Origin of the sequence: Rhodococcus sp. 27YEA6 (genome assembly GCF_044908235.1) — a bacterium.
Lineage (GTDB): Bacteria > Actinomycetota > Actinomycetes > Mycobacteriales > Mycobacteriaceae > Rhodococcus_F > Rhodococcus_F qingshengii.
Genome location: NZ_JBIYCY010000001.1, coordinates 626,609 through 682,706, shown reverse-complemented (window position 1 = coordinate 682,706; position 56,098 = coordinate 626,609). Strand labels below are relative to the sequence as shown.

The following is a 56,098-nucleotide window of genomic DNA, read 5'->3' as shown; positions in this document are numbered from 1 at the left end:
CGTCGGACATGACTGTCGAGATCCACATGTCGCGATGACGCCAGGCGACGTCGAGCCACCGATCGATCACGGCGCCGATCCGCTTCTCCTGGCTCGCCGATCGCGGAATGCGGTCCACCGCCACTTCGGGAATGAAGACGAACCGCCGCACGACGTCGAGATACAACTCCCGCTTGGAGCCGAAGTAATGATTGAGCAGCGGACGTCCGACCCCAGCCGCCTTGGCCAACTCGGTCATCGAGACGTCGGCAAAAGACTTCTCCTCGAAAACCTTTGCCGCGCTGACAATGATCTGCTCACGCCGGTCTTCGGGACCGAGACGCCTTCCGCCTGTGGCCGACGCGGACGTCATTCTTTTCTCGCGGGCGTGCTGTTGACCGTCGCCTGCGCCTCGACCATGAGCGAAATGTGCTCCACCAAACGCTTTCGAGAGATCTTGGAGGACGGGGTGTGCGCCTGATAGATGAACGCGAGGGCACCGAACAGCCCCACCGAATTGAGTTCGGAGTTCGCGGAGTCGGTTGCCTCGCCGCCGTACATCAGCTCGAGCGACGCGGAAATCGGATTCGTGAACTCCGCCATCAATTCTCGCCCTCGATCCCACAGCGCAGGTTCCGCCTGGGATTCGACGAACATGATGCGTCCACGTCGAGGATCTTTGAATACGTAGTTGGTGAAGGCCTTCACCACGTGGCGGATCAGGGCCGACGGTTCGGAAGGCGCCGCCTTGAGAGCGTCCAGAATAGTGTCACGCGCACCGAGAACGACCTCGTCGAGCACTGCGACCAGCAGTTCGTCACGGTTGGCGAAGCTCTCGTAGAAGTACCGTTCGGTCAGCGCGGCCTCGCGGCAGGTCGCACGCATGGTCGCGGCGGCCGCTCCCTCGGTGCCCATGATCTGCAACCCGGCTTCGATCAGCTGTGTCCGGCGCGCGGCGCGGCGATCTTCCGGTTCCTGCCCACGCCACCTGCGCGGGCCGGTGCGCCGAGCCTCGGTATCCGTCATGTCCCCATGTTCTCACTGACCGGCAGCGCTCTCGACCTCAGGTTATCGCGGCGACCTCCGCAAGCGAACTGACATCGCCCGATGTCAATCAGTTGAATTCTGACATCAACCGCTGTTGACATCACTTGATGTCAGACTTACTCTTCGTTCAGTTGTTCACGCACCAATCAGGAGGCGTCACACATGGTCGACATCGACCCAACCTCGGGGCCATCGGCCGGTGACGAGGAAACTCGAACTCGCCGAACACGAGTCGTCGTCATCGGAGCCGGTTTCGGCGGCATCGGAACGGCTGTCCGCTTGAAGCAGTCCGGGATCGACGACTTCGTCGTTCTGGAACGTGCCGCGGAGCCCGGGGGAACCTGGCAGGTCAATACCTACCCCGGTGCACAGTGCGACATCCCGTCGATTCTGTACTCGTTCTCGTTTGCGCCCAATCCGAACTGGACGCGGCTGTATCCGCTACAGCCCGAGATCTACGACTATCTCCGGGATTGCGTCCATCGCTTCGGACTGGCCGGTCATTTCCACTGCAACCAGGACGTGACAGAAGCTTCGTGGGACGAGCAAGCCCAGATCTGGCGGGTACACACTGCGGAAACCGTGTGGGAGGCACAGTTCCTGGTCGCGGCCACCGGCCCGTTCAGTGCCCCCGCCACACCCGACCTTCCCGGGCTCGAATCGTTTCGTGGTCAGATGTTCCACACCGCGGACTGGAACCACGACCACGACCTTCGCGGTGAGCGGATAGCCGTGGTCGGCACCGGCGCCTCTGCGGTGCAGATCATCCCCAGACTGCAACCGCTCGCGGACACGTTGACCGTGTTCCAGCGGACACCGACGTGGATCCTGCCGCACCCGGATCAGCCGATGACCGGCTGGCCGAGCGCTCTCTTCGAGCGGGTGCCGCTCACCCAACGACTGGCACGCAAGGGACTTGACCTGCTCCAAGAAGCCCTGGTGCCCGGATTCGTGTACAAGCCGTCACTGCTCAAAGGGCTGGCCGCACTCGGCCGAGCACACCTTCGCCGGCAGGTGCGGGACCCGGAGCTTCGCGCAAAGCTGCTCCCCCACTACGCATTCGGATGCAAGCGTCCGACGTTCTCGAACACCTACTATCCCGCGCTGGCGTCACCCAATGTGGAGGTGGTGACGGACGGAATCGTCGAGGTGCAGGAGCGCGGAGTCCTCACCGCGGACGGCGCCTTCCGGGAAGTCGACACCATAGTCATGGGAACCGGCTTTCGTATGGGAGACAACCCGTCGTTCGACATCATCCGGGGCAAGGACGGCCGCAGCCTCGCGCAGACGTGGAACGGCAGTGCCGAGGCCTTCCTCGGCACCACCATCAGCGGGTTTCCGAACTTCTTCATGATCCTCGGCCCCAATTCCGTGGTCTACACCTCGCAGGTCGTCACGATCGAAGCGCAGGTCGAGTACATCGTGAGCTGCATTCTTCAAATGGACGAGGGCGGCATCGGCAGTATCGACGTCCGGGCAGACGTGCAGAGAGAGTTCGTGCGCGCGACCGACCGCCGACTCGCCACCAGCGTATGGAACGCCGGCGGGTGCAGTAGTTACTACCTCGTCGACGGCGGCCGCAATTACACCTTCTATCCCGGATTCAACCGATCCTTCCGCACCAGGACCAAACGAGCCGACCTCGCTCACTACGCGCAAGTACAACCCGTCTCGTCCGAATCACTCACCACTGCCCGAGAAACCGTGAGGAGCCGATAATGCTCGGCATCAACGCCTTCCGAGGCACACCCGTCGTCGCACCGTCCGGCGCGCGCCGCTACACCGACGAAGCACATGCGATCGCCGCCCGTGACGTCGAATTCGACTGGGACGGCGTACCACTGCATTACGTGCCGAACGAACCGATGGTCACCCACGTCATCAACTTCATGCATCTCGTGTTGCCCGAGGGAGAGCGGGCCATGTCCGCAACGCTCGCCGAAGCGCTCCCGCTCATCGAGGACCCCCGCCTGCACGAAGAGGTGGTGGGATTCGTCGGCCAGGAAGCAACACACGCGTCGTCGCACAAAGGTGCACGCGAGCATCTTGCGGACCTCGGCATGGACATGAAACCGATGTCACGCCGGATGGACTGGCTCGTGGACAAGATATTGGGCGACAGAGGATTGACCGGAAAAGCCAAGCACGCCTGGCTCTGTGAACGTCTCGGCTTGTTTGCCGCGATGGAGCACTACACGGCGGTGGTCGGGGAATGGCTGCTCACCGATCCCGCCCTCGAAGATGCCGGCATGCACCCGACGATGCTCGACATGGTCAAGTGGCACGGCGCCGAGGAAGTCGAGCACCGCAACGTGGCCTTCGACGCCTACATGTACGTGGACGGTAGCTACGCCCGCCGCGTTCGCACGGCGCTGCTCGCCAGCTTCACGTTGTTCGTGTTGTTCATCGCCTCGATGAACTACCTCTTCCGGCAGGACCCGTCGAAGGCGAAGGGCCGCCTGTGGCCTCTGCAACTGATCAGCGCCACTCGCCGCGGCCTGGTCCCGAACATGAAATTCCTGATCACCGAGATTCCTCCGTATCTGCGGCCGAGCTTCCATCCGTCCCAGATCGGGGACATGGACGTAGCCATGCGCTACCTCGCTCGCTCACCTGCCGCCAATCGTTCTTCCGAAAAGAGTGAAGGATGAACAAGACGACTGCCGACCGTCCTCACGACGCACAAGACTTCACACCGACCCGGTCGTTGAGGATTGCCGCACAGGCGACGAGCGCATACCGTCGAATCTTTGCGTCAAGTCCTGCAGCGCAGATACTTTCGCGTCCCAACCCGGTCCGCTACAGCGGATTCGACATGACGCTGGACGTGAAGTCCGTCCGGTTCGAGTGCGCAGACGTCCTGAGTGTCACCTTGACCCCGAGGGAAGGAATCACCCTGCCGTCGTGGATTCCCGGCGCTCACCTAGACGTCATTCTCCCCTCGGGAAGGCAACGACAGTATTCGTTGTGCGGAGACCCCGACGACTTGACCTCGTATCGGATCGCCGTCCGGCGGATCGACGAGGGCGGGGGTGGCTCCCGCGAGATACACGAGTCGCTGAAACCCGGAATGGTTGTCGACGTACGAGGGCCGCGGAATGCATTTCCTTTTGTCACTGCTCCGTCGTACCTCTTTGTTGCGGGCGGAATCGGGATCACTCCGATACTTCCCATGGTGCAACGCTGTCACCGCCGCGGAGTCCCGTGGCGATTGGACTATCTCGGACGAACTCGGGCAGCTATGCCATTCCTGAACGAGATCGAGGAGTATTCCAGCGGCCGGGTAACCATCCGACCCGACGACGAGCTGGGTCCGACGGATATCGGAACACTCGTCGCTGCTGCGGATCCAGGTGCCGCGGTGTACACGTGCGGACCGGTTCCGCTGATGAACACGGTGCGTGCGGCAACTTTCGCCGCCAACCCGACCGGATCGGTGCACAGCGAGAGGTTCTCCCCACTCCCGGTAGTCGACGGCAAGGAGTTCACGGTGCATCTGGCGCGCACCGGTCTCACCGTCGATGTGGGCGAGTCCGAAAGTGCATTGGCTGCAATACGACGCGTACTTCCCGGAGTAGCGTATTCATGCCAACAGGGCTTCTGCGGTACATGCAAGGTCCGGGTGCTCTCCGGGACCGTCGAGCATCGAGACACCCTCCTCACCGAATCCGAACGTACTGGTTCGATGTTGACCTGTCGATCACGTTCCACCGGTGGGTCTTTGGTGGTGGACCTGTGAAGGGAAAATTCTCTCTTTCTGCGGCCGACGCAGCCTTCATCCGCTCCGCTCCGCTGGTGATCACTCACCGGATCGAATCCGAAGCGACATGTGAAAGCTTGTGGCAGACGTTGACCTCGGACGGAGCGCTCACGTCGTGGGCGCACGGGATCACCGGAGCCGACTGGACCTCGGACAGACCATTCGGCGTCGGGACTACGCGAACCGTGCGAGCCGGCGCTTTTGCTGCACTGAACGAGCGATTCTTCCGCTGGGACGAGGGGCGCCGGATGTCGTTCTACGTGGAGTCGGCGTCACTTCCGGGGTTCAAACGCTTCGCTGAAGATCTGGTGTTGGAACCGACTTCGACTGGCAGCCGCCTCACCTGGACGTTCGCTGTGCAAGCGCAGCCGTGGTTCGCCCCCATTCTGACTCTGTCCCGACCGATCCTCCAACGAGTCACCCGCGGCTGGGCCGACGGCGCCGTCCACCACACACTTCAAGGAACTCCACGATGACGGCGACCGAGATCGACACGACCACACAGGCGTCCGACGACACAGTGACACAGGCTGTGCGCGACGCCCGTACTGCTTCCGAATGGTGGGCAGAACTGACATTCGAGCAACGCGCTCGTCGACTGGATCGGTGGCGAGGAATCATCGCTCGTCGCGCATCCGAACTCGCCGACGTCGTGCACCGGGACATGGGCAAGCCGCACCCTGACGCGATGCTCGAAATCGCCATGGCACTCGAACATCTCGCGTGGGCGTCGAAGAATGCCCGAAAGGTATTGGGCAGGCGCAGCGTCCGCTCCAGTTTGTTGACGGTCAATCAGGCCGCCTCGGTGGAGTATCGACCGCTCGGGGTGATCGGTGTGATCGGTCCGTGGAACTATCCGGTCTTCACCCCACTCGGTTCGCTCTCGTTCTCGCTGGCGGCAGGCAACGCCGTGGTCTACAAGCCGAGTGAGTTCGCACCGGCAGTCGGGCAGTGGTTGGGCCGCGCCTTCGCCGAGGTCGTCCCTGAACATCCTGTGCTGCAGGTCGTCACGGGCGATGGTTCGGTCGGCGCGGCACTGTGCCTGGCCGGTGTCGACAAGATCGGGTTCACCGGATCGACCGCGACGGGCAAGAAAGTCATGGCAGCGTGCGCCGAGACCCTCACACCGGTGTTGATGGAATGTGGTGGTAAGGACGCGCTCATCCTTGATGCCGACGGAAATGTCGGTGCCGCCGCGGATGCTGCGGTGTGGGGAGCATTGTCCAACTCCGGTCAAACCTGTCTGGGCGTCGAGCGTGTATACGTGCACGAACATGTCTACGGCGAGTTTATCGACAAGACAATCACTTTGGCTGCCCGAGTTCATGCGGGTCCGGGTGCCGAAGACAAGATCGGTCCGATCACCATGCCCTCGCAAGTGGCTGTAATCCGGCGCCACATCGACGACGCGATGTCGCGGGGTGGACGTGTCGTTCTCGGAGGGCTCGGCTCGATCTCCGGCCAGTACGTGCAACCGACCATCATGGTCGACGTCCCCGAAGACAGCCTCGCCGTCACGGAGGAAACTTTCGGCCCGACGATGACGATCACCAAGGTCGCCTCGATGGACGAGGCGGTGGAGTTGGTCAATGCGTCGCCATACGCATTGGGAGCAAGCGTGTTCGGCAAGGACGGAGCGGCTGTTGCCGATCGGCTCCGATCCGGAGGAGCGTCGGTGAACTCTTACGTGATGTATGCCGCGGTTCCCAACCTGCCACTGGGTGGGGTCGGAGCATCTGGTTTCGGACGCGTTCACGGCCCAGATGGTCTGAAGGAGTTCACCTACGCTCGTTCGACGACTCGGCAACGATTCCGTTCGCCCCTACCACTGACGACGTTTCGAAGGACCGCCCGAATCGACTGGCTGGTCAAGGTTCTCATCCGCGCGCTACACGGAAGGCACTGAAGCAATGACGGGACGCTTGTCCGCAATTGCGGGAACAGTCCGCGATCTGGGCATTCCACTGCCCGGACGCCGACTCGACTACGACGTCGCCGGGAAGGTCGTACTGATCACCGGTGGAGGCGACGGTATCGGTGCAGCGCTGGCGCGCACTCTCCACCGGCGTGGGGCCACCGTGGCACTGGTCGACGTCAACGAGAGTTCATTGGCAACGGCCGAGCGCTCATTCGAGTCACAGCGAGTCGTGACGGTGACGGCCGATGTCCGAGATCGGGACGGCATGACCGCAGCCGTGCAAACGATCATCGAGCAGCTGGGCAGAATCGACGTCGTAGTGGCCAACGCCGGAATCACCCCTCCCCCGGCAACATTGCGCCAGATCGATCCCGACGCCTTCGATCGTGTGCTCGACGTCAATCTCACCGGCGTCTTCAACACCGTGCATCCGACCATCGACGAGGTGATCCGCAACAGTGGGCACATCGTCGTCGTGTCATCGGCGGCGTCGTTCGCCCCCGGTTTGGGCGGCGCTTCGTACATGATCAGCAAGGCTGGGGTCGAAGCGCTCGGCCGGGCGCTGCGTCTCGAGGTTGCCGGCTACGGCGCTACTGCCGGCATCGCGTACTTCGGGATGGTGGATACACAACTTGCACGCGCCACACTCGACGACGACGAGATCGGCCGCAAACTCGACGCTCGACTACCCGGTCCCCTCCGTCATCGAATCTCCCCGGACAGTGCCGCCACCGTGATCGCCGACGCGATCGCTCGCCGCGCCGCCCGAACCCTTGCCCCCGCTGCCTGGGAACCCTGGGCGTGGGGACGCGGATTCATCAATGTCCTTGCCGACGGTTACCTGGCAAAAGACAAACAGGCACACGACCTGATCCGCGAACTCGAAGACAGAACCACCGCTGCGGCCCCGACGAATGCATCAGCCCTGACAAAGGCATCCAGGAGAACATCATGACTACGTTGTGTGCAGCCTTCCAGCGAGTGTCGGCGGTAGCGCCCGACGCGGTGGCTTTGCGAGACATCGGCGATGCGCGAACACTGACGTGGCGCGCGTACGGCGAACAGGTTCGCGATGTTGCCGCGGGATTGGCCGGAATCGGCGTGGGACATGGCGATACGGTTGCATTGATGATGAGTAACCGCATCGAGTTCTACCCGATCGACGTCGGCGCCCAACACCTCGGCGCGACGTCCTTCTCCATCTACAACACGTCGGCACCCGAAGCCATCCAGTACATCCTCGCCAATTCCGGTGCGCGAGTGCTCGTCTGCGAGGCCCAGTACGTGGATACCGTTCGCCGATCCGGTGCCACACTCGACACGATCGTGGTCGTCGACGCGCAACCGTCTGCCCAGCAGTCCGGCACCCTGACGCTGGAGCAGATGAAGTCCTCTGCTGCCGCCGATTTCGATTTCGAGAGCACCTGGCGTGCGGTGAAACCGAACGACGTCGCCACGTTGATCTACACCTCAGGCACGACCGGCAACCCCAAGGGCGTCGAGACGACTCATGCCTGTCTGTTGTTCGAAACCACCGCCGTCAGTGCTGTACTCCCCGTCGAGTTCGGTGACCGCATCACCTCGTACATGCCGTCGGCGCACATCGCCGATCGGCTCACCTGCCTGTACATGCAAATGGTGTTCGGCACCCAGATCACTGTCGTGCCGGATCCGAGCCAGGTAGCGGCTGCGCTTCCGGACTGTCGCCCCACGATCTGGGGCAGCGTCCCCCGTGTGTGGGAAAAGCTGAAGGTTGCAGTCGAATCGGCCGTCGCCAACGAACCGGACGACGCGCGGCGAGCGGCATTGCAGTGGGCACTCGACGTCGGTCGCACTCGGCTCGCACACTTGCGAGCCGGTGAAACAGTCCCCGCCGAACTGGAAGCGGACTACGCCCGAGCCGATGCAATGGTCCTCTCCGCTCTGCGTGCGAAACTCGGTTTTGCCGAACTGAAGTGGGCCATCTCTGGCGCCGCACCGATTCCGCCGGACACCTTGGCATTCTTTGCAGCCCTGGGAGTTCCGATCTCGGAGATCTGGGGAATGTCCGAGCTGACATGCATTGCGAGCACCGCACCGGCCGAGCCGACCAAGCTGGGAACGGTCGGAAAGTTGCTTCCAGGCATGGAAATGCGCATCGAGGCGGACGGTGAGCTACTGGTTCGAGGACCGTTGGTCATGAAGGGGTACCGCGGCGAACCGGCAAAAACGGCCGAAGCGATCAGTGCAGACGGTTGGCTTTCGACCGGAGACATCGTCACGGCTGACGCAGACGGATACCTCACGGTGATCGATCGCAAGAAGGAGCTGATCATCAATGCGTCGGGAAAGAACATGTCCCCCGCTGCCATCGAGACCGCAGTGAAGACGTCGTCGTCGTTGATCGGTGAGGTCGTGGCAGTCGGAGACGGCCGAAAGTTCAACACAGCGTTGATCACTCTCAGCGCCGACGCCGCGGTCGGAGCGGCACGCTCACTGGGACTTGCGGCCGAGGCCGCGGTACTCGCCAAGGACGCTCGGATCGTCGACATCGTTGCAACTGCTGTCGCCGAGGGAAACTCGCGTCTGTCGAGGGCCGAGCAGATCAAGCGGTTTCACGTACTCACCACGTTCTGGGAGCCAGGCGGCGACGAGCTGACACCGACGATGAAGCTCAGGCGCAAGCCGATAGCCGAGAAGTACGCGTCCGAAATTGCAGCCCTCTATGCGGATTCGGTCGTAGAGGACGTCTACGAGCCTGCGCCCTGCGCATAGATCAGCGTCTCGGTGGCCTTGACCACAAACGTAGCGGCCGATCCCGGAACCAGATCGAGCTCGGCCGCTGCGCTCGCCGTGATGTCGGCAGACAAGCCCGGCTGGCCGGCTTCGTCCTCGGCTCGGACTCGGACGACATCGCCTCGGTTTTCGATCTCCGCGATCGTGACCGCAAACGCGTTTCGTGGGCTCCCGTGAGGCGGATCCAGGTAGACCGACACTGCTCGCGGCTCGAAGACTGCCACGGCGGCACTGCCGGCCGGTAGGTCGGTCTCCGTCTGGCCCGCGATATCCACCCCGACCGGACTTCTGAGCATTCCGTCTCCGGCCATCGTGCCGCTGCGCAAGTTGATCCCTGCGATGCGTGCTGCAAATGCACTACGCGGGCGAGTCAGAACTGTTCGTACGTCACCACGTTCGACGACCCGGCCGCCGTCCAGCACGACAACGGTGTCGGCAAGGGCCAGCGCATCCAGAGCGTCGTGCGTGACGAGCACGGCCGTGCGATCTCCTGTTCGGAGCACTCTACGCAGCAACGACCGCAATGCCGGGGCGGAGGCGACGTCGAGCGCAGACATCGGTTCGTCGAGCAGGAGTAGTTCGGGTTCAGCAGCCAATGCCCTCGCCACTGCGACTCGTTGCGCTTGACCGCCGGAGAGCTGTGACGGCTTGCGGTCAGCCAATTCGGCGGCGTCGACTGCGTCGAGCCAGTGGCGCGCGGAATCGGCGGAATCGCGACGCGACCGCCCTGCACTGCGCGGCGCGAACGCCACGTTCGCGGCCGCACTGAGGTGGGGAAAGAGAAGTGCCTCTTGCGCGAGTAGAGCAGTGCCGCGCCGATGCGGCGCCAACGCGACTCCCCTACCGGTATCGGTGAGAACGCGAGAATTCAGTTCGATCAACCCACGCCGCGGGTGATGTAGTCCGGCAACCGCCGCCAGTACCGTCGACTTGCCTGCGCCGTTCGGTCCGAGGACAGCGGTCACCTCACCGGCCGCGACGTCGAACGTCGCAACGACATCGCGCTCCGGAATCTCGATGTCGACGTGGAGGCCACTCACAACGAACCCGCCGATCCGCGTCCACGCACCGCAACCACGATGACCACCGCGACTACGACCAACACCAGCGAAAGCGCTACCGCTGCATCCGGATCGGTCTCACGCTGGAGATAGATTTCCAACGGCAGGGTACGCGTGACCCCTTGCAGACTTCCCGCGAACGTCAGCGTTGCACCGAACTCCCCCAGTGCGCGAGCGAAAGCCAGCACTGCCCCTGACACCAGACCGGGAAGCACCAGCGGCAAAGTCACCCGGCGAAGCACGGTGGTCGGGCGGGCTCCGAGCGTCGAGGCTACAGCCTCGTATCGTGTGCCCGCAGTGCGTAGCGCACCTTCGAGGCTGACGACGAGGAACGGTAGCGCGACAAACGTCTGCGCCAGGACCACCGCGGTTGTCGAGAATGCTATCTGGATGCCGAGCACTTCCAACTGCTCACCGATCAACCCTTTGCGCCCGAACGTGTACAGCAACGCGATACCGCCCACCACTGGCGGCAGAACCAGCGGGAGCAGAATCAAGGATCGAAGAACGGACAGTCCCCGAAAATGACTGCGCGCCAACACCGCGGCCATCGGTACCCCGAACAGGATGCACAGCAGCGTGCTCATTGCCGCTGTCTTCAAACTCAGTTTCAACGCGGCAACCGACGATTCGGAAGTCACGAGTTCCCAGAACTGCGACCACTGCACGGTGGCCAGCATCGCCGCCAAGGGCGCGATGACAAACGCCCCGCCGATCAGCGCGGGAAGGTAAATCCATACCGGCAACCCGAGCGGGGCTCGGGCTGACGGTCGTAGGCGTGTCACGGAGCAGCGAATCCCGCGTCACCCAGAACTGCCAAGCCCTTGGGGCCCTTCACGAGATCGACGAACTTCGTTGCCGTTTCCGAATTCTTCGAATCCTTCAGCACCGCAATCTGGTACAGGTTGACCACCGTGGTGGCTTCCGGGAACGCGACGGTCTGAACCTTGTCACCAGCGGACTTCGCGTCGGTGACGTAAACGATGCCGGCATCGGCCTGCCCGGACGTCACCTTGTTGAGAACGTCGGTCACCGACGAATCTTCGCTGACGGGCGAGAGGGTCTCGCCTGTGGCCGTCTCGACCTTCTTCGTAGCCGCGCCACAAGGGACCTGCGGAGCGCAGATCACCAGTTGCGTCCCCTCCTTTGCCAGATCGGCGAACGACGCGATGCCCTTCGGATTGCCCGGCGGCACAACAATCGTCAAGGTGTTGCTCGCGAAGTCCGAGGGCGACCCCGCGACGACGCCGGCGTCGGTGGCCTTGGTCATGTTGGCGGCGTCAGCCGAGGCGAACACGTCAGCCGGTGCGCCCTGAGTGATCTGAGCGACGAGGTCCGAGGACCCGGCAAAGCTGAATGTGACCGATGAACCGGGGTTCTCGGACTCGAATTCCTTGCCGAGTTCGGTGAAGCTGTTCTTGAGTGACGCCGCTGCGAAGACGGTGATGCTTCCCGTGGCACTATCACTCGAAGTGGTTGTGGTCGGAGCGGCCGACGACGTCTCCGACGAAGAATTGTCGGAGGAACTACAACCGGTCACCAGGGCAAGCGAAAAGGCACCTGCTGCAACAAGTCCGACTACACGCTTCACGAATTTCCTCCAGTATGTTCAAAAACTACGGCGTTTCCACGATGACCGTGGTGGCCTTCACGATTGCGACTCCGATACTCCCGACCTCGAGTCCGAGCTCCCGAACCGCGTCGGTACTCATCAACGAGACGACAGTGAAGGGCCCACACTGCATTTCGACCTGAGCCATCACCTTGTCGGTGACGACCTTGGTGACGAGGCCGGCGAACCGGTTGCGGGCCGAACTCGCACCCGTGAGCGGATCGGCCGGTGCGGGTCCGGCGTTGGACCGGGCGAAGCCCGCCAGCTCGGCACCGTCGATGACCTTGCGGCCGGAGTCGTCCGTCGTCGCGGTGAGAAGCCCACCGTCGACCCACCGCCGGACGGTGTCGTCACTGACACCGAGCAGGCCGGCAGCTTCGCGGATTCGAATGTTGGGCACCAGGTGATCGTAGGTCGCAAGTGCGGACCTAACAAGCCGGAATGCTCCGCAGATGCGTGAACTAGTCAATCATGATCACGTATCTGCGGAGCATTGTCGATAGTTGCCGTAGACGAATCAGCGCATCATTCTTCTGCCCAGGGCACACGGCAGGAGTCGGTGCTGAACCCCTGCTCGGTAATCCCCAACGCCGAATACATCCGGGCGCGCATGTTTTCGAGCCCGATCTGATAGGTCAGTTCCACGACGCCCGCTCGCCCGAACCTGCGCTCGAGATCCGCGACCTGTTCGTCCGTCACCCCGTTCTCCCCATGGGGGTCACCGGTCATGGCGTCGGCGTAGGCGATCGCGGCCCGCTCGTCTTCGCTGTACTTCGATGAATCCCGGTAGTTCGCGATCTCTTTCAACTTGTCGATGTCCAAACCGTCCAAGCGCGAGAGCATCGTCCCGAAGTCGACACACCACGAGCAGCCGACAGTCCAGGCGACGCGATAGACGGCCAGTTCACGAATGTTCGACGGCAGCACCTTCGACGCCTTCTGCACAGCCATTTCGTGGCGGGCAGCCGCTACGAACAATTTCCGATGGTTGGCCAGGACGGCAAAGGGCTCGGGGACTTCGTCGTACTGCCTGGCGGCGAATTTGTATGCCACTTTGATCAACGGACTGGCTTCTGACGGTGTCACTGCGGGAATGCGAGTCATGGCAAGCCTCCGTATGTTCTGGGGCACCGGATTCGATGCTCTCTACAGAGTTGGACGATGGCGGCGATTCAAACGTGACAAGCACCGCGTCCGAGCGGATGTGAGGATGCGGTGTCAGCCGACTAAGCTGCAAAGATGCCTTCGACGCCCCGCAACCGCACCGTCTCGCGTCTGCAGCCGTTCGCATCCACGATCTTCGCCGAGATGACAGCGTTGGCCACACTTCACGACGCGGTCAACCTCGGTCAGGGCTTTCCGGATACCGACGGTCCTGCGGCCATGCTCGAGGTAGCGCGCCGAGCCATCGCCGAGGGCGTCAATCAATACCCGCCCGGTCCGGGCATGCCCGTCTTGCGTCAGGCCATCGCGGAGGATCGGCGCATCCGCTACGGACTCGACAGTGATCCCGACTCCGAAGTTCTGGTCACCGTCGGCGCCACCGAGGCGATCAGTGCTGCGATTCTCGGACTGGTCGAACCCGGCGAAGAAGTAGTGCTGATCGAGCCGTACTACGACTCCTACGCTGCATCCGTCGCGTTGGCAGGCGCTGTACGTCGCACAGTTCCGTTGGTAACCGCGGGAGACGGATTTGCGGTCGATCTCGATGCATTGCGCGGCGCGATCACCGCCAAGACGAAGATGCTGATCGTCAACAGTCCTCACAACCCCACCGGCACCGTATTCACCGATCACGAACTTCGAGCGATCGCCGAACTCGCGTGCGAACGCGACCTGATCGTGTTGAGCGACGAGGTCTACGAGCACTTGGTCTTCGACGGCCTCACCCACACACCGATGGCGTCGCTCCCGGGCATGCGTGAGCGCACCGTCACGGTGTCCAGTGCCGCAAAGACTTTCAATGTCACCGGCTGGAAAACCGGCTGGGCGATCGGCCCGCGCGAACTCATCGACGGAGTCCGTGCCGCCAAGCAGTTCATGTCATTTGTTGCCGGTGCACCGTTCCAACCGGCCGTTGCCTACGCGCTCACCAACGAACAGCCGTGGGTCGTCGAACTTCGACAGAGCTTGCAAGGCAAACGCGACGTGCTCGGTAAAGCTCTGACCGAGGCCGGTTTCACGGTGCATTCCGGTGGCGGCACGTACTTCCTCCTTGCCGACATCAGACCGTTGGGCGAAACCGATGCGGGAGATTTCTGCCGCGCACTGCCCGAGCGGATCGGCGTCGCGGCCGTTCCGGTCGACGTGTTCGCGGACAACCGCGACGATTGGAAGCACCTGGTGCGCTTCGCCTTCTGCAAGCAGGACCACATTCTGTCCGAAGCTGCACGCCGTCTCCACCTGCTCCAAGGAGCAGCGCACCCATGACAGCGCGGACCATCCCGACCGCATTCGTCCACCGCTATCTCGCGTTCTCGCCGGACAACGACGTCGATTTGTCGGGTGCACTGCGCGCTGCCGGGATCGACCTCGAGACACTGTCCGACCCGCGCGCCCGGCTGACCCCGACTCAGGTCACCACGTTCATCCAATCCACCTGGCAGATCACCGACGACGAATTGTTCGGCCTCGGATCCGCCCCGGTCCCCCGTGGCACTTTCCGATTGATCTGCCTGACGTTGATCCATTGCCCTGATCTCGGATCGGCCTTCGCTCGAATGTCCGACGTGATCCGTGCGCTACCGGCTCTGGCCCCACTGTCGATCGAAAAGGGCGAGGAAAGCACTCGGGTGAGTTTCGCTGTCCGAGCTCGCGAAGGCGTCGCCGAACCTGATGTCGCAGAACGTGTCACAACCGATTTCGTCCTGATCTTGCTGCACCGATTTTCCGCATGGTTGATCGGAAAGCGCGTCCGACTTCGGGCGGTCGAATTTCCGTACTCGGCACCGGATGCACGGTTGGCGCAGGACTACGACTACATCTTCGGAGCGCCGGTCACCTTCGGCGCGCAGCGCGCGGCACTGGAGTTCGACAACTCGGCCATGCGTGCACCGATCATCCAAACCGAGGAGACGTTGGAGGAGTACCTCCGAGAATCTCCGATTCAGCTCATGTCCGAACGCGATTACGACAGCACTGCGTCGGCGCAGGTGCGACGGGTCCTGGAACTCGGGGTGAAGGGGCGAACCTCCACGGCCGAGGAGATCGCGGAGATGCTCTCGATCAGCGTTCCCCATCTGCGTCGACTGCTGCGGCGTGACGGAACATCACTGAATCAACTGCGCGAGGAAGTGCTCCGCGACGTAGCCATCGCTGGTTTGCGGCGCGGAGAATCCGTCGAAGTACTCTCGGCGCGATTGGGGTTCTCCGAGCCCAGCGCCTTCCGTCGGGCCTTCAAACGATGGACCGGCGACACTCCGAGTTCGTACCGCTAGCTGACGCAGAACTCGTTTCCTTCGGGATCGGTCATCGTGATCCACACGCTCGGCCCCTGCGCTCCTCGGTGCAGGATCGTCGCCCCCACCGTCTCGAGGTGCGCTGCGACATCCTCGCGCTTGTCGCCCACTCGTATGTCGAAATGGAGCCGGTTCTTCACCGTCTTCGATTCCGGAACCAGTTGGAACAGAACGCGGGGACGTTCGGGATGCTCCGGATCGCTGATGGCCGCACCTTCGCGCCAGACGAGGACTCCCTCGAATGTCGTGGTGTCGGATTCCTTGGCGTGACCAGCGGCGACGAGGCCCCTGATGAAGTCTTCGTCGCTGGGCTCCGCTGCCCACCCGAGTGCTGCGGCCCACCACTTCGCCTGTTCGTGCGGATGTGCCGAATCTACTGTGACTTGAAATTCGTATCCCATGTTCCGACGTTAACGCCGACCACCGACACCTAGTGAAGGTTCAGCCGAGCCCGGGAGTCAGTCGACGCTCTTGATGGTCTTCATGGTGATCAACGATGTCACCCGCGAGACAGCCGGAAGCCCGCTGAGCTTGGTGACCATGAAGTTCTCATACGTCGCGAGATCTTTCACCGCGACCCGAATGAAGTAGTCGGGAATTCCGAACAACCGCCGACATTCGATCACTTCGTCGAAGGCGGCGACCTGGGATTCGAAGTCCTCGATGGTGGCCTGGTCGTTGACTCCGATCTCGGCGGTGACGATCACCTGAAATCCTCGACCGAGCGCTTCCTGACTGACGATCGCCCGGTACCCGGTAATGATTCCGTCGGCTTCGAGCTTCTTCACCCGCCGCAGGCAAGGTGAGGGTGTCAGACCCACCAGATCCGCCAACTCGGTGTTGGTCAAACTCGAGTCCTGGCGTAGGTGAAACAAAATTGCGTCATCCATGGCATCCATCGCACTACTATTGCGCACTGTTCAATATGTGGGCATTCTGAGCAATCGATCACCTCGATCTTTGTTATAGATTTGCGTCGTGATCGAACCAGCATCGTCGACGGCCGCACCGGCCGTCGAACTCCCACCGCGAACCCCGGCGTGGCGGCACGCCTTCCAGCTGTCGCTACCGGTTGGATTCGGCCTGCTCCCACTCGGGATCGCACTTGGCGTTCTTGTGGTCCAACAAGGGCTCAGCCCTTGGTGGGCAGTCGCTTTCACCTCGCTGATCTACGCAGGATCGCTGGAGTTTCTCGCGGTCGGAATGGTCGCGGCCATGACACCGCTGCCGTACGTCGCTCTGACCGCACTGCTGGTCAACTTTCGACATGTGTTCTACGCCTTGAGTTTTCCGCTGGAAAAGATCCGCAACCCCTTCGCCCGCTTCTACAGCATGTTCGCGCTGACCGACGAGGCCTATGCGATGTCGGTAACTGCCGATCCCAAGGCACTCACCGGACGCGTCATCGTCTACTCCCAGCTGTACCTGCACGGCTACTGGATCGGTGGCGCGATCCTGGGCGCGACGGCAGGACAGTGGATTCCGGACTCGATCGTCGGCCTCGACTTCGCCCTGACGGCGTTGTTCGTCGTCCTCTCGATCGAAGCGATTCGCGCACAAAACGGATTCGCGGTGCCGGTCGCCGCGGTCACCTGCGCTCTGGTCGCCCGGCTCGCAGCGCCGGACCACATGCTGCCAATTGCGATGGGCGCCTTCGTGCTCTTCCTGATCGGGCGCTTTGTCTACGACTCACGAAAGGCGAAGATCGATGCCTGACACCTCGTACATCTTTGCGGCGGTCGCAGTCATGGCCGTGGTCACCTTCGCGCTGCGCGCAATCCCCTTCGCCGCGCTCATGCCGCTGCGCTCCTCCGCCCTGGTCGGCTACCTCGGCATCTACATGTCGGCAGGCGTCATGTTGATTCTCGTCATGTATTCACTCAAAGGGGTGTCGATCACCGCCCCTTCTCATGGCCTACCCGAACTGATTGCTGTGTGCGCCACGATCGCCGCGCACCTCTGGCGAAAGAATGCCGTCCTGAGCATCGTCGTCGGAACGACGATCTACGTCGCGCTGGTCAATACCGTGTTCGCCTGAGCATTTCCCATCGACGAGCAAAATATCTTTACTCCCGAATGGGCAATTTGTAACCTCCAGGCGCTTATCTGAACAGTTGAACACTTATACGATTTCAGTAGCGTGGCCGCCGGCCGCGACTGAAAGATCGGTGAGGTTCGATGTCCACGACAATGACCACGACGGGCACTCGAATCGCCGGTGCTTGGCACAGTCTGGATCGAGGCCAGCGTCGAAGCATCATCGGGATGACCGTCACCGTCGTAGCGCTCAACGTCGTCGGGTGGGCAGTTCTTCTCGGCCTGGTTGTCCCCGGCCACTACACGATCGAAGGCAGTGTCTTCGGCGTCGGACTCGGTGTCACGGCGTACACGCTCGGCATGCGCCATGCTTTCGACGCCGATCACATCGCCGCTATCGACAACACCACTCGGAAGTTGGTAGCGGACGGCAAGAAACCGATGTCCGTCGGGTTCTGGTTTTCGCTCGGACACTCGACCATCGTCTTCGTACTCGTCGCCCTCTTGGCTTTGGGTGTGCGGCAACTGGCCACCAGCCTTTCCGACGACAACTCCGATCTGGAAAAGTGGACCGGCTTGTTCGGCACAACCATTTCCGGAACGTTCCTGATCTTGATCGGCCTCCTGAATCTTTTCTCTCTCATCGGGATTCATCGGGTGTACACGAAGTACAAGGCCGGAACCTTCGACGAGGAACAACTCGAGAAGGAACTCGACAGCCGCGGCGCCCTGAACAAGATTCTGGGCCCGGTGATGAAGATGGTTCGCAAGCCCTGGCACATGTACCCGGTCGGCCTACTGTTCGGATTGGGATTCGACACCGTCACCGAAGTCGGGCTGTTGGTGATCGCCGGCGGCGCGGCGGCGACAGGGCTCCCGTGGTATTCGATCCTCGTTCTGCCGATCCTCTTCTGCGCCGGGATGTCGCTTTTCGACTCGATCGACGGATCGTTCATGAACTTCGCCTACGGTTGGGCATTTGCTCAGCCGGTCCGAAAGATCTACTACAACATGGTGATCACCGGACTCTCGGTGGCAGTGGCACTGCTGATCGGGACCCAGGAAATCATCTCGATTTTCACCGACAAACTCGACATTCACGACGGGTTTCTCGGCGCCATCGGGAACTTGGATCTCGGCGCGATGGGCTTCATCATCGTCGGACTCTTTGTCGCCACCTGGCTGATTGCTCTACTCGTGTGGCTGTACGGCCGCATCGAAGAACGGTGGCAGGCTCAGTCCGGTGCAGCAGTAGCACGACGAGCGACAGCAGACGAAGCGATGTGAGTTCGACTCGGTCTACGCAGAATCATGGGCCACCCGAAAGCGAATAGCTGATGTACGTCTCGCCCCATTTCAGGTACGCGCTCGACGTCGCCTGGCCGCGGATCTGGTCGTTCTGCCACTGGTAGACAGCGCGCCACGGAAATACGGAACTCACTTGTTCCAAGGTGTACCGCTCACGATGGCCCTGCGCGAATCGCTGTTCGAGATCTTCACGAGTGCGCGGCGGGAAATTGCTGATCAGGTAGGTCCGGCCGAGAGACTCGATGCGCCCTGGCGGCGCAAAGACATCAGCGCTGCGATAAGTGAAGGCCAGATACAGGTAGGCCGCCACCACAATCGTTGCCAGCGCTACCGCGCCGATCTTGAATGCACGTCGAAGCAGGGTCGGCATGGCTCACAGTACAATCCAATTCTCCTGTCGAGCACATTCAGTGCGTTTCCCACATTTATCGAAAGACGCATCCCGCGGAGTTGGCGAGATGCAATAGTGGAGTTCGAACGGGGTGAGCCCCGGCTAGGAGAAAACGGTGCGGATACGTCATGCGGTAGTGGGTGTGGCAATCACGGGACTTGTTCTTGCAGTGGCAGGCTGCGGTAGCGGCGACGGCGAAGCTGCCGAAGGACCAGGCATCGCCGTGGCGGCGGAAACCAAGCAAGTTCCCGACCGGGTGACCGTGCATCGACCTGGCCTCATCGACACCAGCATTTCCCCGTTCGACGTGCCTGCATGGCCAGGGCCGCACCCCTCCGAATTCCTCGAGCCCAACCCGCCGTCGGGTGAGAGCGGTGAGATCGCCGGCGACCAAGCTGCGGCAACGTACGCGGCCTCGCTCGACAACCCCGATGCACTATGGAATGTCGGTGGCACGGTGCAGTGGCTGGTTGTCGAGCCGATTCCCTGAAGGTCTTCCATCGAGGTCTCCGCTCTGACCGACTCCAGACGATCTTTGCGAGTTCAGTCCCGCGACAACGCTGCACAGAATTCACCGGGTTGATCGACATGCAACCGCAACCCATCGATCAGAGTGGAGCTAGATCCCTTCGACAGCCGTTTCGGGAGCGTGACCGAGACGGGTCGGTCGAAGCCGACGTCCACGACAGTGCCGTCGGGCCCCGGTAGAACCAGGCAGTCGTCGACAATCGCGTTTGCGGTCTCACCGAATCTTCGGACCATGCTCACCCGCGAAATCCGTGATCGGTCCACCTCGACACGAACGCCCGTGCCGGAACGAAACACTACCGTTCGAGCTGACACGAGATGTGGGTGCACGACGCGTCCGGCAAGCCAACCACCAATCGCAATCAGCGACAACACCGTTGCAACGAGCAGCACGACGCGAAGCCACTGCCACGGCACCAGGAAGTGAATCGCCACGGCCTCGATCACACTCGCCGCGACAAATGCCACCGGTATCGACACGGTCCCCCGCGCGTAGCCGAAAGTCGCTGTATCACTGGAACCTCCGTCTCTCCGACCCGTCGAGAGCAACCACAGTGATCGGATCACGCCGTACCGCCTGACATGAGACGTGTTGCGACGCGCGCGACCACTTCACGTTGCGCTGGATCGGGCACCAGGTCCGCGATCCCAACCGAGAATCCCACGCCTGCGGAGTCTCCGTCTGAGTACACAGCGCCGAGCACCCCGCCCAGTGATTCCTCCAGTTCGTCCGACAAGTACGCGATCTCGTCTGCAACCTCGGCTACCTCGCGCCCAGCCAGAGCGGCGAAACGACGGTACAGATCCACAATTCTCTTCCGGTCGCCCTCGTCGGACAGCAATCGCGCAGCCGTGGAGAACAGTTCGTGTGGCGCTGCTCCCGAGATCGCCACCAATTCCCACATGTCGCGTTCACGCTCGAACAGACGCCGAACCGAATCCGTCGGGGACGACGCGATCAACTCGTCGAACGCAGACAGCAACTCCACCGGAAGCGGCGAGACCACCCTCCCAGCACCTCGCGCCGTGAGCATTTCCTGGAGGCGCACTCGCTGGTCTGCGAGGACGCGCTGCTTCCGGTCTATCTCCGCGATCAGGGAGGAAAGATCTTCGGCGAAGTCGTCCGGTTCTCGTGCATCGATCGGCGTCGGTTCGATCATCGCGGCAATGGATCCGAGTGGAATGCCAGCGGCGGTGAGCCAACGAATGCGCATCAGCCTGACCAGATCGGGAAGTTCGTAAGTTCTGTAACCGTTGGACAGTCGTCTCGGCTCGGCCAGCAACCCCAGTCGGTGATAGTGCCGAACGGTCCGCGGAGTGGTGCCTGCCGCACTGGCCACGTCGCTGATTCGCATACGAACAGCATTAACTATGACGCTACGTCATAGTCAAGGCCCGGCATGTCGGGCCTTGAGGCATAAGGTCCTGTTCTTCCTGCCAAGAGTTTCGCAGACGAATTTCGCGGGTATTGATCACTTGCGGCGGCGATTTCCAGAGCGAGGGGTCAGCCGCGCAAGGTCTGCCCCCGGCTGTCACTCGCCGGGCGGCGGGCCGCCAAAACCAGCGGGCCGCCAGAAACTATCTGTGCCAGGCGATGATTTCGATGCAAACGACACGACTCGACACCATCCTGATTCTGATCGTCGGGACGGCAATCGGACTGAGCGTCTGGCTGGCTACGCAGGAACCATTCGCGTCGATCGGACTCGGAATCGCAACGGTAGTGATCTGCTGGATCTCTTGCTCGATGATCCATGGCTTCCCACACCGATCGACGAAGGACATGCGTCCGCGCGAGAACCAGGATCGCGAGTCACCGAAACGGCGCTGACGCCGCGTAGGGATGAGGCCAACCGTGGAGGCCCGGACACAGCGAAGTGAGTGGTTCACCTACCGCAGGTGAACCACTCACTTCGGTCAGAGGATCACACCTCGTCAGGTCGCCAGGTCGCGACGGCCCAGATCACAGCGACGTCGAGGGCGATGATCACGATCGACCACAGCGGGTAGTACGGCATCCACAGGAAATTCGCCACGATCGAAAGTGCCGCGATGACGAATGCCATCCCGCGGGCCCACGCCATGCCGACGAACAATCCCAGCGACACCGCGATGCCGATGATTCCGAGCACGATGTGGATCCAACCCCATGTCGTGACATCGAATTCGAAGGTGTAATTGACTCCGACGATCAGCAGATCGTTGTCCGCGAGAGCCGCGATGCCCTGCAGCAACGCGACGATTCCCGCGACGAAGAGCAGGCATGCTGCCGCCACCGTGGTCCCGATGGCAAAGCCTTGTCGGACAGGGTGGTTCGCATGAGATTGGTGCGGAGCAGTCATGACATCCCCTTCTTCGGCGAAATAGCGTGAGAACAGTATTCAAAGGTTCACGCCGACGGACATCACCCAGCAAGGATGAACAGCCGTCCAGCACTGCAATCAAAATTCATGGGAACATATGTTCGATTTCGGTGTACGGTTGAGCCTATGACCGCCACGATGCAACCGTCTCTGTTCGACAACGGTGACCTCGGCGTTTCTTTGGCCGATCTCGACGGCACGGTGCAGCGACGTATTCTCACCGCCGGCGCATGGGTCGACCATCGCCCGGCCTGGCTGACCGGATCGGAGGCCGTGTTCGACAATCTGGAGGCTACGGTGCCGTGGCGTTCCGAACGGCGTCAGATGTACGACCGCGTTGTCGACGTCCCTCGTCTGGTGTGTTTCTACGCAGAGAATCAACCACTGCCGGACGCACTTCTCACCGAAGCCAAAGACGCGCTGAGCAGTCACTACTTCGACGAACTCGGTGAACCATTCGCCACGTCGGGTCTCTGTTTCTATCGCGACGGTTCCGACAGCGTTGCCTGGCACGGGGACGATACGGGACGAAGTCGCACCGAGGACACGATGGTGGCCATCCTGTCTCTCGGTGCGGCTCGCCCGCTCCTACTGCGCCCTCGTGGGGGCGGCGAATCCATCCGCTTCAATCTCGGACACGGAGATCTACTCGTCATGGGCGGATCCTGCCAACGCACGTGGGAACACTGTGTCCCGAAGAGTGCGCGGGCCCTCGGGCCGAGAATCAGTGTTCAATTCCGCACTCGCGGAGTTAGATAGCGTCGCGGAGTTCGTCTCGCAGCGCCTTCCGATTGAGCTTGCCGACGGCCGTCTTCGGTATGGATTCTGCGAAAACAACCCGACGCGGCTTCTTGTACGACGCCAGTCGATCGCCGACGTGCGCGACCAATGATGCTTGCAGTGCGTCGTTTTCGACGGTCCCGTCCTCGAGTACCACCACAGCCGTGACCGCCTCCACCCACTTGGCGTCGGCGGTTCCCACCACGGCGACCTCACGGACAGACGGATGCGTCAGGAGTGCATCCTCGACTTCACGGGGGTAGACGTTGTATCCGCCGCTGATGATCATGTCCGAAGCTCGGTCCTTCAAGAACAAGAATCCTTCGGCGTCGAACTGACCGATGTCACGGGTGTGAACCCAGCCGTCTTCGGTGAAGGTGTCCGCATTCAGTTCCGGTGCATTGAAGTATCCGGCGATCGCCGATGGCGAGCGGATCACGATTTCACCCGGTTCTCCCTGGGGCACTTCGTTTCCCTCGCCGTCGAGCAGCCTGATCTCGACGTCGATGGCCGGCTGACCACAGGACAGCAGGCGATCTTCCGTGTGATCTTCGGGCCGTAGGACTGCAATACACAGCGGTGCCTCGGTCTGCCCGTAGTACTGGAGAAAACGGTGTTGCCCCCACGCCTGCATTGCACGTTCGATGGTGGCCAGCGGCATCGGCGACGCACCGTAGATCACGGATTTCAGACTCGAGATGTCTGCGCTCGCAAAATCAGGGCGTTCGAGGAGCATCTGAATCATCGTCGGCACCAGATTGATTGCCGTAGCCCGATGCTCGGTTATCGAGTCCAAGAAGGTCGACGGGTCGAATCCGGGGAGGATGACGGTCTTACCGCCACGGAGCCAGAACGGAAGCACGAAGACACCGCTGGCGTGAATCAGTGATGCCGCGTGCAGCATCGTGTCGTCCTGAGTCGCCGGAAGCAGATTGAGCAGAACATTGCGGCAGATGCCGGCGTAGCTGCGCTGAGTGTGCTGCGCGGCCTTCAATGTTCCCGTGGTCCCGGAGGTGAACAGCGTCAGGATCACATCGTCGGGAGCTACCTCGACGTCCGGAATGTCCGAAGGCATACTCTGTGCTTGGTCGAGCAGCGAACGCTGCCGCGCCGAACCTGTTTCCAGCCCGATGAACGTACGTTCGGGGAACCTGGCGGACAGTTCAGCGGCGCGGTCCGCGAGGTCACGTCCGAAGACGACGTGCGAGGTGTCGGTGTCCTCGAGCATTCTCGCGTGCTCGTCGAGCGAGAGTCGCGAGTTGAGCGGAACCCTGTTGATGCCGGCTTTGACACACGCAAAATCGACGGGGACGCTGGCAAGAGAGTTGTTGACCAGCAATGCAACCCGTGCACCACGCCCGATACCGAGGGCGATGAATGTGTGCGCCAATCGGCTGCTGAGTTCGTCCACTTCCGTGAACGTCATCGATCGATCGCCGAAAACGACGGCTGTTCGCGATCCGTGCTGTCGCGCACCACGGGCGATCAGATCTCGGGTTATGGGCATCATGGTTCAGTTTCCTCGTTCGAATTCGGGTTGTTCTCGAATCGGCCGTGCCGGCCGGCGCCCGCGGCGAACGCAGCAGCGCCGCGCACACCTTCGGCGATGACAATGGGATTTCCTGCGACACCCTCGGCGCGCAGTGCTTCGGCAAGTGGTAGATCAAAAGATCGGTAGGCCGATGCGCGATCCGCGAGCATGCAGAGTTGTGGGAAAGCGGACAACTGGTGCGCAAGCTCCTTGGCTACCTGGAGTGATTGCCCCACTGGAACAACACGATTGGCCAGTCCGAAGGCCAGCGCCTCCGGAGCATCGACAGGACGCCCGGTCAAGATCATGTCGAGCGCTCGCCCCTGCCCGACGATTCGCGGCAGGCGCACGGTCCCGCCGTCGATGAGAGGAACTCCCCAGCGCCGGCAGAAGACTCCGAAAACGGAATCCTCCTCGCAGATCCTCAGGTCCGCGAGCAATGAAAGCTCGAGCCCTCCGGCCACTGCGTATCCGCTGACGGCGGCGATCAACGGTTTGGACAACACCAACCGACTCGGCCCCATCGGGCCGGTGCCGCCGCCTTCCGGATGCAACTCGTGCACGCGGGCGGGGTCGGAGACTGCGGTCAAATCCGCACCGGCACAAAATGTGCCGCCCGCACCCCACAGAATTGCCACCTTCTGACTCTCGTCCGACTCGAATTCCAGGAAGGCATCACGCAACTGCGCCGCCATCGGCCCGTCCACCGCATTCTTGCGATCAGGGCGATTCATCACGATGACAGTGACGCCACCGTCACGCTCCACATAGACATCGCCACCTGGTCGATCGGAGTCGGTCACGATATTTCCTCACTGCTCGCGGATAAGGTTTCCCGGTACCCACCATGCCACTTGTAACAGAATTTGTCAGGAGTTGTTCAAAAGTTGTTACAAACTGATCGAGGAATGTCCGCAACCCGAGTTGTGCTGGACCTCGCAACAGCGAGCCCGGACACCGAGTTCAGCACCGCTGTGCTGACCCGGGCCGGCGAGATCGTCGGCGTCAGCGCATCGAGCATTCGCGTGGCAGCGGGCCGCCTGTGCCGCGAGAACAAACTGCGTCGTACCGCTCGTGGAACGTACGTCCTCAACCCGGACGGCATCCCCACCTACAGCGAGGTCGAGGGGTGGCGAACTCGTACCGATCGCATACGCCCCTGGGACGGCACGTGGATAGCCGTCGAGCACTCAGCGCTCAAACGTAGCGACCGCACCGCCGCCCGAAGACACGATCAGGCGCTGCGCCTGGCGGGCTACGAGGAGTGGAAGCCCACACTCGCCGTCCGCCCGAACAATCTGCTCGGCGGCACGGACAGCGCCCGCCGCACTCTCCGCCGACTCGGCGCCGCCCCCGAATCGGCTGTCATGGAAATCGCTCACCTTGCCCCCGAGGATGATTCGACAATCCGCACACTCTGGAACTCGGAAGCATTGTTGGCCGACATCGCCGAGGCCCGTGAAGCACTCACACAGGCGCAAACACGCCTGGCGACAATCAGTCGCGAGGAGGCGGCCCGCGAATCACTTGCTTTGGGCAGCGCGGTGATCGCGGTCATCGTGCGCAATCCGCTCCTTCCGGAAGAACTCGAACCGACGCAGCCACTGCGTGAACTGATCTCACACATGCTCGAGTACCAGGACGCATCACGCGAACTGTGGCAGTCACTGCTCCAGTTCTGATCGATTTCTCCCAGAAGGTAATTCAGTACGTTGCACGGCCACCGCTGGCGTCGTACACAGCACCCGTCGAGTAACTTACCGCCGACGACGACAGCCAGGAGATCAGTTCGGCAATCTCGTCGGCCCTCCCCATTCGCGCCATCGGCGTCAAAGACTGCGAACGGGCGAGGATGGCCGGATCGGTGCCGGCATTCATAGGACTTTCCACGGCCGCCGGAGCTATCGCGTTGACCAGCACACCGGTGGTGGCGACCTCTTTGCCGAGTGATTTCGTCAGCGCGACGACTGCCGCTTTGGACGCGGAATATGCACTCTGATTCGGGTTTCCGTCCTTGGCCGCAATACTTGCGAGATTGACGACCCTCCCCCACCCCGACGCAACCATCCCCGGCACGAACGCCCGGCACATCAGGAATGTTCCTTCGACGTTGATGCGGAACGTACGCCGCCAAGCCGCGAGGTCGACGTCGACGAGTGGCGCTGATGGTCCTACGATTCCCGCACTGTTGATCAAGATGTCGACTCTGCCGAGTCTGGTTCGAAGCGCATCGACTGCTGTCGGATCACTCACGTCGAGTTGTTCGTCCGCACCCTCGGCAAGATCTGCCGTTACCACCCGAACTCCCCTCTCCGTCAACATCTTTGCACTGGCGGCGCCGATTCCGCTCGCACCGCCGGTAACGAGCGCGGTGACACCCTCTGGATAGCCCTGCATCATCTTCACTCCCGAGTTTCTGTGCGCTACGCACTCAATTTATGTTGCAAACAGGCATAATTGCCGTCACACTGTGTAGAAATTCTGAATATATGGCGTTTGCTGTCGACGTCAAATACCTGGAGGCCTTGGCGATGGAAACCCGCTGGTTGCACGCGTTTGTCGCGGTTGCGGAAGAACTTCACTTCGGGCGGGCCGCATCACGGCTCCAGATGGCCCAGTCGCCGCTCAGCCAGATGATCCGAAAGCTCGAAAAGGACATCGGCGTCAAGTTGTTCGAACGAAGCACCCGCAGCGTCGCACTCACGTCCGGCGGACATGCCTTTCTCCCCCACGCCTATCGCGTCATCGAGAACATGGAGACGGCACGACACGCTACGCGCGCGTCGTCGGGAGGCGTCTACGGACGAGTCACGATCGGATTCACCGGAGTGCTCAACTATCAAGCACTTCCGCCACTGACACGCGCGTTGCGTCAGCGCTATCCGGAAGTCGAACTGACACTCCTCGGCCGGATCATGACGCGCGACGCGGTCATCCAACTCGAGAGCGGCGCCCTCGATCTCGCCTTCGTCGGACTACCCGTGGAATCCGCATCACTGTCTACCCGACTCATCCGACGGGAGGCATTCGGCGCTGTGCTTCCGATCGATCATCCCCTCGCAGAGAGAGACGCGATCGACCTCCGCGAATTGGCCGACGACGGATTCGTGACCACCCCGCTCTCGGCCGGCTCGGCCCTCCAGGAAACCGCGATGCGCGCCTGCATGAACGCAGACTTCAGGCCTCGCGTGGTTCAGGAAATCACCGATCCGTACATGATCCTGATGCTCGTTGCCGCCGGCGTCGGTGTAGCGCTGATGACGTCCGGCATGGCTGCTATCACCCCACCTGGCAGTGTGTTCGTCCCACTCACCGGCGAGCCGACGTTCATGAATCACGGAATTGCCTGGTCACCCCGGCATATGACCGATGCACTCGCCGTCGCACTGGAGACGTCCGAGGAGATTCTGCCGACGCCGGAGATTGAGACCAAAAGCGTCATTATCTGAGACTCATTTAGTGTTGGACGCGCCATAGTCCTTCGTGGCACTGTCGTCTCAGCCGCCGAAAGGTGAGGGACGTCACCGATGCGTGGTGCATCACCAAACGTGCCGCCACGGCCGGCCCATCGGGACGAAAGGACTTCACATGGCACCACCGATCAACTCCACCGGTTCCACGCACTCCACTGCGGAGCACCCGAATTCGAATGCGCGCCGCGCCGCTGTTTCGGGCTTCCTCGGCAGCACCCTCGAGTACTACGACTTCTTCATCTACGGCTCCGCAGCCGCGCTCGTGTTCCCCAAGATCTTCTTTCCTGGCGGCGGCTCGACGGCAACGCTGCTCTCGATCAGCACCCTGGGCGTGGCCTACGTCGCCCGCCCACTCGGCGCAGTGCTGTGGGGACACCTCGGCGATCGGTACGGACGCAAGAACGCGCTTCTCGCCTGCCTGCTCCTCATGGGTGTTGCGACGGTCATCGTCGGTTGCCTGCCGACCTACGACCAGATCGGCATCGCCGCGCCGATCATTCTCGTCTTGCTTCGCCTTCTTCAAGGGCTCTCTGCCGGCGGTGAATCACCCGGCTCTTCGGCACTGACGCTCGAACACGCGCCGGATCACCGTCGTTCGTTCTTCACCTCGTTCACCATGAGTGGGATCATGTTCGGCATCGTCGTCTCCAGCCTGGTATTCATCCCAGTGGCGAGCCTGCCCGACGAAGACCTCTATTCGTGGGGTTGGCGAGTTCCCTTCTGGCTCAGCATCATCGTGACCGTCGTTGCACTGTGGCTACGTCGCGCCCTGGATGAGCCCGAGGTATTCGAAGAACTCAAGGAACAGGACGAGACGGCCGGAATTCCCGTCGTCGAGATGTTCCGCTCGCACTGGCGCACCGTAATCCGTATCAGCATGAGCTCGACCTTCGCGATGATCAACACCATCGTCAACGTCTTCGCCCTGGCGTACGCCGTCGAATCCGGCTTCGAACGCTCCACGATGCTGTGGGCCATCGCGACCGCCAATTTTGTTGCCGTACTGACTCAGCCTCTGTTCGGCATTCTCTCGGATCGCTACGGACGTAAGCCCATCTTCGTCGTCGGCGCCATCGGAGCCGGCCTGATGATCTTCGTGTTCTTCCATTCGATCGGAACCCAAAGCGTCCCCATGGTCTTCGCTTCGGGAATCGTCATGATCGGAATCTTCTACGCGATGCCCAACGGCACGTACCCGGCATACTTCCCGGAGCAGTTCCCCGCGAAGGTCCGATACACCGGAATGGCCGTCAGCCTCATGCTCGGACTCCTTGTTGCCGGCTTCACACCGGCTATCGCCCAGGCGATTTCGGCCGGAGACAAGAGCAACTGGACGCCGGTTGCATGGATGTGCCTGGGCTTCGCCGTCATCTCCGCCATCGCGGCAATGACCGGACCGGAAACGTACCGCACGCCCACAGAAGAACTGGGCCAACCGAAGCCGAGCCTGCCGATCAAGCAGGACTCAGAGCTCACCAGCAACAACGCTTGACCGGACCGGCCCCTCGCGCTGAATTGCCGCGAGGGGCCGTCCCCACTTATGCAGGAGAATGTCATGAATACCGAATACACACGCCACCGTATCGGCCTTGTCGGGTCGGGTATCGCCACCTCACTCTCGCCCGCGTTGCACGCACACGAAGCAGCAGCACTCGGACTCGACGATTACAGCTACGAACTGATCGATCTCGAGAACCTGAACATCTCGGTCGAGAAAACCGGTGAGGTGGTGCGTGGCGCCGTCGCGGGCGATTTCACCGGACTGAACATCACCCACCCGTGCAAGCAGGTTGTCGTGGACGCGCTCGACGAGCTGTCCGACAACGCGCGGTTGCTCGGTGCCGTCAACACGGTTGTGGTCGACAACGGCCGTTTGATCGGCCACAACACTGACCACAGCGGATTCCTCACAGCACTGCAGCGCGGTTTGCCCGACGCCGCCTTGGACCGAGTGGTACTCGCAGGCGCTGGCGGGGCGGGTTCCGCCGTGGCGTACGCACTCGCCGCCGCCGGTACGACGGATCTTCGCATCGCAGATATTGATCCCGATCGCGCTGCCGATGTGTGTTCTCGCGTCGCCTCGGCCTTTCCTGTCACGCGCACAACGGCTTTGGCGATCGATGAGATCGCCGTCAACCTGACGACGTGCGACGGCGTCGTCAACGCATCTCCGATCGGCATGGTGGGTCACCCCGGAACTCCCTTCGACCCTGCGGCGTTGCATTCCGGATTGTGGGTCGCTGACATCGTTTATCGACCGATGCGCACCGAATTGCTCGACGCTGCAGCTACTCTCGGATGCGCAGTTCTCGACGGTGGGCAGATGCTGGTGGCTCAAGCCTCTGACACCTTCACACTCCTGACCGGTGTCGAAGCCGATACGGATCGCATGCGCAGCCATCTGAGCGAGCTGCTCTCCGAGACGGCATGCGCATGAGCACAACCGAACACCTACTTTCTCGCGAAGTACCAGGAGCACTGATGAATGTGACTGCGCCGTTCGCCGAACCTCTCGACATGGGCAGCGTCCGCCTCCGGAACCGGTTCGTGTCCGCCCCGATGGAACGCAACTACTGCGAAGTCGACGGCACTATGACGGACGAGTACATCGCGTACCTCGCTCGCCGCGCCGAAGGTGGTGCTGCACTGATCTTCACCGAAGCAAGCTACGTGCGCGCCGACGGCAAGGGTCGCATCCGGCAGATGGGCGTCGACGTCGACGAACGGATTCCCGGCATCAAGAAGATGGCCGACGCGATCCACGCTCACGGCGCCCTCGTCGGAGTCGAACTCAACCACGGTGGACGTACGGCGCAAGGTTCTGTCAGCGGGTTTGTTCCCGTTGCCCCGACACCGATTCCGTGTTTGGTTGTCGGCGGCGAGATGCCAGAACAACTCGACGGCGACGACATCGAGCACATCATCGAATGTTTCGGTGAAGCCGCGGCACGCTGCCAGCAGGCCGGCGTCGACGTCATCTCCCTGCACGGTGGCCACGGGTATCTGATCCACCAGTTCCTCTCCCCTGCTTACAATCACCGCGACGACGAGTGGGCCGACCCCACCTTGTTCGTCAACAAGGTCATCGCCTCCGTCCACGAGCACGCACCGGGAATCACTCTGGGACTCCGATTCTCAGCCTTCGAAGGCATCGACGGCGGACTCGACGCCGAGATGACTCGCGCTCGCATCGGCGCCATCGACACCGACCGACTCGATTTCCTCGACGTCTCGGCCGGCAACTACGAAGCGGGACAGTGGATCATCCAGCCCGGTGAATGGTCGCGCGGTCTCCTCGCGCCGTACTCCGAGCAGTACCAGCGCGACTTCGACATCCCGGTGGGAGTGGCCGGACGCATCACGTCGCCGGAGATCGCTGCGCGGATCATCGAATCCGGGCAGGCGAACTTCGTCAGCATGGCTCGTACGCTGCACGCAGATCCGGACTTCCCGAATCGCGCCATCGACGGTGGCCGGTACCGCCCTTGCATTGCCTGCAACTACTGCATCGACAGCCTGGCCGCCGGCCCCATTCCCTGCTCCGTCAACCCGTGGGTCGGCCGCGAATTGGATCAGCCTACAAAGCCGGCTGATGCCACCGTGCGGGTCGCCGTCATCGGTGCCGGGCCGTCGGGAATGGCCGCTGCCCGCGACCTCGCACTTGCCGGTCACCGCGTCGACCTGTACGACGAGCGACCCAGCCTCGGTGGCGACTTCGCTCTGGCATCGAAGCTTCACGAGTATCCCGAATATGGACGGATCGTGGACTGGTACGCCGCGGAACTGGCTGAACTCGGGGTCCACTGCCACACCTCGACCCGGGCAGATGCTGCTTTGCTCTCCGGTGTCGATTTCGACGCCATAGTTCTTGCCGCCGGCGGCGTCGGCCCCGTGGTCGATCTCCCCGGAGCAGCTACCCGTACCGTTCGCGACGTCCGCGAATTCCTCGTCTCCGGCAATCCAGCTCCTGCCGCTGTCACCATCTTCGGCGCCGACCGTGAGGCTGCGGCCGTCGCCGACGATCTCCTTCAGAAGGGCACCCAGGTCGTGATGATCGGCCCGCAGGAAACCATCGCGCACGACGTCGGACGCCGCGGAAAGATCGTGCTGCTGCCGCGCCTGGCCGCAAGTGAGAACCTCACGACCTACCTCAGCTCGATCGTCACCACAGTCGCCGCTGACCGCGTCACGATTTCGACGGCCGGTGTGCTGAGCGAGGTCGATGCTCCGGGCGAACTGCTGATCTCGCAAGGCGTCGAGCCGCGTTCGGAACTTCTTGCCGAACTCCGTTCACTGGCACCACGACTCGGAGTACATACCGTCGGCGACGCGCGCGGTGACGGCGGGTCCATCCATGCCGCACTCGTGACCGCAGCCGACGTTGCCGTCGCGATCACCGCCGCCGCTGCGGCAAGTCAGGAGGTTCACGCATGACCACACAGGCAGCCACACCGGTGGCAACTGCATTGCCGCCCATTGGACTCGGAACCTGGCCACTGGTCGGTGCCGACGCCACGAAGTCGGTACTCTCCGGAATCGAGGCCGGGTACCGCCTCATCGACACCGCCGCGATCTACGGCAACGAGGGCGCCGTCGGTGTGGCGCTGGCGGAATCAGGTGTGCCGCGAGAAGAACTGTTCGTCACCACCAAACTTCGTGGCAACGACCAGGTTTCCGGCGACATTCGGGGCGCCCTCGAGCAGAGTCTGGAACTACTGGGACTCGACCAGCTGGATCTGTTCCTGATCCACTGGCCACTCCCGCGAATCGATCGCTATGTCGCGTCGTTCGAGTCGATGCTGGCCTGCCGCGACGCCGGACTGGTTCGGTACGTGGGTGTGTCGAACTTCCTGGAGCTCCACCTGCGCCGCGTCGTCGCCGAAACCGGCGAGGCACCGGCAGTCAACCAGATTCAGATGGACCCGTCGCTCGCTCGGATCCCGGTTCGCCGCGCAAACGACGAACTTGGCATCTTCACTCAGTCGTGGAGTCCGCTCGGCCGGGGTGACGTGCTCGACAACGCCGTTGTGAGCGAGATCGCCGGTCGAATCGGTTGCACACCAGCTCAAGTGGTCCTCGCTTGGCACGTCGCGCAGGGTGTGGTTCCGGTCGCGCGATCAGCGAACCCGACGCGTCAGGCCGAGAACCTGGCAGCACTCGACGTCACCCTCACCAGCGAGGACATCGAAGCACTGAACAGTCTCGACCGCGGCGAATCTGCGGCGCGGGACGTCGAAGCAGAGGAACATTTCTGATGACATTGAAAGTCGGAATCGTCGGCTGCGGCAAGATCGCCGGCAACCATGCCCGCGCGCTGCAACAAGTCCCCGGTGTCGAGGTGATCGGCTGCTGCGATCCCGATCTCGGACGCGCCCAGGAGTTCGCGGCAGCGCACGGCATTCCCGCAGCCGTGAGTTCAGTGGAGCAACTTCTCGCCCTCGGACTCGACGCCTGCACCGTTTGCACGCCGCACCCGGTACATGAAGAGGTAGTCGTGGCCGCTGCCGAAGCGGGTGTACATGTTTTGTGCGAGAAGCCCATCGCAGTCGATGTTGCTGCCGCCGACCGCATGATCGAGGCCGCCGACCGCGCCGGTATCACGTTCGGGGTGCTCTTCCAACGCCGATTCTGGCCGGCAGCACGTCGGATCCGCGACGCCATCGACGACGGGCGGATCGGACTACCCATGCTCGGTGAGGCGTCGGTGATCCTGCATCGCCCATCGAGTTACTACTCGGCCGACGCCTGGCGTGGACGCTGGGACACCGACGGCGGTGGCGTGCTCATGACTCAGGCCGTGCACCAGATCGACATGCTGGTCTGGTTCATGGGCGAGGCCGTCTCGGTCAGCGGCTTCATCCGCACCCACACCCACGGTGAGCACATCGAGACGGAAGACAGCGCGTCAGCTGTGATTTCCTTTGCCTCGGGTGGCACCGCCACCGTCACTGCGACAACGGGTGCCAATCACAACCTGGGCAACCGCGTCACGGTGATCGGGCGCACCGGTGCCATCGCCAGTGTCCTCGAGTTCCCCGAAGGGCACGAGGGTGTCAACGAAATCTGGACGGTGCCGGGCGAAGTGGAGTTCCGGTCGCCGTACTCCGCGGACATCGATGCGAATCTTGATGTGGGCGCGGTCAATGCGGCACTGACCGACTTCCACACCCTGCAGGTGCAAGACTTCGCCGACGCCGTCCTGACCGGGCGTGAACCCGCCGTCACCGGCCGGGACGCCCGCGCATCACTTGCCATCATCGCCGCAATCTACGAATCGTCACGAACGGGCAAGGTTGTCGAGCTGACATCGACACCGACCCTCGCAACAACTGCCAAGGAGCAGAAATGAGTAGCAGTACCCCCCTCACCTACGACGTGGTTGTCGTGGGCTCCGGCGCAGGCGGGCTTTCCACAGCAATTGCCGCAGCACATGGCGGCGCGTCGGTACTCGTTGTCGAGAAGGCCGACACCTGCGGCGGCGCAACGGCCTGGTCGGGCGGGTGGATGTGGACCCCACGCAACATGTTTGCCATCGCCGACGGGGTTGTCGAGGATCGCTCGGCACCGCGGACGTATCTGGAAAACCGACTCGGCGACAACTTCGACGCCGCCAAGGTTGATGCTCTTCTCGACGGTGCACCGGAGATGGTCGAGTTCTTCGAACGCAAGACAGCGCTGAAGTTTGTTCCCGGAGCCAAGATCGCCGATATTCACGGTGACACACCGGGAGCCGGCACGGGTCATCGTTCCGTCGGACCGAAACCGGTGAGCTTGCGAAAGCTCGGACCCGACGTCGCGGCGCTGCTACGTCGACAGTTGTACGAGACGTCATTCCTCGGCATGGGCATCATGGCCGGGCCCGACCTGCAGGCATTCCTGCACTCGACTCGATCGCCGAAAGCATTTGTGCACTGTGGTGTTCGGGTGACAAAGCACATGTTCGATCTCGCCACCAAGCGTCGTAGCCAGCAACTCGTCAACGGCACCGCGCTTGTCGGCATGATGCTGCGCTCGGCACTCGATCTGGGCGTCGAGTTTCGGGTGAAGACGTCCGCGACCGCGTTGCAGACCGATGACGACGGCCGCGTTGTCGGCGTCCGCCTCGAAAGTCCGGACGGCGCGTACTCGGTAACTGCCCGACGTGGTGTCGTACTCGCCACCGGCGGCTTCGCCCAGGACATCGACCGACGACGCGAACTGTTCCCGCGCACCCCCACCGGCAACGAGCACTGGTCGCTCACCCCGAAGACAACCACCGGCGACGGCATCACCCTCGGCGAATCCGTGGGCGGCCGACTCGACCGCACCCTCGCCTCCCCCGTCGCGTACTGCCCCGTCTCCATCGTTCGCTACCGCAACGGCAAGGAAGGTGTGTTCCCGCACATCCTCGATCGCGGAAAGCCCGGTGTCATCGGAGTTCTCGCGAACGGCAAGCGGTTTGTCAACGAAGCACTCGGCTATCACGACTACACACTCGCGATGGTCGAGCAGGTTCCCGAGGGCGAAGAGGTGTGCTCGTGGTTGATTGCCGATCAACAGTATGTGCGATACCTCCCGCTGGGCATGGCGAAGCCCTTGCCGATCCCGATCCAGCCGTACCTGCGCTCGGGGTACCTCACGCGTGGGCGCACTCTTCGGGACTTGGCCGAGAAGATCGGCGTCGACCCCGTGCAGTTGGAGAAAACCGTCGCAGCTTTCAATATCGGGGCCGTGGCCGGTGAAGACCCCGAGTTCGGTCGCGGTACAACACCGTTCAACCGAGGTTCCGGAGATGCATCCAATCCCTGGCCGAACCCGTCGCTCGCGCCCTTGCAGAAGGGTCCGTACTACGCGGTGAAAGTCGTGCCAGGGAGTTTCGGCACCTTTGCCGGACTGGTGACGGACTCGTCGTCGCATGTGCTCGACGACAACGACCGCCCCATCGAGGGGTTGCTCGCCGTCGGCGTCGATCAGGCGAGCGTGATGGGCGGGCACTACCCGTCCGGGGGCATCAACCTCGGACCGGCCATGACATTCGGTTACCTGGCCGGCCGGGAACTGGCCGGAGCCGAGACAGTTGGAGCGCACGCATGACACTCTCACTCGGACTGGCAGCCCTCACAGTGCTCGACACCGCACCGATGCAGCACGTCGACTTAGCTGAAAAGCACGGCTTCGACACCATCGGTATCCGTCTGATGCCCGCGGCACCAGGTACGACGGCCTACCCTCTGCACGAGGACAAGCAGTCGTTGGACGAACTGGTGCGTCGACTGGGCGATTCACCGGTCGAGGTATTCGACCTCGAAATCATCCGTCTTGCAGCCGACTTCGACCCCACCGACTACGTTCCGTTGCTCGAAGCGGGCGCACAGCTCGGAGCCAAAGCCGTTCTGGTGGGCGGCGACGACCGCGACCGCGCTCGGCTCACGGACTCCTATGCCCGCCTCGCTGAACTGTGCGCGAACTACGGCATCGTCGCCTCGCTCGAATTCATGCCGTGGACTGCGGTGCCTGATGCGCGTGCGGCCATCGAGATCGTCTCGGCGGCAGACGGTCCGGCTCGTAGTGTCCTTGTCGACGCATTGCACACCGACCGCTCGGCGACAACGCTGGAGGATCTTGCGTCCATCCCGCGCGAGTGGCTGCACTATGCCCAGATGTGCGACGGTTCGACCCCCGCTCCCACTGGGGACGCAGAGCTGATCCGTCAGGCCCGCGAGGAGCGTCTGGTGCCCGGCACCGGCGGCATAGCCCTGGCCGACATCTGGTCGACTTTGCCTGCCGGACTGCCGGTCAGCATCGAACTGCCCAACGAACCGCTACGTCAGGCCGTCGGCACAGATGCCTGGCTGGAACGCCTGGTCGAGGCCACGCGAGAAGTGTTGGCCTAGCGGCCCTGTGCGCCTTTTTGGTAGTTGGCGCTACCAAAAAGGCGCACGGGGGCGTCAGCCCCTCCGAGCCGCAACGGCCTGCGCCAGACGGTCCAACTGCGCTGCGGTGGTGGACCAGTCGATGCACGCGTCGGTGATCGACTGACCGTAGGTGAGCTCGTCCGCCTTGCCCAAGGTCAGGTCCTGACGGCCGGCCTCGATGAAACTCTCCAACATGACGCCCGCGATTCCCTGCTCGCCCTCGGTCAGACGTCGGGCAATGTCGTCGAGCACGATGACCTGACGCTCATGGTCCTTGCTGCTGTTACCGTGGCTCGCGTCGATGACCACGCGCTCGGGCAGGTTCGACTTACGCAGGCGGGCAAGGGTGTCCGCGACTGTCTCGGCATCGTAGTTCGGTCCGTCACTACCGCCACGAAGAATGACATGGCAGTCGGGGTTGCCCGCGGTACGGATCAAGGCAGCCTGGCCGTCGAGGTCCGTTCCGGGGAACACGTGGCTCGCTGCCGCGGCGCGGGTGCCGTCGACGGCTACCTGCACGTCACCTTCGGTGGAGTTCTTGATACCGACGGGCATGGACAGCGCGCTGCACAGCTGACGGTGAACCTGACTGGCGGCGGTCCGGGCGCCGATCGCACCGTAGCTGACCAGGTCGGCAATGTACTGAGGCATGATCGGATCAAGGAACTCGCAGCCGACAGGCAGGCCCAGGCTCGACACGTCGAGAAGCAACTTGCGGCCGATACCGAGCCCGGTGTTGATGTCGAACGTGCCGTCGAGGTGGGGGTCGTTGAGCAGGCCCTTCCACCCGAGTGTGGTGCGCGGCTTTTCGAAGTAGACGCGCATGACGATGTGCAGATCGTCCCGCAGTTCTTCGGCCTTGGCGGCCAACCGGCGAGCGTAGTCCATCGCCGCTTCCGGATCGTGCACAGAGCACGGACCGACTACGACGATCAAACGATCGTCGTCACCGTTGAGGATGTTGATGGTGTCGGCCCGACCGGTGCGCACAGTGGCGGCCGCGACCTCGTCCGGAGCGTGCTGAGCACGAACAGTCGCCGGTGACACGAGCGGACTGATACTCACAGTGCGCTGATCGTCGAGGCTGTCCGAAGCTGCGGTGGTGTCGATGGTGACAGTCATGGGGTTTTCGGTTTCCTGTTCTCAGGCCGACCCCAGAGATGAAGAGAAACTCCAGCGAGCCGGTCTGTAGTCCGGCTCTTGGGTGGAGGTTGTCAGCGCGTGGTTACGCCGGCAGGCCCACCCGGGGCCGGCCTGCTAAACCAGAAATAGACGCGCTGCATGTCGGCCACGATACCTCGAGTTCGGATCAGATGGGCGCGCCCCTCCACAACGAGCCGACTCCGAGGGGAGAGTCCCGTGGCACGAGCCCGTGACGAATGGCCAAATCCGCTGAGCGATTGGCGCTTTCGAGCAAGGCTGCGGCTACGGAATTCGAATACGTTGGTCAGGCACCTGCCAATGCCCGGAACATCAGATGGAGCTGCGCCTTCTCATGCCTGTGATCGAATCGACCGAAACCTTCCACCCGACGGTGTCCCCTTTTGCGACCGATACCCCCTTGCAGTCGACAAGAGATGTGGACGGCGAGTTCACCCGTCTGATCGATTCCTTGACACGACGCGGATTCCTGGCCGGTGCGGCGGCGCTCGGTGCACTAGGCACACTCTCTGCATGTTCGAGCGAATCCAGCGGCACCGAAGCCTCCGACGAGTGGGTCGACATCGTCGTCGCGGACAAGGCCTACCGCCTGCCGCGGGACCCCAAGCGCGTCGTGGTGCTCGAAGCTCGAGGCGCCCTCGATTTTGCACTACTTGCCGAGTACCCGATCGTCGCGACCAATTGGGATCCGAAGTCTCAACTCATGCGCCAGGTACCCGCCGGCGCGGCTCGCCTCGGTGGGACGAACAACGAACCGAATGCCGAATCGATACTGAGCCACGACCCCGATCTTTTGGTCGTCGGAAAAGGCTGGTGGGATTACTACCAGGACAAGGGCCTGCTCGGCACTGACATCGCACCGGTGCTCGTCGTCGACGAGGGCACGACGGGCTCGTCGTGGAAGCAGGCCATGACCGCGCAGCTCACGGCTCTCGATCGCCGCGAAGTCGCCGAACGCGTCATCGCCCGATACAACGCCGAACTTGCACAAGCGCGGGCCAAGATCGGTGGTCTCCTCGAAGGCAAGTCGATTGCGATCGCCGGCGCAGACAGCGGTCAGATCTGGCTGCAGAACAACACGTTCGCCGTCTCGGTTGCGCAGGACCTCGGCTTGAACGTCTTGACCGACGCTGCCCATGCCGCACCTGATCGGAAGGATTCGACTTTCTACAGCCTCGAGGAGCTTGCGATCTTCGACCAGGCCGACTTCGTCTTGCTACAGAACCCCGACGCTGTGGAAGCCGAGTCGCCCACGTGGAAACGAGTCCGCGCTGTCCAGGACGGGCATGTCGGGCATCTGCGATATGACCTCAACAACGGCCTCGCTCTGACTGCGATGGCCCTGGCCGCTGATATCGCCGAGCAGGTACAGGTCATGCGCTGACGTCTTCGGTATCGCCTTCCGAATCAGAAATCAACCGGATTCTCTGTCATACGAACAGTCGATACTGACTCACTCGGAAACGGATTATGTTGTCACCTGCCCGTGCTCTTCGCACGTCAGAGGGTGTTTCTCCGAACGCCCTGTTTCTCCGAACGCTAGGTGACCAATGACGCAGAACCCGTACTACGGCCAGCAACAACCGGTCGGCCCTCCGCCTGACAACAATCTGGTCTGGGCGATTCTCGTGACAGTGTTCTGCTGCCTCCCGCTCGGCATCGTCTCGATCGTCAAATCAAGCCAGGTCAACACTTTGTGGGCGCAAGGTCAGTTCGACGCTGCGCGAAAATCAGCTGACGATGCCAAGAAGTTCGCCTTGTGGTCAGTCGGCGCAGGTGTTGCCGTCGCTGTTCTGTACTTCCTTTTTGTCGTCGTCCTAGCCGGATCGAGTTCCCTGTGACCGCCGACGCCGACCGGCGACACTGATCGACGGCCAAACACCGAACTGCAATGACACCGAATTGTGGTGACACCGAGAACGATGACATATCACGACTCGCCGCACTGAGGGCGCCAGCGGCAGTTGCGTTCACGGCAATTGCGCTGTGCGCCTTCATCTCCTGGAGTGACCCCACCACACCTGGTGGGGTCATTCCCGTTTGTCCGACCAAAGCGCTGTTCAACGTCAATTGTCCCGGTTGCGGTAGCACTCGGATGGTGTACAGCCTCATCCACGGCGATTTCGGTGCAGCGATGCGTTTCAATGCCTTTGGCCTCGTGATGCTGCTTGCACTGGCGTTCACGTACGTCTCGTGGACGACCGCCCGCACCCGTGGAAGACCCGTCGTGCTCTGGCATCAGTTGCGCTGGTCACCGGCTGTGATCTTGACACTCGTGTTGATCTGGACGACGGTCCGCATAGCCCCGATCCCGATATTTGCCGGTCTCCGCGTCTAGGCCGGATCTCCTCACGCGTCCAAACGGAATACACCTCGCACCTGGCGTACGCCGTTGATCTGCACCTCGACGGCATGTTCGCCGGCGTAGTACTTCCGGGTGCTGATCGGTTTGAAGGAATGCCTCTTCGCGATACGGGCCGGCACCCCGGGTTCCAGCGTTCGTGTTGTCAGTTTGAAGACCTTGGGCGTCGTCTGCCCGTTGGCCTTCACGTGGTGGACGATGTAATCGATCACGACGGTGACGGACTCGCTGCCATTGTTCGTGACGGCGAAGTCGAAGGTGAGTTCTCCACCCGCATCAACTGTTTCGCGGTCGATGACGAACCCCTCGACCACGACGTCGGTGGGCGGCGAGAACCCCAAGAGGGACAGAGCATCTGGATCGCCGGCCTTGATCAACGTCCGCAATGCATGTTTGACGATTTTCAGTGTGTTGGCATCCGGTGTCTGCAGCCAACGCTTCGCAGTCGATACTGCGAGCGCAGCGTCAGCACGACTGAGATCGTTGAGATGGTTTGCGACCGAACGTCGTACATATTCCGAATCATCCCGATACAGCTCGTCGAGAATGACGATTGTCGACTCGGGACGCGCCGTCAATTCTTTCACTCGTCTTCCCCAGGGCAAACGAGTACGAGTGCCTTCGGTCGCCAAGCGCCGGACGTGTTCGTCTTCATGGCCGGTCCAGGTGAGTGCGATCGCCAGCGAACGGTCAAGGTTCGTTTCGAGAAATGTGCGAATTGCGAATTCGGCCGTCAGACGCGACGTCAACTCGGCAAGCAGAGCCATTCCCTCGTCGAAATCCGACTCGGAGCCACTTCGTGTCGCCGTGACGGCGACGGCTTCGGTCACCGGCCAGATCATCCAACCGGTGAAGGTCTCTTCTGAAAGCGCACGGCGGATGATCTCGGCGAAGGCCGGAAGATCCTGAGGCAGTTCGGCAGTCATCGCGTCCCGCACAACGCGCGTACGTTCGCCGAGACTCATACCGTCGAATTCGGATGTACTACCCCGAACGAGGGCGAGGCGTGTGTGACCGGAGGCTCGCTCGAGGCAGCCTGCCAGATCGGCGACGACGGATTTCCCGAGCAGTTCGTCAGCGGTGGGCATCAGGGGCACACCGTGAGAGCGGAAATCCGATCACCGTCGAGAGTGAAATGGTGATGTAACTGGACGGGGCTTCCGGGAAAATCACCCTCGACCTTCACCGACACGACAACGGCCGAGCCTGGGGTGTTGACCGACTCGATCTTCTGGGTGAAGGTGAACGCCGTCGACACGGCGGACTTCCACTCCACGATTTCTTCGATCCCGACATACGTCCGGCCGTCATCACGAACCACTGCGTCTTCGGTGAAAACGCCGCGGACGTCGCCGCCGTCGAAATACGCGCGCGCTGCGCCTGGCACCTTCGCTGAGTCGATCATTCGCGAAGAGTACTGCTGGGGTCCGACAGGTTCGGCGAACTCACTGCCCGAGCAGACGCCGCCAACTGAATCTCCATCAACAGCCTGGCCGACGGCTCGGAGAGGTCGGTATCCGTGATCTCCTCGACCCTCTTGATCCGATACCTGAGGGTGTTCGGGTGAATCCGAAGCTGCTCGGATGCACGTCGGACATCGCCCGAATGTGCGAGGTAAACGGAGATGCTTTCGCGCATGTTCGACCCGTTGCGTCTGTCGTAGACGTCCAGGGCGTCGACTCTCGGATCGTGCAGTTGCTCGTCGGCCGCAATGGTGTCCATGATTTCGCCCAGCAGCACCGGTGTGCGCGAGTCCGCGAGGGTGGTCACACGAACATCCCCCGACGTTCCGTCCAAGACCCGATCCACTTCGGCCCGAGCCTGGGCCACCTCCGCAAGCGTCGAAACCGGCGACGAGACCGCGGCCCGTAGCCCCGAAGGCGACACCTTGTCCAAACGCGCGACAACTTCGCGGGTCCACGAGACTGTGGATTTCACGGATTGGGTTCGCGGAAACAGCACATAGATCCGGGTGCCGACGGCACTCACCAGCGATTCACGCTGAAAGGCGCTGGCGTGCAGTCGCAAAGACGACACGAGTTCGCCCGAAGACGGCAGCCCACCGTTTCCGATACTCGCCACTCCGACCACCATCGCCGGTCCGGACATCGGGATGGTCAACGAGGCCGCGAGCGAAGGAACGTCGACACCGCCGCCGCGAACCCCGAGCAACCGCTGAATCTGTATCGCCTCGTTACTCGGCGCGTCTCGGATGCGCGAAATCAGCCGAGCAGCAACGGCCGCGGCACCGCGGAGCACGCTGTCAGCATCGCCGGCAATGGGAACCGGGCCTTCCTGCACCCAGATCGTGCCGAGAAGATCAGAGCTGAAACCGCTCTCCCCCTTGACATTGTCGGATATTCTCCGAATCGAAACCACCAACCGTCGCCTGATCGCGAGGTCGTCGTGAGCGGGCACCTCCACTACGTCGTCGCTTCGCCGCAGGCTTTCGAAGACGCCCCACTCCTGTAGCTTTCGGAGGTATTCGCGAGGTCCTTCGCGGCCGAGGATTGATTGCCGACGTAGCTCGTCCGCAGCATCTCCCGATGCCGAATAGGCCAAGACGTGGGAATGCTCGTCCTCGATGCTGACCATCCCCCGCGTGATTGCGGCGACGTTCTGCGCCAGCTCGAACAAGTCTGTGTCACTACCGAATACGATGTCGTCCGAATCCTGTCGGGAGACCGAATGATCGAGCACGCCCCGGATGGTCGTGAACAATCGATCCCAACGAGCATCCGGATGGACCGCTATCAAGGCGATCCCGGCGCGCTGTGCCGCCGCACGCACCGACGTGTCCGAGGCCTCCTTCGACATGACGGCCCGAGGCGCTGATCCCTTCTGATCGAGGCGGTTCAGCCAGGCCACCAATTCGGCTGCGCCGATACCGACAGCGAGCCAGACCTCAGAGGATTCGACGGCCGCGGTTCTGGGCCGCGTGAGGTCCCCGACCTCTGCGAACACCACGGAGTCGACGAAGACGTCATCACCTGACGGCGCGAGGACGAGCTCGACAAAAGCTCCGCCCAGCGCCCGAAGGACCGCGTCGAGCCTGACCCCACGGATAGACACGTACCACCCACTCTCCGGACCGTCGCAACGCCTCAACTTCGAGAATAGTGCATTTTCCTGCGAAAACGGTTCAGCCGATCGGACAAACACGGACACCGATGTTTGGCCGCTCAGCGGATTACTCGCCGACGTCTTTCGACTTGACTGGTTCACGACACGACAACTGCCCACTCCTGAGTCTGCCGAAGGATCGTCATGGACGCCGTTACCAATGTCCCCCACCCAGCCAACGAACCGGTGAACAATTACGCGCCGGGAAGCCCGGAACGATCGCGCCTCCGTACGAAACTGACCGAACTGGCCGAATCGCCGACCGACATCAGGCAGGTCATCGGCGGCATCCACCGAACTGCGGAAGGTAAGCGAGAGAGCGTTGTTCAACCACACCGTCACAGCTCGGTCATCGGATCGTATGCGGGCGCAACCCACTCGGACGTTCGTGATGCCATCGACGCCGCCACACTCGCCGCCCCGGCCTGGCGCGACCTCTCGTTCGACGACCGCGCTGCGGTCTTCCTCCGCGCCGCCGATCTACTTTCCGGCCCGTGGCGCGAAACCATCGCCGCCGCAACAATGCTCGGCCAGTCGAAGACCGCATACCAGGCCGAGATCGACGCGCCCTGCGAACTGATCGACTTCTGGCGTTTCAACGTCGCGTTCGCACGTCAGATACTCGCCGACCAACCCGTTTCCGCTCCGGGAGTGTGGAATCGCGTCGAATACCGTCCACTCGAAGGTTTCGTCTACGCGATCACTCCCTTCAATTTCACCGCCATCGCCGGAAATCTCCCCACAGCACCGGCCCTGATGGGCAACACCGTGATCTGGAAGCCGTCACCCACGCAGGCCGTCGCGGCGTACCTGACAATGCAACTACTCGAAGCTGCCGGCCTCCCGCCCGGGGTGATCAATCTTGTTCTCGGCGACGGCCCCTTGGTGTCCGAGGTCGCGCTTGCCGACCCCCGACTGGCGGGTATCCACTTCACCGGATCCACCGCAACGTTCCAGCGTTTGTGGCGTGAGGTCGGAGCCAACATCTCGAACTACCGGACGTATCCGCGTCTCGTCGGCGAAACCGGCGGCAAGGATTTTGTACTCGCACACAGTTCCGCTGACCCGGACGTACTCACGACGGCATTGATTCGCGGGGCCTTCGACTACCAGGGCCAGAAATGTTCGGCCGCATCACGGGCGTTCATCCCGAAGTCGGTGTGGGCCAAGATGGGCGACACGTTCATCGACACTGTGTCGACGCTGAAGTACGGAGACGTCACCGACCTGACGAACTTCGGCGGCGCCGTCATCGACCAACGTTCGTTCGACCGAAACGCCGCCGCGATCGTCCGCGCCAAGTCGACCAGCAGCCTCACCATCGCAGCAGGCGGCGACTACGACGACCGTGAAGGATTCTTCATCTCACCGACGGTCCTACTCGGTGACGACCCGAGCGACGAAGCCTTCAGCACCGAGTACTTCGGTCCCATCCTTTCGCTTCACGTCTACGACGACTCCGCACCCAATGCCTACGCCGACATCCTCGCGCGCGTCGACAGCGGATCCGCTTACGCCCTGACCGGCGCCGTGATCGCCACCGACCGTGCGGCCGTCGATCAAGCTCACCACGGTCTGCGGTTCGCCGCCGGAAACTTCTACGTCAACGACAAGCCGACGGGAGCGGTTGTCGGACAACAACCCTTCGGAGGTGCGCGGGCTTCGGGTACCAACGACAAGGCCGGTTCGCCGCAGAATCTGCTCCGTTGGGCGTCGACACGCACCGTCAAGGAAACCTTCGTTCCTCCCACCGATCATCGTTACCCCCACCAGGACGTCGATCCAGCCGAGAGCGAGAACCGTTGATGAGTGCCGTCTCGCTGAGCAACCCACTGCGCCCGGTACTCCTCGCGGCGGCACGCTCGTCGCGACTGGAGAAGACAGTCTCCGGGATGACCTTGACCCGCAAGCTTGTAGACAGGTTCGTCGCCGGGGACGCGGAACCCGCAGCGATGTCAGCGGTGCGCAACATCCTCACCAGTGGCCGGTTCGTGACGGTCGACTACCTCGGCGAGGACACCACCGATCCGGCTCAGGCAACAGCTACCGTCGATGCCTATCTCTCCCTTCTCCGCTCGTACGCAACGCTTTCCGAGATTGCCGGGACGCAACACTCCCTGGAGGTTTCGCTCAAGCTCTCCGCGTTGGGGCAGTCACTTCCCGGTGACGGCGAGAAGATCGCCCTGGCGAACACTCACCGAATCGTCACAGCGGCAGACGAAGTGGGCGCGTGGGTCACCGTCGATGCGGAGGATCACACCACCACCGACTCGACACTGTCCATCGTCGAAGAGTTGCGCCGCGACTTCCCGACGCTCGGCACGGTCCTGCAGGCGTATCTACACCGCACCGAGGCCGACTGCCGGCACTTCTCCGGATCAGGTTCACGAATTCGGCTGTGCAAGGGTGCATACAAGGAACCGGCCGGCGTCGCGTTCCAAAAGGCCGGCGAAGTCGACGCGTCGTACCTGCGTTGCCTGAAGGTCTTGATGGAAGGTGACGGGTACCCGATGGTCGCCTCCCACGATCCCACCATGATCGACGCCGCCCTCGAACTCGCCACATTGACCGAACGCACAGCCGAGGATTTCGAGTTCCAGATGCTCTACGGCATCCGCGACGGCGAACAACGCAGATTGGTAGCCGAAGGCAATCACCTGCGGGTCTACGTTCCCTACGGCAGCCAGTGGTACGGCTACTTCATGCGTCGCCTGGCGGAACGGCCGGCCAACCTCATGTTCTTCATGCGCTCACTCGCCTCCAACAACTAGGTGCTGGAAACCGGTGGCAGCGGTGGCAACTCGAGGTTTTCACGGAAGGTACCGCCGACGTAATCTGTTCCCACGATTCTGCGCTTGCGTAGTTCCGGCAGCAGTCCGTTCGTGACGAAATCGCGTGTACGCGGATCGGCAAGGTCACCGAGCGTGATGACGTCGAGTACGCCCGCGTCGTATCGTTCCTCGATCGCGTCCGCGAGCTGTTCCGGGGTGCCCGCCGCTGCCCAGTGGCCGGTGTCCTTGGACGCGATGATCAACTCACGCAGAGTCTTTCCTTGTGATGCGAGCTTGCCGAAGATCTCGACCCGGCCCCGTCGTCGATTCACCGACGACGGGTCCGGCAACAACGACTCCGGGATCGGCCGATCCAGCGGCAATTCCGAGAAATCCACGCCGCCGCCGAACATGTCGGCAAGCCTGGTGCGTCCGGCGTCGAAGTCCGTCGATTCCTCGGCTTCTCTGACCAATCGTTCGACTTCGGCTTCGGTAGCGCCGTACGTTGCGTGGAACGAGCTGAAAATCAGTGGCAGTTCGTCCCCACGCCCCAACTCTGCCGCCCTGGCGCGGATCGTCTTCGTGTAGGTGACCGCGTCCTCGAAGGTTGCGAGAGAAGTGAATACGACCTCGGCGAAGCGAGCACCCAGTTCGATACCTCCGGCAGATTGGCCTGCCTGGAATTGGACCGGACGACGCTGCGGCAGGGATGGAATGTTCAACGGCCCCTGCACGGTGAAGTACTTGCCTCGGTGCTCGATGGGGACCACCCTCGACGGATCTAGCACCGCAGAGCCCTCTCCCCGGATCAAGGCGCCGGGCTTCCAGCTGTCGAAGAGCGCGTTGACCACCTCGAGCGATTCGGCCGCTCGGGCGTACCGCTCCTCCGGACTCGGCAGGTCCAGGTCGCTGTAGTTCTCTTCTCCGAGTGAGGAAGTGACGGCATTCCATGCGGCTCGACCATTGCTGACGTGGTCCAGGGTGCCGAACAACCGTGCCAGGTTGAATGGGTGATGAAACGTCGTCGTGACGGTGGCGATGAGCCCCACATGGGTGGTGACCGCACTCAGCGCGGCAAGGAAGATCAACGGCTCCTGCGCACCGATCGCGCCCTGCGCACCGAAACTCAGCAGGTCGGCGGCAAACAGTCCGTCGATCTTGTTCGCCTCGGCCGTCTTTGCGACGTCGATCGCGGACGCGACCGTCGAAGTCGTCGGATCGATCGCGGCGTCGTAGATACTCACCGCCCCGCTGACACCGGTCACCGTCTTGAGTGGACGCCTACGATCGGCCACCGACCATCCTCCTGGCTTCGCGAAATCTGTTCCGAATTCACAACGCTAGACCGATCCTGGCTCCCGACAAGGTATTCACTCAGCCTGGTTCTATCCCTCCGAACGCCGCTTGGTCACGCCCCGGATTTACGGGCACGATAGGCGGCGACGTGCGCCCTGTTCCCACAGTTTCCGGTGTCGCAGTATCGCTTCGAACGATTGCGCGACAAATCCACGAAGACCGCTTCGCAGTCCGGGGCCTCGCACCATCGCAACCTCGAGAATTCGTCGGTTCGGATCAGATCGAGCACACCCATCGCCGCTTCTGCGGCCATCCGGTCCACCAGTGGCGAATCGTCAGCGGTGACGTGCAGGTGCCAGCCGAGGTCGTCGTGCCTGGTGAGCCGCGGCCTCGCGCCCGATTCGAGTAGCAGTGTGTTCACCACCTCGACGGCGTCGTCCACTCCCGCGGCTTCCCAGAACTTTCGCAGTCGTGGACGCAGCGCACGAACCGCCGTCAATTCCTCCGGTGTGCCGTCCCGCCTGCCGGTCCAGCGATCCGCGTCGAGAAACCGTGTCAGCTCCTCTTGATCCGGAAGCAGTTCGGCCCCGCCGCGGGCCGTGTTGACCAACGACGCGGCGAAGACGAGCGCCGATTCCGTGTCACCAGCAAAATGCACTTTGACTCCTGAGCCGTATCAACCTAATGTCAGCATCGTAATCGCTTTTACTCCTGACGGGTGACGACGTGAACTCTCGCAACGGCTTGATCTTCGCTCTGCTGTCCGCGGCAACGTTCGGCGTATCGGGCCCGTTCGCGAAATCTCTCATCGAATCAGGGTGGTCCCCCGGCGGCGCAGTGTTCGCGCGCGTTGCAGGCGGCGCACTGGTGATGATGGTGATCGCCGTAGCCACCCAATGGCCTCGCCTACGACAGGTGAGCACCCACACGCGAACGGTACTGCTGTACGGGGTGTTCGCGATCTCGGGCGTTCAACTGTGCTTCTTCAATGCCGTGCAACATCTTTCGGTCGGCGTCGCATTGCTTCTCGAGTACCTTGCACCGATCATCGTCATCGGGTGGGTGTGGATAACCAAGGGCGCGCGTCCGAGCGTGCAGACGCTTCTCGGTGCGGCGGTGGCCTTGATCGGCGCCGCCGTGGTGATCGACGTCTTCGGATCGGCAGAGATCAGTGCCGTCGGAGTCGCCTGGGGACTGGCCGCCGCGGCATGCCTTGCAGTCTATTTCGTCATTTCCGAACGTGCGGACGGTGATCTCCATCCAGTTGTGCTCGCGGCATCGGGGCTCACGGTCAGTGCGGTGGTCATCGGCGCGCTCGGACTCGTAGGCGTCCTCCCCCTCCAGTTCTCGGCCTCGAACGCAGTCGTGGCAGACCATTCGGTGAACGTGTGGCTGCCGGTGGTGGTCCTGGTCCTGGTCAGCACTGTCATTGCCTATCTCACCGGCATCGCCGCGATCACGCTGCTGGGGCCGACAATCGGGTCTCTGGTAGCGCTGACCGAAGTGCTGTGCGCGGTCGTCGCCGCGTGGATCCTGGTCGGGGAATCCGTCACCGCACTCCAAGCTGTAGGTGGCGCAGCAATCATCGCGGGGTTGGTCCTCGCGCGCCTCGGCCAGGTTGCACCGAAACAGATACCGGCCGACCCGATGACAAATGTCATGGCAGAAGAATGACGGACGGACGAGGGATCACGACCTCGAAGCGAGCAGATTCTATGTATGACCTCAACACAGGCACGGCATTCACCACAGGCACTGCACACACTCACTGAAGGATCGGCACACGACGCCGTCCGGTTGACCGGACTTCGCAAGAGTTTCGGAACCGTCGACGCCGTCAAAGGTATCGACCTGAGCATCCGCCCCGGCGAGATCGTCGCGTTCCTCGGCCCGAACGGCGCAGGCAAGACGACAACCATCGACATGATCCTCGGCCTGTCCCGGCCGACGTCAGGCGAGGTGAGCGTCTTCGGAATGTCACCTCGATCGGCGATTGCCCGCGGACTCGTCTCGGCAGTCATGCAGACCGGCGGACTACTGAAAGAGCTGACGGTTGCCGAGACGGTGCAGCTGACCGCCAGCCTGTACTCCCAATCCCGTCCGGTCGACGAAGTGCTGGGGAGAGCCGGAATCCTCGACATCTCCGATCGCCTGGTCAGCAAATGCTCAGGCGGACAACAACAGCGGTTGCGATTTGCGATGGCGTTGCTGTCGAACCCGCAATTGCTCATTCTCGACGAGCCCACCACCGGTATGGACGTCGAAGGGCGTCGGGACTTTTGGTCCGCCATCCGCGCCGACGCAGATCACGGTCGCACTGTGCTTTTTGCGACGCACTACCTCGAAGAGGCCGATGTCTACGCCGACCGCATCATCCTGGTCAGGCAAGGCACCGTGGTCGCAGACGGGACCACCGCCGAGGTCAAGGCGATGGCGTCCGGACGCACCCTGCGCGCGACTGTTCCAGGCATCACCGACGAACTCCTGCGAGCCATACCGCACTCCGACGCCGTCGAGGTGCGCGGTGAGTCGCTGCTCGTGCACTCGGGTGACACCGATGCCGTTGCACGGTTCCTGTTGACCAATACGCAGGCTCGCGATCTCGAAATCGTCTCGCGTGGCCTCGAAGACGCATTCATCGCACTCACGTCGAACAACTCCGAAGGACAGAAGTGATGACCACTGCAACCGAAGCGAATACCTACGGAGCCGAGCGAACCGTCGTACCTCTCGGCGGATTCAACACGACGCTACTGCGACTGGAATTTCGTCGTCTGACTCGCAACCGGCGCACGATGATCTTCACGCTCGTCATGCCGGTTGTCTTCTTCCTCGTCTTCGGTCTCGGTCAAGGCGACGACGACCACGGGATCGGGCACGGCAATGTCGCCGCGTACATCATGATCAGCATGGCCCTTTACGGCGCGATGCTGGCCACCACCAGCGGCGGCGCGATGGTCTCGATCGAACGAGCGTCCGGGTGGAGCCGACAACTTCGGCTGACTCCCCTGACCCCGGTCGCCTACATCGCCGTCAAACTGATCATGGCGATGCTGCTCGGTCTCGTCTCGATTCTCGTGGTCTACGTCGTCGGCGCGTTCACCTCGGCGCAGATGGACGGATCACTCTGGTTCACAACGGCATTGATCGCCTGGCTGGGATCGTCGATCTTCGCGGCCTTCGGCCTGTTCATGGGGTACCTACTCCCCAGTGAGAACGTCATGCAGTTGCTCGGACCGGGACTGGCTCTGCTCGCATTCGGCGGCGGACTCTTCGTACCACTCACCGACGGTTCCGTATGGGCGACCATCGCACAGTTCACCCCGATGTTCGGCATCAACGCCCTCGCCCACGCACCGTTGACGGGCAATAGCATTCACTGGACCTGGATCGTCAATATCCTGGTGTGGTTCGCCATCTTCGCCGGCGGAGCGATCTGGCGTTTCCAACGAGATACGGAGCGTGTGTAGTTGTCGCAAACGACTGACCGAGAAGATTCCGTCGCGCTCCCGCGGCGGAATCGTTTCGGCGTTCTCTTCGCGGCGGTCTGGATGGTATTTCTCGGCGGGCCGCTGATCGAGGGATGGAATCTGCGCGACGAACTGCGCGGCTGGACAGGGATTCTCGCGACGGTCGCCTTCGGTGCGCTCTATCTCTACACGTTCGCCACAACGCAGCAGCGGCGTCGAATGACAATGACTCGGCCGACGATTCGCGAAGCTGCACTGGCTTTGGCCGCCTTGACCGCGTTGGCCGCCGTGATGATCGTGAGCGTCGGGCCGACAGGTTTGGCAGCAGCACCGTACCTCGCGGTGACAGCGGTGACGCTGTTGCCGACCGTCGCCGGCGGCATTCTCGCTTTGGTGTTCGCGGCCTCCGTGGAGATAGTCAGCCTCTCGTCCGGATGGGGAAACTACTCCGGACTCTCACTCGGAGTCTGCGCGGCCGCGTTCGCGACCTGGGGAATCATGTCCCTGATCAGCCGCAACTTCGCCATACTCCATGAACGCGAAGAGCAGGAGCAGCGGGCAATCATGGAGGAGCGAACGAGGATGGCGCGCGATCTGCACGACATCCTCGGGCACTCGCTGACCGTCATCACGATCAAAGCCGAACTGGCCAATCGCCTACTCGATGTCGATATCGAACGTGCGCGCAACGAACTCGACGACCTCGAAAGACTTTCGCGTGACGCGTTGGCAGACGTGCGCTCGGCCGTCGAAGGATTTCGTGGGATTTCTCTTCCCGTCGAGATAGCCCGAGCGCGAGAGGCATTGCGTGCGGCTGGTATCGAGGACGAGGTGCCGAGCAGTACCGACATGGTTCCCACGCGTCTTCGGGAACTCTTTGCATGGACGATCCGTGAGGGCGTCACCAACGTCGTTCGACACAGCGGTGCGACCCACTGCCGGATCACGGTCGACGAAAATAGTGCGTCGGTCGTCGACGACGGACGAGGGGCCGAGTCGACGTCTTCCGGAAACGGTCTGATCGGATTGCGCGAGCGCGCCGGAGCGTCGGGCGCACGAGTGATCATCACTCATCCCCAGCCGCAGGGGTTTGCACTTCAGGTAGTCGAACAGGAGACAGAGTGAACAGCCAGGGCGATCGAGCAACCATACGGCTGCTCTTGGCGGACGATCAGGCGCTCGTGCGAGGAGCTTTGGCCGCGCTGCTCGATCTGGAATCCGACCTGTCCGTGGTGGCCGAGGTCGGTCGCGGCGACGAGGTGGTGTCCGCCGTTCTCGAACACCGCCCGGACGTCGCGCTTCTGGACGTCGAGATGCCCGGCATGGACGGAATCGCCGCAACGGCGGCCCTTCGCGAGGCAGCACCCGACACCCGGGTTCTGATCGTCACCACGTTCGGCCGTCCCGGATTTCTTCGTAAAGCCCTGCACGCCGGGGCCGGCGGGTTCGTCGTCAAGGACACCCCCGCCAGGCAGCTTGCCGACGCGGTCAGGCGTGTCCACGCCGGACTGCGCGTCGTCGATCCCACCCTTGCGGCCGACAGCCTCGTCAGCGGCGAGTCGCCCCTGACGGAGCGTGAGACCCAAGTACTGCGCGCCGCTCACGACGGCGCACCCGTGGCAGCCATCGCAGGGGCGCTCTTCTTGTCCGCAGGGACAGTTCGAAATCATCTGTCATCCGCGATGGGTAAGACGGGTGCGTCGACGCGCGCGGAAGCCGTCAGAATCGCCGAGTCGAACGGCTGGCTCTGATCCGCGCGTCTGGAATCGCCTTCCCCGGCAAATAGTTCGCCGTTCGATTCGTGATGGCGATTTGTCCAGATCACTCAAAGTAGGGACCTTCTACCCTAGGGATTTTCCCTGCAAACGACCGCTTCGCGAGAATCCGAAACAGCTAATCGTTCGATACCTGGCTATGATGCAGTTAATTGAACCGACGGAGCCTGTGCGTAGCGGGGGAAGGGACGTCTCATGTCGAACCAGTTCAACGATCGCTTGAACTCGCTGTTCGAGACTGCCGACTTTCACGTCACCAACGCGATGGTCGTTCGCGGCATGACCGAGTTCGGCTGCCGTATCTCCACGCCGTACCTGTCGCAACTGCGCACCGGCGTCCGAACCAATCCGTCACCCGAAGTGGTTGCCGCCCTCGCCCACTTCTTCAAGGTCCATCCGGACTACTTCTACGCCCCGTCCGATCACACTCCGCCCGCGATCTCAGGTGGCGAGGCAGACCTCTCCCTCCTCGAACAGCTGCACAACGTGCGCCTGCGGAACCTCACCTCCCGTGTCGTCGACCTCTCACCGTCTTCACAGGATCTGCTTGTCGAAATGGCGGAGAATCTACGTTCCTCCGAAAATCTTCCGCGCGTACCACCGGACTCGAATTCCTACATGTCACGCGCATAGCGCCCTTCGCCGACTCTCCTTGACTGTTCAGGGAGGGTTGGCCTTATGCTGGTCGATGCAGCTGGTTCGCCCGGCACGGTCATGAGGAGCCCCGAAGACCGGTCCCGGCGTCGAAGCTCCGTCAGCGCAAGCTGTCGGGGTGAGAGGGAACCCGGTGAAAATCCGGGACTGTCCCGCAGCGGTAAGCAGGAACGACCGCCGTTCATGTGCACTGGGCATCCGCCTGGGAAGCGACGGCCAGTAGGTTCGATCCAACTCGATCGAGTGCCCGCGAGTCCGAAGACCTGCCGACTGTGTCGGGCACGCCGTGCCCGACGGTCCACCGCCTCGTGGAATGGGCGTGTAGATCTCCATCGGACCTCGTGTGCGGTGCGGGCAGTGCTGCCCGCTGAAACTCGGGGTCGCGTGAGGTATACCCGTCTGCCGGCAGTGGCCATCAATGCATTGGCAATCTGGAGAAACTCCGTGACAACAACATTCACTTCGACCGTGCTGGGCTCACCGCGCATCGGTCCTCATCGAGAACTCAAGCGGGCAACCGAAAGCTATTGGGCAGGGCGCATCGACGCCGACGCCCTGCAGGCTGTCGCCCGTGACCTCCGTCGGCAGGGCTTGGCCGACCTCCGTGACCTGGGCCTCGACTCCGTCCCGGTCAATACCTTCTCCTTCTACGACCAGATGCTCGACACCGCAGTTCTTCTCGGCGCGCTGCCCGACCGCGTCGCGTCGGTCGCCGATCCGTTGGACCGCTACTTTGCCGCTGCCCGTGGGACGGACACCATCGCGCCGCTCGAAATGACGAAGTGGTTCGACACCAACTACCACTACCTGGTGCCGGAGATCTCGCCGTCCACCACGTTCGCACTCGACCCGTCCAAGGTCTTGTCCGAACTGGCAGAAGCACTTTCCGACGGCATTGCAGCCCGCCCGGTCGTCATCGGACCGGTCACCTTCCTGCTGCTCTCGAAGGCTGTCGGCACCGACGAGCCGCTGCTCTCGCGACTCGACGAACTACTCCCCCTCTACGCGGATCTACTCGGTCGGCTCGCGAAGGCCGGTGCGAGCTGGGTTCAGCTCGACGAACCGGCCCTCGTAGGCGATCGCACCGACGAGGAAATCGAAGCGGCACGCGCTGCGTACGAACAGCTTTCAGCGCTGTCCGAGCGGCCGTCGATCCTGTTGGCGTCGTACTTCGGTTCGCTGCGTGAGGCGCTGCCCGCGCTTGCGTCCACCGGCGTCGAAGGATTTGCCGTCGACCTGGTGGCCGGTCAGGATTCGATCGGCTCCGTCCCCGAACTCGCCCGCAAACTGGTCGTCGCCGGCGTGGTCGACGGACGAAACATCTGGCGGTCGGATCTGGATTCGGCACTGAGCACGTTGGGTGCTCTGTTGGGCAGCGTGGATAATCTTGCCGTCTCCACATCGTGCTCCCTGCTGCACGTTCCGTACACTCTCGACGCAGAAGCCGATGTCGACAAGGCCCTGCGCTCGTGGCTCGCGTTCGGCACCGAGAAGGTCAAGGAAGTAGTAACTCTCGCAACCGCTCTCACACAGGGCCGGGAGTCGGTGGAAGACGAGTTCGCTCTGGCACGAGCGGCCGCGTCGACCCGCAAGGACGATCGCAGACTCAATGATGCGAGTGTTCGAGGCCGTCTGGACGCGGTGCTGAACTCGGCGACCGGTCGCGCGCCCGCCGCCGAACGTCGCGCTGCCCAGGACGAACTGCTTTCTCTGCCGCCGCTGCCCACGACGACAATCGGTTCGTACCCGCAAACCTCGAAGATCCGCATCGCTCGCGCAGCACTGCGCAAGGGCGAGATCGACGAAGCCGAGTACGTCAACCGTATGCGCGCCGAAATTGCCGAAGTTGTTGCGCTCCAGGAAGAGCTGGACCTGGACGTTCTTGTTCACGGTGAGCCGGAACGCAACGACATGGTCCAGTACTTCGCGGAGCAGTTGGACGGATTCTTCGCCACCGCCAACGGTTGGGTCCAGTCGTACGGCACCCGCTGCGTGCGTCCGCCGATTCTGTACGGCGACGTCTCCCGCCCGAAACAGATGACCGTCGACTGGATCACGTACGCGCAGTCCCTGACCGACAAGCCGGTCAAGGGCATGCTCACCGGACCCGTCACCATTCTGGCCTGGTCGTTCGTCCGCGACGACCAACCCCTCGCCGACTCGGCAAATCAAGTCGCACTGGCCATTCGAGACGAGACCGTCGACCTGCAGGCCGCCGGAATCGGAATCATCCAGGTTGACGAACCGGCTCTACGAGAACTACTCCCACTGCGTGCCGAGGATCAGCGTGCCTACCTGGACTGGTCGGTCGGCGCCTTCCGGTTGGCTACCTCGGGCGTCGCGGATTCCACCGCGATCCACACGCACCTGTGCTACTCCGAGTTCGGAGCGGTGATCGGCGCCATCGCCGGCCTCGACGCGGACGTCACGTCCATCGAGGCGGCGCGCTCACACATGGAGGTCCTCGACGATCTCAGTTCGGTCGGGTTCGATCTCGGCGTCGGCCCGGGTGTCTACGACATCCACTCGCCGCGGGTGCCGAGCGTCGACGAGATTGCCGAATCCCTGCGT

58 protein-coding genes and 1 riboswitch (2 of these 59 cut by a window edge) are annotated in these 56,098 nt (G+C 62.4%); of the genes, 36 read left to right on the top strand and 22 right to left on the bottom strand.

Annotated elements, in window-relative coordinates; translation table 11 throughout:
• Together ABH939_RS03385 and ABH939_RS03380 are read right to left on the bottom strand one after the other, a co-directional pair.
• Positions 1 to 352 carry the 5' portion of a TetR/AcrR family transcriptional regulator gene (locus ABH939_RS03385; RefSeq protein WP_030535343.1) on the bottom strand. 275 nt of this gene lie to the left of the window's left edge, so the window shows 352 of its 627 coding nt (coding positions 1-352); its start codon is at positions 350 to 352; the stop codon falls past the left edge of the window.
• The gene (locus ABH939_RS03380; RefSeq protein ID WP_404649327.1) at positions 349 to 1,005 is read right to left on the bottom strand and encodes a TetR/AcrR family transcriptional regulator; all 657 of its coding nucleotides are present in this window, start codon (positions 1,003 to 1,005) and stop codon (positions 349 to 351) included. Before ABH939_RS03380 ends, ABH939_RS03385 begins: the two co-directional genes overlap by 4 nt.
• 183 nt (positions 1,006 to 1,188) lie before the next feature.
• On the opposite strand from ABH939_RS03380, the gene ABH939_RS03375 reads away from it, so the two are divergent.
• The 7 genes from ABH939_RS03375 to fadD11 are packed head-to-tail and all read left to right on the top strand — an operon-like array spanning position 1,189 to position 9,458.
• Complete coding sequence (locus ABH939_RS03375; RefSeq protein WP_054782246.1) at positions 1,189 to 2,745, top strand: NAD(P)/FAD-dependent oxidoreductase; 1,557 nt, start codon at positions 1,189 to 1,191, stop codon at positions 2,743 to 2,745.
• Complete coding sequence (locus ABH939_RS03370; RefSeq protein ID WP_151098130.1) at positions 2,745 to 3,677, top strand: metal-dependent hydrolase; 933 nt, start codon at positions 2,745 to 2,747, stop codon at positions 3,675 to 3,677. The genes ABH939_RS03375 and ABH939_RS03370 overlap by 1 nt, the downstream gene beginning before the upstream one ends.
• Positions 3,674 to 4,765: a PDR/VanB family oxidoreductase gene (locus ABH939_RS03365; RefSeq protein WP_007733536.1), complete on the top strand. Its 1,092-nt coding sequence runs from the start codon at positions 3,674 to 3,676 to the stop codon at positions 4,763 to 4,765. Before ABH939_RS03370 ends, ABH939_RS03365 begins: the two co-directional genes overlap by 4 nt.
• Positions 4,762 to 5,262: an SRPBCC family protein gene (locus ABH939_RS03360; RefSeq protein WP_007733538.1), complete on the top strand. Its 501-nt coding sequence runs from the start codon at positions 4,762 to 4,764 to the stop codon at positions 5,260 to 5,262. Before ABH939_RS03365 ends, ABH939_RS03360 begins: the two co-directional genes overlap by 4 nt.
• Positions 5,259 to 6,692, top strand: a complete 1,434-nt coding sequence (locus ABH939_RS03355) for an aldehyde dehydrogenase family protein (protein ID WP_047270965.1) — start codon at positions 5,259 to 5,261, stop codon at positions 6,690 to 6,692. The genes ABH939_RS03360 and ABH939_RS03355 overlap by 4 nt, the downstream gene beginning before the upstream one ends.
• A 4-nt stretch (positions 6,693 to 6,696) precedes the next feature.
• Positions 6,697 to 7,659, top strand: a complete 963-nt coding sequence (locus ABH939_RS03350) for an SDR family oxidoreductase (protein WP_404649326.1) — start codon at positions 6,697 to 6,699, stop codon at positions 7,657 to 7,659.
• Positions 7,656 to 9,458: a fatty acid--CoA ligase FadD11 gene (gene fadD11 / locus ABH939_RS03345; protein ID WP_063315895.1), complete on the top strand. Its 1,803-nt coding sequence runs from the start codon at positions 7,656 to 7,658 to the stop codon at positions 9,456 to 9,458. The genes ABH939_RS03350 and fadD11 overlap by 4 nt, the downstream gene beginning before the upstream one ends.
• Here fadD11 and ABH939_RS03340 read toward each other — a convergent pair.
• From ABH939_RS03340 to ABH939_RS03320, 5 genes are all read right to left on the bottom strand, one after another.
• Positions 9,434 to 10,519: a sulfate/molybdate ABC transporter ATP-binding protein gene (locus ABH939_RS03340; RefSeq protein ID WP_007733546.1), complete on the bottom strand. Its 1,086-nt coding sequence runs from the start codon at positions 10,517 to 10,519 to the stop codon at positions 9,434 to 9,436. The two genes, fadD11 and ABH939_RS03340, sit on opposite strands and share 25 nt — an antisense overlap.
• Entirely contained in the window at positions 10,516 to 11,325 is an 810-nt protein-coding gene (locus tag ABH939_RS03335; protein ID WP_007733547.1) for an ABC transporter permease, read from the bottom strand. Before ABH939_RS03335 ends, ABH939_RS03340 begins: the two co-directional genes overlap by 4 nt.
• Positions 11,322 to 12,131: a molybdate ABC transporter substrate-binding protein gene (gene modA, locus ABH939_RS03330; protein ID WP_065351300.1), complete on the bottom strand. Its 810-nt coding sequence runs from the start codon at positions 12,129 to 12,131 to the stop codon at positions 11,322 to 11,324. Before modA ends, ABH939_RS03335 begins: the two co-directional genes overlap by 4 nt.
• Positions 12,132 to 12,156: 25 nt before the next feature.
• Positions 12,157 to 12,552: a molybdopterin-binding protein gene (locus ABH939_RS03325; protein ID WP_003940157.1), complete on the bottom strand. Its 396-nt coding sequence runs from the start codon at positions 12,550 to 12,552 to the stop codon at positions 12,157 to 12,159.
• A 125-nt stretch (positions 12,553 to 12,677) separates the two neighbouring features.
• Positions 12,678 to 13,256, bottom strand: a complete 579-nt coding sequence (locus ABH939_RS03320) for a carboxymuconolactone decarboxylase family protein (RefSeq protein WP_007733549.1) — start codon at positions 13,254 to 13,256, stop codon at positions 12,678 to 12,680.
• A 135-nt stretch (positions 13,257 to 13,391) separates the two neighbouring features.
• Between ABH939_RS03320 and ABH939_RS03315 the strand changes: the two genes are divergently transcribed.
• A complete protein-coding gene (locus tag ABH939_RS03315) occupies positions 13,392 to 14,582 on the top strand; it encodes a pyridoxal phosphate-dependent aminotransferase (RefSeq protein WP_003939670.1) in 1,191 nt (396 codons plus the stop codon).
• Entirely contained in the window at positions 14,579 to 15,589 is a 1,011-nt protein-coding gene (locus ABH939_RS03310) for an AraC family transcriptional regulator (RefSeq protein ID WP_030535335.1), read from the top strand. Before ABH939_RS03315 ends, ABH939_RS03310 begins: the two co-directional genes overlap by 4 nt.
• Here ABH939_RS03310 and ABH939_RS03305 read toward each other — a convergent pair.
• Both ABH939_RS03305 and ABH939_RS03300 read right to left on the bottom strand, forming a co-directional pair.
• Complete coding sequence (locus ABH939_RS03305) at positions 15,586 to 16,011, bottom strand: VOC family protein (RefSeq protein ID WP_003940409.1); 426 nt, start codon at positions 16,009 to 16,011, stop codon at positions 15,586 to 15,588. The two genes, ABH939_RS03310 and ABH939_RS03305, sit on opposite strands and share 4 nt — an antisense overlap.
• 57 nt (positions 16,012 to 16,068) lie before the next feature.
• Complete coding sequence (locus tag ABH939_RS03300) at positions 16,069 to 16,509, bottom strand: Lrp/AsnC family transcriptional regulator (protein ID WP_020970517.1); 441 nt, start codon at positions 16,507 to 16,509, stop codon at positions 16,069 to 16,071.
• Positions 16,510 to 16,588: 79 nt separating this feature from the next.
• Between ABH939_RS03300 and ABH939_RS03295 the strand changes: the two genes are divergently transcribed.
• The 3 genes from ABH939_RS03295 (at position 16,589) to ABH939_RS03285 (ending at position 18,934) form a co-directional block, all read left to right on the top strand.
• A complete protein-coding gene (locus ABH939_RS03295; protein WP_003940360.1) occupies positions 16,589 to 17,326 on the top strand; it encodes an AzlC family ABC transporter permease in 738 nt (245 codons plus the stop codon).
• Positions 17,319 to 17,648, top strand: a complete 330-nt coding sequence (locus ABH939_RS03290) for a branched-chain amino acid transporter permease (RefSeq protein ID WP_404649325.1) — start codon at positions 17,319 to 17,321, stop codon at positions 17,646 to 17,648. Before ABH939_RS03295 ends, ABH939_RS03290 begins: the two co-directional genes overlap by 8 nt.
• Before the next feature lie 140 nt (positions 17,649 to 17,788).
• Positions 17,789 to 18,934 (top strand): HoxN/HupN/NixA family nickel/cobalt transporter, encoded by a 1,146-nt coding sequence (locus tag ABH939_RS03285; RefSeq protein ID WP_404649324.1) that lies wholly within the window; start codon positions 17,789 to 17,791, stop codon positions 18,932 to 18,934.
• Between the two features lie 22 nt (positions 18,935 to 18,956).
• On the opposite strand, the gene ABH939_RS03280 is transcribed toward ABH939_RS03285, so the two are convergent.
• Positions 18,957 to 19,325 (bottom strand): hypothetical protein, encoded by a 369-nt coding sequence (locus ABH939_RS03280; protein ID WP_404649323.1) that lies wholly within the window; start codon positions 19,323 to 19,325, stop codon positions 18,957 to 18,959.
• Positions 19,326 to 19,461: 136 nt separating this feature from the next.
• Here ABH939_RS03280 and ABH939_RS03275 point away from each other — a divergent pair, with 136 nt between their 5' ends.
• A complete protein-coding gene (locus ABH939_RS03275; RefSeq protein ID WP_050654739.1) occupies positions 19,462 to 19,836 on the top strand; it encodes a hypothetical protein in 375 nt (124 codons plus the stop codon).
• A 53-nt stretch (positions 19,837 to 19,889) separates the two neighbouring features.
• Here the strand turns inward: ABH939_RS03275 and ABH939_RS03270 are convergent, their stop codons facing one another.
• Positions 19,890 to 20,441, bottom strand: coding sequence for a hypothetical protein (locus ABH939_RS03270; protein ID WP_404649322.1), 552 nt, complete (start codon positions 20,439 to 20,441; stop codon positions 19,890 to 19,892).
• On the bottom strand, positions 20,438 to 21,229 hold the full coding sequence (locus ABH939_RS03265; protein ID WP_404649321.1) for a MerR family transcriptional regulator: 792 nt from the start codon (positions 21,227 to 21,229) through the stop codon (positions 20,438 to 20,440). The genes ABH939_RS03270 and ABH939_RS03265 overlap by 4 nt, the downstream gene beginning before the upstream one ends.
• 248 nt (positions 21,230 to 21,477) lie before the next feature.
• Here ABH939_RS03265 and ABH939_RS03260 point away from each other — a divergent pair, with 248 nt between their 5' ends.
• Positions 21,478 to 21,705, top strand: coding sequence for a hypothetical protein (locus ABH939_RS03260; protein WP_020970523.1), 228 nt, complete (start codon positions 21,478 to 21,480; stop codon positions 21,703 to 21,705).
• Positions 21,706 to 21,799: 94 nt separating this feature from the next.
• On the opposite strand, the gene ABH939_RS03255 is transcribed toward ABH939_RS03260, so the two are convergent.
• Positions 21,800 to 22,216 carry a hypothetical protein gene (locus ABH939_RS03255; protein WP_007733561.1) on the bottom strand — a complete coding sequence of 139 codons (417 nt, stop codon included), beginning with the start codon at positions 22,214 to 22,216 and terminating at the stop codon, positions 21,800 to 21,802.
• A 147-nt stretch (positions 22,217 to 22,363) separates the two neighbouring features.
• On the opposite strand from ABH939_RS03255, the gene ABH939_RS03250 reads away from it, so the two are divergent.
• Positions 22,364 to 22,996 carry an alpha-ketoglutarate-dependent dioxygenase AlkB gene (locus ABH939_RS03250; protein WP_029256052.1) on the top strand — a complete coding sequence of 211 codons (633 nt, stop codon included), beginning with the start codon at positions 22,364 to 22,366 and terminating at the stop codon, positions 22,994 to 22,996.
• On the opposite strand, the gene ABH939_RS03245 is transcribed toward ABH939_RS03250, so the two are convergent.
• Together ABH939_RS03245 and ABH939_RS03240 are read right to left on the bottom strand one after the other, a co-directional pair.
• A complete protein-coding gene (locus ABH939_RS03245) occupies positions 22,989 to 24,527 on the bottom strand; it encodes an AMP-binding protein (RefSeq protein ID WP_404649320.1) in 1,539 nt (512 codons plus the stop codon). The two genes, ABH939_RS03250 and ABH939_RS03245, sit on opposite strands and share 8 nt — an antisense overlap.
• A complete protein-coding gene (locus tag ABH939_RS03240; protein WP_054825536.1) occupies positions 24,524 to 25,351 on the bottom strand; it encodes a crotonase/enoyl-CoA hydratase family protein in 828 nt (275 codons plus the stop codon). Before ABH939_RS03240 ends, ABH939_RS03245 begins: the two co-directional genes overlap by 4 nt.
• Positions 25,352 to 25,456: 105 nt before the next feature.
• Between ABH939_RS03240 and ABH939_RS03235 the strand changes: the two genes are divergently transcribed.
• Complete coding sequence (locus tag ABH939_RS03235) at positions 25,457 to 26,230, top strand: hypothetical protein (protein ID WP_404649319.1); 774 nt, start codon at positions 25,457 to 25,459, stop codon at positions 26,228 to 26,230.
• Between the two features lie 22 nt (positions 26,231 to 26,252).
• On the opposite strand, the gene ABH939_RS03230 is transcribed toward ABH939_RS03235, so the two are convergent.
• Entirely contained in the window at positions 26,253 to 26,945 is a 693-nt protein-coding gene (locus ABH939_RS03230; RefSeq protein WP_047889919.1) for an SDR family NAD(P)-dependent oxidoreductase, read from the bottom strand.
• A 134-nt stretch (positions 26,946 to 27,079) separates the two neighbouring features.
• Here ABH939_RS03230 and ABH939_RS03225 point away from each other — a divergent pair, with 134 nt between their 5' ends.
• The 8 genes from ABH939_RS03225 to ABH939_RS03190 all read left to right on the top strand — a co-directional run bounded on the left by ABH939_RS03225 (position 27,080) and on the right by ABH939_RS03190 (position 36,894).
• A complete protein-coding gene (locus tag ABH939_RS03225) occupies positions 27,080 to 27,997 on the top strand; it encodes a LysR substrate-binding domain-containing protein (RefSeq protein WP_404649473.1) in 918 nt (305 codons plus the stop codon).
• A gap of 139 nt (positions 27,998 to 28,136) precedes the next feature.
• On the top strand, positions 28,137 to 29,513 hold the full coding sequence (locus ABH939_RS03220) for an MFS transporter (RefSeq protein ID WP_404649318.1): 1,377 nt from the start codon (positions 28,137 to 28,139) through the stop codon (positions 29,511 to 29,513).
• A 63-nt stretch (positions 29,514 to 29,576) separates the two neighbouring features.
• Entirely contained in the window at positions 29,577 to 30,458 is an 882-nt protein-coding gene (locus tag ABH939_RS03215; protein ID WP_404649317.1) for a shikimate dehydrogenase, read from the top strand.
• 44 nt (positions 30,459 to 30,502) lie between these two features.
• On the top strand, positions 30,503 to 32,455 hold the full coding sequence (locus ABH939_RS03210) for an FAD-dependent oxidoreductase (protein WP_404649316.1): 1,953 nt from the start codon (positions 30,503 to 30,505) through the stop codon (positions 32,453 to 32,455).
• A complete protein-coding gene (locus tag ABH939_RS03205; protein WP_404649315.1) occupies positions 32,452 to 33,276 on the top strand; it encodes an aldo/keto reductase in 825 nt (274 codons plus the stop codon). The genes ABH939_RS03210 and ABH939_RS03205 overlap by 4 nt, the downstream gene beginning before the upstream one ends.
• Positions 33,276 to 34,370: a Gfo/Idh/MocA family protein gene (locus ABH939_RS03200; RefSeq protein WP_161120126.1), complete on the top strand. Its 1,095-nt coding sequence runs from the start codon at positions 33,276 to 33,278 to the stop codon at positions 34,368 to 34,370. Before ABH939_RS03205 ends, ABH939_RS03200 begins: the two co-directional genes overlap by 1 nt.
• Positions 34,367 to 36,094, top strand: coding sequence for an FAD-dependent oxidoreductase (locus ABH939_RS03195; protein WP_404649314.1), 1,728 nt, complete (start codon positions 34,367 to 34,369; stop codon positions 36,092 to 36,094). The genes ABH939_RS03200 and ABH939_RS03195 overlap by 4 nt, the downstream gene beginning before the upstream one ends.
• Entirely contained in the window at positions 36,091 to 36,894 is an 804-nt protein-coding gene (locus ABH939_RS03190) for a sugar phosphate isomerase/epimerase (RefSeq protein ID WP_073512648.1), read from the top strand. The genes ABH939_RS03195 and ABH939_RS03190 overlap by 4 nt, the downstream gene beginning before the upstream one ends.
• 54 nt (positions 36,895 to 36,948) lie before the next feature.
• Here ABH939_RS03190 and ABH939_RS03185 read toward each other — a convergent pair whose 3' ends face one another.
• Entirely contained in the window at positions 36,949 to 38,037 is a 1,089-nt protein-coding gene (locus ABH939_RS03185; RefSeq protein ID WP_003940571.1) for a 3-deoxy-7-phosphoheptulonate synthase, read from the bottom strand.
• 373 nt (positions 38,038 to 38,410) lie between these two features.
• Between ABH939_RS03185 and ABH939_RS03180 the strand changes: the two genes are divergently transcribed.
• The 3 genes from ABH939_RS03180 (at position 38,411) to ABH939_RS03170 (ending at position 40,414) form a co-directional block, all read left to right on the top strand.
• Positions 38,411 to 39,460: an ABC transporter substrate-binding protein gene (locus ABH939_RS03180; RefSeq protein ID WP_404649313.1), complete on the top strand. Its 1,050-nt coding sequence runs from the start codon at positions 38,411 to 38,413 to the stop codon at positions 39,458 to 39,460.
• 166 nt (positions 39,461 to 39,626) lie between these two features.
• Positions 39,627 to 39,917, top strand: a complete 291-nt coding sequence (locus ABH939_RS03175) for a CD225/dispanin family protein (protein WP_003940575.1) — start codon at positions 39,627 to 39,629, stop codon at positions 39,915 to 39,917.
• A gap of 50 nt (positions 39,918 to 39,967) precedes the next feature.
• Positions 39,968 to 40,414 carry a DUF2752 domain-containing protein gene (locus ABH939_RS03170; RefSeq protein WP_373937854.1) on the top strand — a complete coding sequence of 149 codons (447 nt, stop codon included), beginning with the start codon at positions 39,968 to 39,970 and terminating at the stop codon, positions 40,412 to 40,414.
• 11 nt (positions 40,415 to 40,425) lie between these two features.
• Here the strand turns inward: ABH939_RS03170 and ABH939_RS03165 are convergent, their stop codons facing one another.
• The 3 genes from ABH939_RS03165 to ABH939_RS03155 are packed head-to-tail and all read right to left on the bottom strand — an operon-like array spanning position 40,426 to position 43,510.
• On the bottom strand, positions 40,426 to 41,526 hold the full coding sequence (locus ABH939_RS03165) for a hypothetical protein (protein ID WP_064688104.1): 1,101 nt from the start codon (positions 41,524 to 41,526) through the stop codon (positions 40,426 to 40,428).
• Positions 41,526 to 41,843, bottom strand: a complete 318-nt coding sequence (locus tag ABH939_RS03160) for a nuclear transport factor 2 family protein (RefSeq protein WP_404649312.1) — start codon at positions 41,841 to 41,843, stop codon at positions 41,526 to 41,528. Before ABH939_RS03160 ends, ABH939_RS03165 begins: the two co-directional genes overlap by 1 nt.
• Positions 41,840 to 43,510, bottom strand: coding sequence for a PucR family transcriptional regulator (locus ABH939_RS03155; RefSeq protein ID WP_397524253.1), 1,671 nt, complete (start codon positions 43,508 to 43,510; stop codon positions 41,840 to 41,842). Before ABH939_RS03155 ends, ABH939_RS03160 begins: the two co-directional genes overlap by 4 nt.
• Positions 43,511 to 43,705: 195 nt before the next feature.
• On the opposite strand from ABH939_RS03155, the gene pruA reads away from it, so the two are divergent.
• Positions 43,706 to 45,367, top strand: coding sequence for an L-glutamate gamma-semialdehyde dehydrogenase (gene pruA / locus ABH939_RS03150; RefSeq protein WP_397524254.1), 1,662 nt, complete (start codon positions 43,706 to 43,708; stop codon positions 45,365 to 45,367).
• A complete protein-coding gene (locus ABH939_RS03145; RefSeq protein WP_404649311.1) occupies positions 45,367 to 46,332 on the top strand; it encodes a proline dehydrogenase family protein in 966 nt (321 codons plus the stop codon). Before pruA ends, ABH939_RS03145 begins: the two co-directional genes overlap by 1 nt.
• Here ABH939_RS03145 and ABH939_RS03140 read toward each other — a convergent pair.
• The gene (locus ABH939_RS03140) at positions 46,329 to 47,627 is read right to left on the bottom strand and encodes an NtaA/DmoA family FMN-dependent monooxygenase (RefSeq protein WP_404649310.1); all 1,299 of its coding nucleotides are present in this window, start codon (positions 47,625 to 47,627) and stop codon (positions 46,329 to 46,331) included. The two genes, ABH939_RS03145 and ABH939_RS03140, sit on opposite strands and share 4 nt — an antisense overlap.
• Before the next feature lie 113 nt (positions 47,628 to 47,740).
• Positions 47,741 to 48,286 carry a CGNR zinc finger domain-containing protein gene (locus ABH939_RS03135; RefSeq protein ID WP_003939872.1) on the bottom strand — a complete coding sequence of 182 codons (546 nt, stop codon included), beginning with the start codon at positions 48,284 to 48,286 and terminating at the stop codon, positions 47,741 to 47,743.
• 68 nt (positions 48,287 to 48,354) lie between these two features.
• Between ABH939_RS03135 and ABH939_RS03130 the strand changes: the two genes are divergently transcribed.
• The 7 genes from ABH939_RS03130 to metE form a co-directional block, all read left to right on the top strand.
• Positions 48,355 to 49,302 (top strand): DMT family transporter, encoded by a 948-nt coding sequence (locus ABH939_RS03130; RefSeq protein ID WP_003940332.1) that lies wholly within the window; start codon positions 48,355 to 48,357, stop codon positions 49,300 to 49,302.
• Between the two features lie 45 nt (positions 49,303 to 49,347).
• Positions 49,348 to 50,304: an ABC transporter ATP-binding protein gene (locus tag ABH939_RS03125; RefSeq protein ID WP_404649309.1), complete on the top strand. Its 957-nt coding sequence runs from the start codon at positions 49,348 to 49,350 to the stop codon at positions 50,302 to 50,304.
• Positions 50,304 to 51,098: an ABC transporter permease gene (locus tag ABH939_RS03120; protein ID WP_019745005.1), complete on the top strand. Its 795-nt coding sequence runs from the start codon at positions 50,304 to 50,306 to the stop codon at positions 51,096 to 51,098. Before ABH939_RS03125 ends, ABH939_RS03120 begins: the two co-directional genes overlap by 1 nt.
• The gene (locus ABH939_RS03115; RefSeq protein WP_054781704.1) at positions 51,099 to 52,223 is read left to right on the top strand and encodes a histidine kinase; all 1,125 of its coding nucleotides are present in this window, start codon (positions 51,099 to 51,101) and stop codon (positions 52,221 to 52,223) included.
• Complete coding sequence (locus ABH939_RS03110) at positions 52,220 to 52,849, top strand: response regulator transcription factor (protein WP_003940330.1); 630 nt, start codon at positions 52,220 to 52,222, stop codon at positions 52,847 to 52,849. Before ABH939_RS03115 ends, ABH939_RS03110 begins: the two co-directional genes overlap by 4 nt.
• 219 nt (positions 52,850 to 53,068) lie before the next feature.
• A complete protein-coding gene (locus ABH939_RS03105; protein ID WP_003940179.1) occupies positions 53,069 to 53,506 on the top strand; it encodes a helix-turn-helix domain-containing protein in 438 nt (145 codons plus the stop codon).
• Positions 53,507 to 53,611: 105 nt separating this feature from the next.
• A riboswitch (cobalamin riboswitch) is annotated at positions 53,612 to 53,813 on the top strand.
• Positions 53,814 to 53,971: 158 nt separating this feature from the next.
• A protein-coding gene (metE, locus tag ABH939_RS03100; protein WP_404649308.1) for a 5-methyltetrahydropteroyltriglutamate--homocysteine S-methyltransferase crosses the window boundary here: on the top strand, positions 53,972 to 56,098 show its 5' portion. Its footprint extends 138 nt past the window's final position; the window shows 2,127 of its 2,265 coding nt (coding positions 1-2,127); it begins with the start codon at positions 53,972 to 53,974; its stop codon lies beyond the right edge, outside the window.

Excerpts from the sequence above, each read along its gene's own strand:
- ABH939_RS03305 (WP_003940409.1), bottom strand. The coding sequence starts at position 16,011 with ATGGGATACGAATTTCAAGTCACAGTAGATTCGGCACATCCGCACGAA.
- ABH939_RS03380 (WP_404649327.1), bottom strand. The coding sequence starts at position 1,005 with ATGACGGATACCGAGGCTCGGCGCACCGGCCCGCGCAGGTGGCGTGGG.
- ABH939_RS03175 (WP_003940575.1), top strand. The coding sequence starts at position 39,627 with ATGACGCAGAACCCGTACTACGGCCAGCAACAACCGGTCGGCCCTCCG.
- ABH939_RS03225 (WP_404649473.1), top strand. The coding sequence starts at position 27,080 with ATGGAAACCCGCTGGTTGCACGCGTTTGTCGCGGTTGCGGAAGAACTT.
- ABH939_RS03290 (WP_404649325.1), top strand. The coding sequence starts at position 17,319 with ATGCCTGACACCTCGTACATCTTTGCGGCGGTCGCAGTCATGGCCGTG.
- ABH939_RS03185 (WP_003940571.1), bottom strand. The coding sequence starts at position 38,037 with ATGACTGTCACCATCGACACCACCGCAGCTTCGGACAGCCTCGACGAT.
- ABH939_RS03215 (WP_404649317.1), top strand. The coding sequence starts at position 29,577 with ATGAATACCGAATACACACGCCACCGTATCGGCCTTGTCGGGTCGGGT.
- fadD11 (WP_063315895.1), top strand. The coding sequence starts at position 7,656 with ATGACTACGTTGTGTGCAGCCTTCCAGCGAGTGTCGGCGGTAGCGCCC.
- ABH939_RS03120 (WP_019745005.1), top strand. The coding sequence starts at position 50,304 with ATGACCACTGCAACCGAAGCGAATACCTACGGAGCCGAGCGAACCGTC.
- ABH939_RS03230 (WP_047889919.1), bottom strand. The coding sequence starts at position 26,945 with ATGCAGGGCTATCCAGAGGGTGTCACCGCGCTCGTTACCGGCGGTGCG.
- ABH939_RS03205 (WP_404649315.1), top strand. The coding sequence starts at position 32,452 with ATGACCACACAGGCAGCCACACCGGTGGCAACTGCATTGCCGCCCATT.
- ABH939_RS03170 (WP_373937854.1), top strand. The coding sequence starts at position 39,968 with ATGACACCGAATTGTGGTGACACCGAGAACGATGACATATCACGACTC.
- ABH939_RS03245 (WP_404649320.1), bottom strand. The coding sequence starts at position 24,527 with ATGATGCCCATAACCCGAGATCTGATCGCCCGTGGTGCGCGACAGCAC.
- ABH939_RS03125 (WP_404649309.1), top strand. The coding sequence starts at position 49,348 with ATGACCTCAACACAGGCACGGCATTCACCACAGGCACTGCACACACTC.
- ABH939_RS03165 (WP_064688104.1), bottom strand. The coding sequence starts at position 41,526 with ATGCCCACCGCTGACGAACTGCTCGGGAAATCCGTCGTCGCCGATCTG.
- ABH939_RS03235 (WP_404649319.1), top strand. The coding sequence starts at position 25,457 with ATGTCCGCAACCCGAGTTGTGCTGGACCTCGCAACAGCGAGCCCGGAC.
- ABH939_RS03310 (WP_030535335.1), top strand. The coding sequence starts at position 14,579 with ATGACAGCGCGGACCATCCCGACCGCATTCGTCCACCGCTATCTCGCG.
- ABH939_RS03180 (WP_404649313.1), top strand. The coding sequence starts at position 38,411 with ATGCCTGTGATCGAATCGACCGAAACCTTCCACCCGACGGTGTCCCCT.
- ABH939_RS03355 (WP_047270965.1), top strand. The coding sequence starts at position 5,259 with ATGACGGCGACCGAGATCGACACGACCACACAGGCGTCCGACGACACA.
- ABH939_RS03285 (WP_404649324.1), top strand. The coding sequence starts at position 17,789 with ATGTCCACGACAATGACCACGACGGGCACTCGAATCGCCGGTGCTTGG.
- ABH939_RS03300 (WP_020970517.1), bottom strand. The coding sequence starts at position 16,509 with ATGGATGCCATGGATGACGCAATTTTGTTTCACCTACGCCAGGACTCG.
- ABH939_RS03160 (WP_404649312.1), bottom strand. The coding sequence starts at position 41,843 with ATGATCGACTCAGCGAAGGTGCCAGGCGCAGCGCGCGCGTATTTCGAC.
- ABH939_RS03145 (WP_404649311.1), top strand. The coding sequence starts at position 45,367 with ATGAGTGCCGTCTCGCTGAGCAACCCACTGCGCCCGGTACTCCTCGCG.
- ABH939_RS03200 (WP_161120126.1), top strand. The coding sequence starts at position 33,276 with ATGACATTGAAAGTCGGAATCGTCGGCTGCGGCAAGATCGCCGGCAAC.
- ABH939_RS03265 (WP_404649321.1), bottom strand. The coding sequence starts at position 21,229 with ATGCGAATCAGCGACGTGGCCAGTGCGGCAGGCACCACTCCGCGGACC.
- ABH939_RS03210 (WP_404649316.1), top strand. The coding sequence starts at position 30,503 with ATGAATGTGACTGCGCCGTTCGCCGAACCTCTCGACATGGGCAGCGTC.
- ABH939_RS03260 (WP_020970523.1), top strand. The coding sequence starts at position 21,478 with ATGCAAACGACACGACTCGACACCATCCTGATTCTGATCGTCGGGACG.
- ABH939_RS03195 (WP_404649314.1), top strand. The coding sequence starts at position 34,367 with ATGAGTAGCAGTACCCCCCTCACCTACGACGTGGTTGTCGTGGGCTCC.
- ABH939_RS03190 (WP_073512648.1), top strand. The coding sequence starts at position 36,091 with ATGACACTCTCACTCGGACTGGCAGCCCTCACAGTGCTCGACACCGCA.
- pruA (WP_397524254.1), top strand. The coding sequence starts at position 43,706 with ATGGACGCCGTTACCAATGTCCCCCACCCAGCCAACGAACCGGTGAAC.
- ABH939_RS03320 (WP_007733549.1), bottom strand. The coding sequence starts at position 13,256 with ATGACTCGCATTCCCGCAGTGACACCGTCAGAAGCCAGTCCGTTGATC.
- ABH939_RS03350 (WP_404649326.1), top strand. The coding sequence starts at position 6,697 with ATGACGGGACGCTTGTCCGCAATTGCGGGAACAGTCCGCGATCTGGGC.
- ABH939_RS03365 (WP_007733536.1), top strand. The coding sequence starts at position 3,674 with ATGAACAAGACGACTGCCGACCGTCCTCACGACGCACAAGACTTCACA.
- ABH939_RS03105 (WP_003940179.1), top strand. The coding sequence starts at position 53,069 with ATGTCGAACCAGTTCAACGATCGCTTGAACTCGCTGTTCGAGACTGCC.
- ABH939_RS03370 (WP_151098130.1), top strand. The coding sequence starts at position 2,745 with ATGCTCGGCATCAACGCCTTCCGAGGCACACCCGTCGTCGCACCGTCC.
- ABH939_RS03280 (WP_404649323.1), bottom strand. The coding sequence starts at position 19,325 with ATGCCGACCCTGCTTCGACGTGCATTCAAGATCGGCGCGGTAGCGCTG.
- ABH939_RS03375 (WP_054782246.1), top strand. The coding sequence starts at position 1,189 with ATGGTCGACATCGACCCAACCTCGGGGCCATCGGCCGGTGACGAGGAA.
- ABH939_RS03220 (WP_404649318.1), top strand. The coding sequence starts at position 28,137 with ATGGCACCACCGATCAACTCCACCGGTTCCACGCACTCCACTGCGGAG.
- ABH939_RS03315 (WP_003939670.1), top strand. The coding sequence starts at position 13,392 with ATGCCTTCGACGCCCCGCAACCGCACCGTCTCGCGTCTGCAGCCGTTC.
- ABH939_RS03250 (WP_029256052.1), top strand. The coding sequence starts at position 22,364 with ATGACCGCCACGATGCAACCGTCTCTGTTCGACAACGGTGACCTCGGC.
- ABH939_RS03255 (WP_007733561.1), bottom strand. The coding sequence starts at position 22,216 with ATGACTGCTCCGCACCAATCTCATGCGAACCACCCTGTCCGACAAGGC.